This window comes from Nocardia brasiliensis (assembly GCF_011801125.1).
In the GTDB taxonomy this organism is placed as follows: Bacteria; Actinomycetota; Actinomycetes; order Mycobacteriales; family Mycobacteriaceae; genus Nocardia; species Nocardia brasiliensis_C.
The window spans coordinates 2,680,476-2,738,146 of record NZ_CP046171.1; the positions used below are offsets into that span (position 1 = coordinate 2,680,476).

Sequence of the window (57,671 nt, forward strand, 5' to 3'; positions counted from 1 at the left end):
CCGGACCCCGAACGCGGCCGCCTCCGCGGGGGCGAGGTCGGGGACGACCGCGATGCCGAGACCGCGCGCGGCCAGTTGCAGCAGCAGTGGGGGAGCGGCGGCCTCGAAGGCGATATTCGGTGTGAAACCCGCTGCGGCGCAGGAGAGCTCGAACACACCGCGGAGTCCCGTGCCGGGCGGCAGGCAGATCAGTCGTTGTTCGCGCAGCGCGTCGAGGGCGATCTCGGCGCCGTGCGTGCGATCGGTCGCCGCGACGGCGGCCACCACCGCGGTCTCCAGGACGACATCGACGCCGATGCCGGAATCCAGTGGCGCGCCGGTCAATCCGATCAACGCCAGGTCCAGGTCGCCGCGCCCGAGGGCGGCGAGCATGCGCTCGGAGGTGTCTTCGGTGAGGCTGATGGCGACCTGTGGATGGTCGTCGTGGAAATCCGCGAGCACGCCGGCCACGTCGAACTCCTCGGTGGCCGCACCGGAGATCAGCCCGACCCGCACCTGACCGCGCAGCAGGCCGGTGAACTCGTCCACCGTGGCGCCGATCCGCTCGGCCGCGGCGAGGGCCGCGCGCGCATGGATCAGCACCGCCGCACCCACCTCGGTGGGCGTCACCGTGCGGGCGCCGCGATCGAGCAGCTGCTGGCCGAGTTCGCGCTCCAGCTGCCGGATCTGTGCGCTCAGCCCCGGCTGGGCGAGGTGCAGGCGGGCGGCGGCGCGGGTGAAGTTGGCCTCCTCGACCACGGTGACAAAGTAGCGGAGCTGCCGCAGTTCCATAAGCACTGATTCTAGTTAATAGAAGATCTATCTGTTGTACTTATCATTGCGCGCCGGGCAGGGTCGAAGTCATGGAGCGCAACGCAGAGAACATCACCGACACCTTCACCGGCCCTGTCTTTCGTCCCGGTGACGCCGGCTACGACGAGGAGATCGCGGGCTTCCAGACCGCCTACCAGCACCGGCCCGCACTGGTTGTCGGCGCTCGGCATGCCGAAGACGTGCGCGCCGCGGTCGAATACGCCGCGCGGCACGCGTTGCCGGTCGCGGTGCAGGCCACCGGTCACGGCCTGTCCGTCGCCGCGGACGGCGGCGTGCTGATCAGCACTCGTCGGATGACCGCCATCGAGATCGATGCCGAAACCCGCACTGCGCGGGTCGAGGCGGGGGTGCGGGCGGGCGCGCTCGTCGCGGCGGCCGCCGCGCACGGTCTCGCGCCGCTGAACGGTTCGTCGCCGTCGGTCGGCGTGGTCGGCTATCTGCTGGGCGGCGGAATCGGCCTACTGGCAAGGGAATTCGGTTACGCGGCCGAATATGTCAGCGCGCTCGAGCTGGTCACCGCCGACGGGCGGGTGCGCCGGGTGCTGCCCGGTGACGAATTGTTCGGGGCCGTGCTCGGCAGCGGCGGTAATTTCGGCGTGGTCACCGCGCTCGAGCTGAGCCTGCTGCCGATCACCGAGGTGTACGGCGGTCAACTGATGTTCGACACCCCGTTGGTGGCACGGGCATTGGAGGTCTGGCGGGACTGGACCGCGACCGTGCCCGACGAGCTGACCTCGACCGTGGCCATGCTGCGGTTCCCGGATATCCCGCAGGTGCCCGCCCCGCTGCGTGGACGGTTCGTCGCGTCGTTCCGGATCGCCTATCACGGCACCGCGGCCGACGGTGAGCGCCTGGTCGCCCCGCTGCGCGCGGTGGGTGAGCGGCTGAAGGACGACCTGCGCGCCATGCCGTACACCGACTCGCACACCGTCCACAGCGATCCCGACCACCCGCACGCCTATGCCGCCACCAATGCGCTGCTGGGTGAGCTCACCGGAGAAACGTTGTCCGCCTTGCTCGCCGTCGCCGGGCCGGATTCCGACGCCGGTGCGGTCATCGATATACGTCAGCTCGGCGGCGCGCTGTCGAAGCCGCGCACCGAGATCGCGGTGGACCATCGCGAGGCCGCCTACGTGATGCGGGTCATCACCGACGCAGGGACCGCGGGTGCCGCGCCGGAGAGTCACGCCGCGATCCGCGCGGCGCTGGCGCCGTGGACGCTCGGTCACAGCCTCAACTTCCTCTATGGCGCCGGTGCCGACGCCGATGAGGCGCAGACCCGCGGCGGCTATGTCGAGGGCACCTACGCCCGGCTCGCCGAGCTGAAGGGAAAGTACGACCCGCGCAACATGTTCCGGTTCAACCGCAATATCCGACCCGCCCGGCGCTGACCGTCGTACGACGCAGGCCGAGTCGTCTGCTATCTTAGTGATATCACTTTGATAGTTGGAGGATGTCATGAAGCTTCGTCCCGCGTTACACGTCAACGGATTCCTGGTATTGGTCGCCTGGCTGGTGCTCACCCTGTTGCTCGGCGGCGGCGCGGCGCTGGGATTTGTCGCGATGGCGCGTGATCAGAACGTGCTCGCCCTGGTCGGCGCGATCGTCGCGAGCTTCCTGGTGCTCGTGCTGCTGCTGGGGGCGACCGGGTTGACCATCGTCAATCCGAACGAGGCCCAGGTGGTCCAGTTCTTCGGCCGCTACATCGGCTCGGTGAGCGAGCCGGGCTTCTTCTCGGTGGTCCCGCTGACCGACCGCAAGCGGATCTCGTTGCGGGTGCGCAACTTCGAGACGCAGAAGCTCAAGGTCAATGACGCCGACGGCAACCCGGTCGAGATCGCCGCCGTCGTGGTGTATCGGGTGGTGGACAGCTTCAAGGCCGCCTTCTCGGTCGACGACTACGAGGAGTACGTGCAGACCCAGTCCGAGGCCGCGGTGCGCCACCTGGCCACCACGCACCCGTACGACTCGCACGACAACACCCGCACCAGCCTGCGCGACGGCGGCGAGGTGGCTGAGGAGCTCACCGTCGAGCTGCGCGACCGCACCGAGTTGGCCGGCATCGAGGTGCTCGAGGCTCGCATCACCCACCTCGCGTACGCGCCGGAGATCGCCCAGGCGATGCTGGTCCGTCAGCAGGCCGCCCAGGTGGTCGCCGCGCGTACGCATATCGTCGAGGGCGCGGTCGGCATGGTCGGCCTCGCGCTCGACCGGCTCACCGAGCAGGGCGTGGTGGAACTCGACGAGGAACGCCGCGCCGCGATGGTGTCGAACCTGCTGGTGGTGCTCTGCGGTGACCGAGCGACCCAGCCCGTCGTGAACACCGGCTCGCTCTACAGCTGAGCGCCGAAGCCCATGGCTGAGCGCAAGAAGCTACTGCTACGCCTTGATCCCGGCATCCATGAGGCCATCGCCAAGTGGGCCGCCGACGATCTGCGCAGCGTCAACGCCCAGATCGAATACGCGCTGCGGCTGGCCCTCGAGCAGGCGGGCCGCAAACCGAAATAGGGGCACCCGGCCGCACACCGCGACATTCGGTGTGCGGCCGTGCCGTGTTCGCCGCTACGGTGGGCGGGTGCCAATCTCGTTCGATATCAGCGGACTTCAACAGATGGACACCAACACCTGGGGGGATCGCAGCACCGGCGACATCGTCACGCTGACCTACCACGATCTGGTGCCCGACCTGCCCGCTCCGCTGGAAGACCTCGACACCCTCCGTACCCGGCTCGCGGAGAGCTCGGCCGAATCGGGTTGCCTGGTCGAGGCTTTCGTCATCTGGGTCGACAAATTGCCCGCCCTGCTGCGGATCGAGAAGCTGCCGCTGCCGAACCGCGACCACGGGTTGGTCTTCGCCGCCTCGATCGTGGTGCCGAAAGACCGGTGCAGCGCGGTGTTCCAGATCCTGTGCCCCGAGGCCGGGACCACCGGTCTGCGCGAGGCCGCCCTGATGGCCCAACTCGGTCCGCAGCAGATGTTCCCGCCGCACCCGTACGCGCCCGGTCTGCGCGGCAGGCTGCCCTACAACATCGCCGACGAAGCGCGGTGGGACGAACAGTTTCCCAGCCATCCGGTGAGTCGCGCCCGTCGCTGGGTCACCAGCACCGTGCCCACCGCCAAGGTCGATCCCGCGTTCGCGGCGCTGCCGCCGTTTCCCGGTCCGCCGCGCTGACCCGTCCGGGGTCGACGGTCTAGGCGGGCTTCTGCGCGATGAAGATCGCGGTGCCGGGGAAGATCTCCCCGCGCAGCGGGCTCCACTGGCCCCACTCGCGGTCCAGCCATTCGGGCCAGTCCGGCTCGATGATGTCCACCAGCAGCAGGCCCGCCGACACGATCTCGCGGACGCGGTCGCCGATGGTGCGGTGGTGTTCGACGTAGGTCGGCTCGCCCTCGCCGTCCACCTCGACGTACGGGGTGCGATCGAAGTAGGGGATGGCGGCGGTGAGACCGGCCGGGCCTGGATCGTCGGGAAAGATCCAGCGCATCGGATGATTCACCGAGAACACCCAGCGCCCGCCGGGCCGCAGCACCCGCGCGACCTCGCGCATCACCCGTGCGGAATCGGCGACGAACGGGATCGCGCCGAACGCCGAGCAGGCCAGGTCGAAGCTCGCGTCGGCGAACGGCAGCGTCTCAGCGCCGGCCTGCACCAGCGGCACCTGCGGTCCGCCGCGGCGCATCGCCGCGAGCCCGCGGCTCAGCATGCCCATCGACAGATCCAGCCCGACCGGGTGCGCGCCCTGTCCGGCCAGCCAGCGCGAGCACGGCGCCGAACCGCAGCCGATCTCCAGGATCCGCTTGCCCGCGACCTCGCCGAGGAAGTGCATATCGCCCTCGTGCAGGCCCTCCGGGCACCAGACGAATTCGCCGTCTGGGGAATCGACGCCGAGGAACTCGGCGTGCGTCTGGTGATACTGGCCCGCGTCCGCGTCCCACCAGCGGCGGCTGGCCTGCTGGCTGGCGGCGGAGCCGATCCGGGTTCGCGTCGTCCCAGTGGTCCCGAGCAGTGTGTTTGCCTCTGCGTGGCGATCTTCCGGCACGGGCGTCAGCTTATCGACACGGTGCGCGGTGCCCGGTTCGTGGACCGCCGAACGCGCGGGTATATATAGCCGCCCGCTTGCTGCGCTCGGTCGCGAGCACCGACGTCACGGCGTGGCGCCCGGACCGGTTTGCCCGCCTGGACCAAGGTCGCGTACGCTGAACGCGCGAGTGCCTTCTGTACAGCCGTACCGGAGTCAACCACCCGTGCTGAGTTTCACGTGCGTTACGTGCGGTACGTTCCTTGTGTCCGTCTTCACTTCACCGCGGTGAATTCGCCAGCGTACCGAAAGTTCCAATGTCCGCAACCGACCACAATCCGTCCGGAGCAAACCGACATATGCCCACCACCGTCACCTCGCCGCAGGTAGCCGTCAACGACATCGGCTCCGCCGAGGATTTCCTCGCCGCCATCGACGCCACGATCAAGTACTTCAACGACGGCGACATCGTCGAAGGAACCATCGTCAAGGTCGACCGCGACGAGGTCCTGCTCGACATCGGTTACAAGACCGAAGGCGTCATCCCTTCCCGCGAACTCTCCATCAAGCACGATGTCGACCCGAACGAGGTCGTTTCCGTGGGCGATGAGGTCGAGGCTCTTGTTCTCACCAAGGAGGACAAGGAAGGCCGCCTGATCCTGTCGAAGAAGCGGGCGCAGTACGAGCGCGCGTGGGGCACGATCGAGGAGCTCAAGGAGAAGGACGAGGCCGTCAAGGGCACCGTCATCGAGGTCGTCAAGGGCGGCCTGATCCTCGACATCGGCCTGCGCGGCTTCCTGCCCGCCTCGCTCGTCGAGATGCGTCGTGTCCGCGACCTCCAGCCCTACGTCGGCAAGGAGATCGAGGCCAAGATCATCGAGCTGGACAAGAACCGCAACAACGTGGTTCTGTCCCGTCGCGCCTGGCTGGAGCAGACCCAGTCCGAGGTGCGCAGCGAGTTCCTGCACCAGCTGCAGAAGGGCCAGGTCCGCAAGGGTGTGGTCTCCTCGATCGTCAACTTCGGCGCCTTCGTGGACCTGGGTGGCGTCGACGGTCTGGTGCACGTCTCCGAGCTGTCCTGGAAGCACATCGACCACCCGTCCGAGGTTGTCGAGGTCGGCACCGAGGTCACCGTCGAGGTGCTCGACGTGGATCTGGATCGCGAGCGGGTCTCGCTCTCGCTCAAGGCGACCCAGGAAGACCCGTGGCGTCAGTTCGCCCGCACCCACGCGATCGGCCAGATCGTGCCGGGCAAGGTCACCAAGCTGGTTCCGTTCGGTGCGTTCGTGCGCGTCGAAGAGGGCATCGAGGGGCTGGTGCACATCTCCGAGCTGGCCGAGCGCCACGTGGAGGTCCCGGACCAGGTGGTCGCGGTCGGCGACGACGCGATGGTCAAGGTCATCGACATCGACCTGGAGCGGCGCCGGATCTCGCTGTCGCTGAAGCAGGCGAACGAGGACTACCACGCCGAGTTCGACCCGTCGAAGTACGGCATGGCCGACAGCTACGACGAGCAGGGCAACTACATCTTCCCCGAGGGCTTCGACCCCGACACCAACGAGTGGCTCGAGGGCTTCGACAAGCAGCGCGAAGAGTGGGAAGGCCGCTACGCCGAGGCGGAGCGTCGCCACAAGATGCACACCGCGCAGATGGAGAAGATGGCGGCCGACGCCGCGGCCGAGGCCGCGAACGGCGGCGGCTCCTCGAACTACTCCTCCGAGAGCGGTTCGCAGGCGTCCTCCTCCTCCAGCTCCTCCGAGTCGGCCGGCGGTTCGCTGGCCAGCGACGCGCAGCTGGCGGCACTGCGGGAGAAGCTCTCCGGCAACGCCTGATAGACGCACACCGACGAAGGCCCCGATCCATCCGGATCGGGGCCTTCGCCCTTTTCGCAGGTGATCGCGGGCGCGGCCAGGCGCGCAATGCCGTGCCGTGCCGGGGCGGCCGGTATCGTTGACGGTGATGTCAGATGTCATTGCCGAGCTCTCCTCGACCTCCTGGGAACGCAGGAAGATCGAGGCGATGGGCCGAATCCAGCGGGTCGCCCTCGACCTGTTCGAGGAGCACGGGTACCGGAACGTGACGATCGAACGGGTCGCCGCCGCGGCGCGGGTGTCGCCGAGTTCGGTCTACCGCTACTTCGGCACCAAGGAGATGCTCGTCCTCTACGACGAGGCGGACCCGAAAGTGCTCGAGGCGGTCCGGACCGCGGGCGGCGCACAGACCGTCGCCCCCGCCGACCTGATCGCGGTGGGCCGCCTGCTGATTCCCGTGCTGATCGAGTCGCTGCTGTCCGAGGAGTCCGAGCGCCGGATCCGCCAGCGCCTGCGCTACATCGCGACGGTGCCGGAGATCAGGGTCGGCCAGCTCAAGCAGATGCGGGAGCTAGAGGACGAGTGTCGCGCGCTGTTCGCCGAACGAACGGGCTTCGACCCCAACGAACTTCGCGTGCGGATGGCCGCGGCCTCCGCAGTCTGGGGGTGCGTGGCCGCCCTCGACCATTGGGCCGGAACAGGTTTCGCCGGGCGACTCAAGGACGTCTACACCGCCGCCATGGGATCGATCATCGATCAGATCGAGGCGATGTTCCGATAGTCACCCGGGTGGTGCGCGACTTCCGTTGCGGCAGCCACCAATTCCAGCGTCCGAACAACCGCATGAACGCCGGCACCAGCACCAGCCGCACCAGCACCGCGTCGATCGCGATGGCCACCGCGAGCGCGAAGCCGATCTGCTTCAACTCCAGCACGTCCGCGGTCACGAAGCTGGCGAACACCGCGACCATGATGGCGGCCGCCGCAGTGATCGGCCGCGCCGTGCGTTGCAAACCGTCGGCGACGGCAGCGGCGTTGTCCCCGTGCGCATCCCAGTGCTCCTTCATCCGGCGGATGAGGAACACCTCGTAGTCCATCGACAGACCGAACAGCACCGCGAACACCAGCATCGGCAGATAGATCTGCAAGAACCCGGTGCTCTGGAAGCCGAGCAGGCCCGAGCCGACGCCGTGCTGGAACACCGCGACGGTGATGCCGAGGGCCGCGCCGGTGGCGAGCAGGTTCATCGCGATCGCCTTGAGCGCGAGCACGATGCTGCGGAACGCGACGACCAGGAAGCCGAGCGAGATCGCGAGCACCAGTGCGATCACCCACGGGAATCGCTGCGTGATCCGCTGCGACACGTCGACGAACAACGCGGACGTGCCGCCGACCCACACCTCGGCATGATCCAGAGCCGCTGCACGGGAACGGATATCGGTCACCAGGTCCGCGGCCTCGGTGGATTCGAAGGAGGCCTTGGGCACGATCGCCGCGAACATCCTGCCCTGCGCGAACTGTGGCAGCACGGCCGCGATCCGCGGGTCATGGGAGAGACTGCCGAAGAGCCGGTCCGCCTCGGCACGGGCGTCGGCACTCAGCGGGGTGTCGTCGGCGCCGGTCGCGACCACCTCGATCGGCGACACCAGGCCCGGCGTGAAATTCTGCTTGACCAGGACGAGCCCTTGGCCCGACGCACGATCGGTGAGCGAACCGAGGCCGACGTCGACGCCGTAGCGCAGGCCGGTCAGCGGGGTGGCGGCGACCAGCAGCAGCGCGACACCGACCGCGCCGAACAGCACTGGCCGCGCCATCACGATGCGGGCCCACCGGGCCCAGCCGTTCGACGCCGTCGTCGCGCGCACCTCGGCGGGTCGCAGTCGCTCGGGCAGCGCGCCGCGATTGATCGCGGGACCGAACAGCGCGAGCAGGGCGGGCAGCAGGGTGAACGCCGCAGTCATCGTCGCGATCACCGCGGTGACCACGCCGATGGCGACCCCGTTGAGCATCGGCAGACCGACCACGACCAGCGAGCACAGCGAGATCATCACGATGAGTCCGGAGGCGAGCACCGTCCGGCCGGTGGTGTCCATGGCCGCGCCGACGGCCTGCGCGATGGCGGTGTGCTCCTGCCGATTCCGGACCCCGCGCCGGGTCAACTCCTCGTTGAATCGGCTGACGATGAACATCCCGTAGTCGATCGCGGTGCCGGTGGCGATCATCGTCGCGACCGAGAGCACCAGCGAGTCGAAGGCGAGGAAGGTGGTCAAGCCGAACAGCGCGCCGACGGCGACGGCGATACCGGCCGCAGTGACGCTGATGGGCAGTGCCGCGGCGGTCACCGCGCCGAGTGCCAGCACCAGCAGCACCGCCGCGATGGGGACGCCGAGGGCCTCGCCGCGTTGCAGATCGGTCGTTTCGATCTCCATCAGATCCGCCTGGATCGGCGCGTAGCCGGTGAGCGCCGCTTGCGCGCTCGCCTCGGAAGCGCCGGCGAGCGTGTCGCGCAACTCCCGGACGAGCGTCACCCGATGGGAGATGTCGCCGTCGAGGCCGACGACCGCGAAGGCGGTGTGTCGATCCGGCGCGATCTGCGCGGGGTTGCCGTCGAACGGACCGACCGCACCGGTCACCCCCGCGGTCGCGCGGACGGCGGCCAGGGCGCGATCGATCGTCGCACGGAACTCCGGTGTATCGACCGTCGCGGTGTCGGAACGGAAGACAATCAGATCCTGTTCGGTCCCGAACTGGGCGAAGTGCGCGGCGACCAGCCGGCTCGCCGCGACGGAATCCGAACCGGGGACCGAGTAGTCGGGGGTGCCGAGGCGCGCGTGCAGCGCGGGATAGGTCGCGCCACAGGCGATGACCAGCAATACCCAGACGGCGAGCACGATCCGCCGATGCTCGGCCATCGCCATGCCCCACCGACCAGCGGCACCCCAGCGCTGCGCCGCCCGCGGCGGTTCCGGCCGCTCGAGGATGGTCGTTCGCGCCATCGCCCCTCCAGGGTTCGCTACCTGATAGTCACTATCAGATTCTTCGGGCCAGCATACGAACATGAAGGGAGTGGAAGCAAGGGACTCTCAGGTTTGCCGCTACGTCGCGGGTTGCCGGGGTAGTGCTCATCGACGGCGCGCGCGATCCCGTCTCCGGCGCCCGCATCGTCACCCGCTAGGCCCTGTCCCATCCGGTGCCTCCACGGTCCAGCTCGCCGTCTGGCGGTGTTGTCGCCGTCGCCGAAACAACTCCGATATCGGCTCCTGCTCCGCCTTGCCCGGGGGCGAGCTGAACCGCGGAGGCATCCGGCCGGACGTATGAGACGGGGCCTCGGCGTGCGTTCCGTCGCGCACGCCGCCGAGGTGTCGTCCTCCGATGCGGCACGGGGTCGTCACGGATCCGCGGCGGGGGCGGATTCAGCTGTCCGCGTGGTGCATTCGTTGCGATCGATGGCGTCGGGAGGACTTCGTAGTGCCGCCCCTGGTGACCTCTGGCGGGGCCTCGGGGCGGGTGGTGCGGGTGCCGGGTTGGGCCGTGGTGAGCGCGACGACCTGGATCTGCTCCAGGCGTAGGCCCATTCCGGCCAACCGGGCGATCACGCCGAGCCGGTGCTCGGGCAAGCCCGGTCGGACCGCCAATGGGTCTCGGCCCGGGCGGCGCAGCACGTAGGTGCGTCGCTCGAGGTCGAACTCGAGCGGCGCACCGTCGCGCACCGCGCGGTAGGCGTCGAGATCGAGGGTGGCGTGGTGGACCGGGTCGATCATCATCGCCTCGATCAGCCGTTCGGCGTGTGCGCGCCGCATCGCCTGATCGTCCGGTTCCATCCACGCCACCCGCTGCGCCACCCGCCACCGATAGTCCTCGGCCGCGGCGCGCAGCAGATACCGATGCCGCTCGATCTCCACCGCCAGCTCCACCAGCCGCTCGAGATCGACCTGCCTCGGGTCGCGCGGGTCGGGTGTCGAAGCTGGGACATCGGGCATTGCGCCTCCTCGTTCGAGTTGCCAATTACCTTTCGCAGCAACCCGATCGACGTCCGACCTGAGACCTATTCTCCCCTAGGGGTACGACAAGTTCGGTGCCCAGCACCTCGGTCAGGAGGCGGGTGAAATGTCATCACTGTTCAATTTCTATACGCCGTTCAGTAACAGCACAGGCAATAGGAGTCAAACGCTGTAGAGTGCCAACCGTGGTCGAAGCGGGCACGAGCCGCAGAGCGCGGTTGCGCGCGCAAGCTGCCACGGAAATCAAGGCAATCGCCTTGCGATTGCTCGCCGAGGGCGGTCCGGACGCGGTCTCGCTGCGCGCGATCGCGCGCGAGATGGGCATGACCGCGGGCGCGATCTACGGCTACTACGCCACCCGCGACGACCTGATCTCCACCCTGATCGCCGACGTCTATACCTCGCTGGTCGACCAGGTCGAGGCGGCCCGCGACGCCGTCCCCGGCGCCGACCCGGCGGGCCGCATCATCGCGTGGGGTGAGACGGTGCGCGCGTGGGCGATCGCGCACCCCGCCGAATTCCGGCTGATCTACGGCGATCCGGTGGCGGGGTACCAGCCGCCGCCGGGTGGTCCCGCGACGGCGGTTGAATTGCGGGCCTGCACCGGCCTCGTCGGCTTGGCGGCGGCCGCCTGGCCGAGCGCGGCCACGCGGCAGACGGTCGGTGACGAAGCCTGGTCCGACTTCGACGCGGGCCTGGTCGACCACGTGCGCAACGACTTTCCCGACCTGCCGGCTGCCGCGCTGAGCCTGGCGCTGCGCATGTGGGGCCGGATGCACGGACTGATCGCGCTCGAGGTCTACGGGCATCTGGTGCCGCAGGCGCAGGACCCCGCGAAGCTCTATCACGCCGAAATGCTGGACCTGGTCCGCTCGCTCGGGCTCCAGCCGAGATGAGCGAGGTGGCCGCCGGCATCGGGAAGCTCGCTCCGGTGGTGTTGGTGTTCGGCGGCGGCGTCCTGTTCGCCCGGCGCAAGATCATCGGTGCCGAGGTCTCGAAGGCGTTCTCCGACTTCGCTTTTCTGTTCGCGATCCCGTGCTATCTGGCCGGGGCGCTGTACGCGAGCGACCTCGGGCGCCTGTTCGATCCACGCGCCATCGCCGCCTATCTCGCCACCGCGTTGTTCGGCATGCTGGTGGTCGGATTCTGGTCGCGCCGGGTCAGCGGCGCCGACAGCCGGGGGATCGCCCTGCGTGTCATGGCCGGAGTGCAGGTCAACACCACCTATTTCGCGATTCCGGTGTTCGTGCTGCTCTTCGGCGACGCCGCGCCGATCTTCCCGATCATTCTGCTGCAGGTGTGCGTGCTCACCGTCGTGGTCATCGCGGTCATGGAATTCGGTGCCGGACAGGATGTTCCGGGCGGGCAGCGGCCGATCGGCGCCGCGGTGCGCGGTATCCGCGCCGCCCTGCTGACGCCGATCGTGGTGGCCTGCTATCTCGGCATCGGCGCGAACGTGGCCGAAGTGCCGGTGCCGCACTGGCTTTTGCACGCCCTGGCGTTCGCAGGCAACGCGGCCGCGCCGATCGCGCTGTTCGCGCTCGGCCTGCATCTCGGCGGAACCGGCCTGCGCCTGCGGGCGGCGGCGCGCGACGAGTACGCGCTGATCGCCTTCAAGTGCTTGATCTTTCCGTTGCTTGCCTTGGTAATCGGCAAGTATCTGTTCGGTATTCGCGGTGTCTGGCTGACGTATTCGGTGTTGATCGCCGCCATGCCGTCGCCGCAGAATCTGTTCATTTTCGCGCAGCGCTACGAGACCGATATCGACCTGGCGGCCTCGGTCGTGGCGAAGACCTCGCTGGTGGCGCTGGTGTTGTTGCCTGGCTGGTTGCTGCTGGCTCAGTGACCGAGCTCAGATGCCGAGGTAGCCGACCGTGGCGGTGAACATGATCGCGGTGAACAGCGGCCAGAACGCGACCTTGGGCAGCAGATTGTCCCGCCAGGTCAGCGCCTTGCCCAAGGCGCCGTGCAGCAGCAGGATCGCGTTGAGTGCCACGAGCAGGGTCATCACGTACAGGGTGAAGTACCAGTACTCGATGTAGGAGATGCCCGACGACCCGACTTCCGTGCGCGCCGCGTTGTCGTTGACCGCGACGACCAGCACCGTGGACACCGAGAAGGTGATGATCGCGAACGCGGTGAAGCCGGAGATCGGCCGCCGATCCGGGTCGGTGGTGATGACGAACAGCGACAGGAACATCAGCACGGCGAGCAGTAGCACCGGCACGATCCGGCCGAGCAGCGGTCCGAGCAGGCCGCGGGAGACGCCGACGTTGAAGTACAGCTCCGCGGTATTGGCCAGACCGGGATGGGAGAGCATGCTGTACGCCTGGTGGTTGAGGCTCCACACGGTGTACTCGGGTTCCCAGTCACCGAAGACCAGTCCGGGATCCAGTCCGTTGAGCGCGTAGGGATTCCAGGGCGGGAACGATTCGAACGCGGGCACCAGTTGCACCTGGTGGATCATGTCGACCGGCCGCATGCGCAGCCAGATGTCCTGGTGGTCGAGCGGATAGTCCTCGTAGTCGAACTGCTGGCGGATGACGGTCGAGAACGACCAGACCACCACGCGCCACTCGCCGAGCGGGTACTCGAACACCTTCTTCGGGCTGTGCGGGTCCTCTGCCTCGAGCAGTTGCACGCCGATCTCGATCTCGGCCGGGAAGTCCTGCGGTATGTGCTGCCAGATGTGCCCGGTGGCCTTGATGTTGTGTGCGTTGACGAACTGCAGCGAGTTCACCAGCACCCCGGTGGAGATTCGGGGGACGTGCCCGTCCTGGGGGAGATGCGGCCGCACCACCTCCTCGGCCTCGGCGTACGACGACACCGTGGTACCGACCTCGGCGACCGGCGCGTGTTTGTGCGCTGCGTGTGTCCAGGAGTACACGGTGCCCGCGGCGAGCAGCAGCGACACCGTGATGGCGGCGAGCCACAGTAGCAGCTTTCGCTTCGATACCAAGCCTGAGACGGCATCCCTGATCGGCACAGCCAGGAGATTAGCTCTCGATTAGCCGCTCGAGCGGTATTCGCACACGAGCGGACATGTCGCGTCCGGCTTGGCGGGTGTGTCCGGATTCACTGAAAATGCTAATGAAAATCATTATCAGTAGTCTACGATGCTGACATGGCTTTGTTTCGGTTCGGGATCTGTGCTGTCGCAACGGCATTCGTAGTAGGGCTGACCGCATGCGCGGCGCCGGGTCGGAACACAGGCGCCCCTGACCGATTCGTGGTCATCGACACCGAGGAACTGGGCGAGTTCAGCCCGCTGCTCGGCGCCGGGAAGAATGGCGAGTCGAAGATCTTCGAGAGCCTGTATCGGATCGAGGAGGGCGTCACCGATCGCATCCCGGCGGCGGTGCCGGTGCTGGCCGTCGGCGCGCCGGAGCCGGTGGACGGTGATCTGTCGCGCTGGCGGGTGCGTACCCGGACCGGCGTCACGTTCTCTGACGGCACCACGTTCGGACCGGAAGACGTTGTCGCGACCTATAACTCGCTGATCGATCCGGCGTTCGCCGCGCCGATCGCCGCCGACTACGACTTCCTGAAGCGGGCCGTGCGCACCGGTCCGGACACCGTCGAATTCGAATTGTCCGGCGCCTATGCCGATTTCGACCACCGGCTGTTCCTGGCGATCGCCCCCGCTGAGGCCTTCGCCCGACCAGGGCCCGCCGATCAGGCCGAGCTCAACCGGCATCCGATCGGGACCGGGCCGTACGCACTCACCGAATCCCGCCCCGATCAGGTGGTGCTCACCGCCCGCGACGACTACTGGGGCGAAGCGCCCGCGGTGCGGGAGTTCGTGATACGCCGCAGCGACGACGACAACGCCAGGGCGAGTCAGCTGCGCGACGGCGCCGACGGCACGGTACTGCCGCCCGAGCTGGCCGCGGCGGCGGCCAAGGACGGCTACCGGGTCGTCTCGGCGGTGGCCAACGATTGGCGCGCCATCACCCTGCCCTCCGGCAACCCGGTCGCGGGTGATCCCGCGATCCGCAAGGCGTTGAACCTCGCGGTCGACCGCAAGGCCATGGTCGAGCACATCCTCGGCGGACACGGCACGCCGATGTCCACCCTGATGGGTGCGGTCTACGGCGAGAACTACGACCCGGCACAGGATTTCGGCTTCGACCGGGACGCGGCGGCGCGGGAGCTGGACGCGGCGGGCTGGCGACCCGGCGCGGACGGCATCAGGGCACGCGACGGACGGCGCGCGGCCTTCGAGATCGCCTACTACCCGACCGAGGTGCTGCGCCGCGACCTGACGCTGGCGGTGGTCTCCGACGCGAAGCAGATCGGCATCGAACTCACCCCGGTCGCGGTGGACAAGACGACGATGACGCCGGAGTACCTGGCGCGGACCGCGTTCCTGCTCGGCGGCGGTGGTCAGCCCTACACGGTGGACAGTCAGCTCTACACCAAACTGCATTCCCGTTACGCCGCACCGGGTGTCGGTTCGAAGTGGGACAACGCCTCGGACTACGTGAACCCGAGGATCGACCAGCTGCTCGATGCCGCCCGCGGCGAACCGGACGCGCGGCGGCGGGCCGAGCTGTACCGGCAGGTCCAGGTCGAGTACCACAGTGCCCCCGCGATGCTCGCGCTGGTCGCCACGAACCACGTCTATGTGCTGCGCGACAACGGCTGGCGGGTCACTCCCACTGCGCTGGAACCGCATTCGCACGGCGTCGCGTGGGGTCCGTGGTACGGGCTCGCCCGCTGGGCCCGGTGATGGGTCGCCGGGCGGGCAGGATGATCATCCGCCGCCTCCTCGTCGCGGTGCCGCTGGCCGGGCTGGTCTCACTCGCCGTGTTCGCGCTCGCGGCGGCCAGTCCGTTCGACCCGCTGGACGCCTACCTCGGCGCGCAGGGGGACGGGTTCGACGAGGCGCAGCGGGCGGCCCTGCGCGAGCGACTCGGGTTGGACCGCAGCTGGTTCGGCGCGTGGTGGTCCTGGCTCGGTGATCTGCTGCGGGGCGAGCTGGGTACCTCGCGGTCCTATCATCAACCTGTCGCGCAGGTGCTCGCCGAACGGCTGCCGTGGAGTGTGCTGCTCGGCGTCCTGGGCGGTGCCGTGGCGCTGGTGCTCGCCGCGGTACTCGGCGCGTGGGCCGGGCTCCGCCGCGACGGACTGGTCGACCGTGTGATCAGCGCGACCGCCGTTGTGCTGCAAGCTATTCCGCCGTTCGTGCTGACTTTGGGCGCGGTGCTGGTCTTCGCGACATCATTGCGCTGGCTGCCTGCCTCTGGTCTGACCGATCCGGGCGGCGGTGTCGGGGCCGGATCGACGGCGCGGCATATCGTGCTGCCCGCCCTGCTGCTCGGCGTGACGCAGCTGCCCTGGCTGGTGCTCGGACTGCGTGAGACCGTGGCCGACAGCCTCGACAGCGATGCCGTCACCGGCGCGAAGGCGCGTGGCTTACCGTGGCGGGTCATCGCCGTGCGACACGTGCTGCCGGTCTCGGTGGCGCCGTTCCTCGCGCTGTGCGGCGCCAGGCTGCCGGAACTGGTGGTCGGTGCCACTGTGATCGAGACCGTGTTCAGCTGGCCCGGTGTCGGCGCGGCCACCGTGACCGCCGCTCGCGCACTGGACTTTCCCTTGCTCGCCATCCTCACGGTGCTCGTCACCGCCGTGGTACTGCTCGGCAATCTGGCCGCCGACGCGATCGGCGTGGCCATCGATCCGAGGATCGACGCCGATGGGTGAGCCGACGACGGTGCGGCGCGACATCGGCAAGCGTTGGTGCACACCGGCGCTCGCGTTCGCGGTGGGCGTGCTCGTGCTCGCCGTGCTCTATGCCGTGCTGGTGCCGCTGCTACGACCGGTCGACGACGCACTCGTCGACTTCTCGATCAGCAGGCGGCCGCCCGGCCTCGAGTTCCCCTTCGGCACCGACAACGCCGGTCGCGACGTGTTCGTCCGGGTAGCCGAGGGTATGCGGATCTCGCTGTTCATCGCCGCCGTCGCCGCACTCGGATCGGCGGTGCTCGGCTTGCTGGTCGGGGTGAGCGCGGGCGCCTTCGGCGGCTGGTGGGACCGGATCGCGATGCGCGCGGTGGACACGATGAACTCGCTGCCGAGCCTGCTGCTCACCCTGCTGGTCGTGGCCATGTACCGGGGCTCGGCGCTCGCCATCGTCGTCGCGCTCGTGCTCACCCACTGGACCTCGGTGGCCAGGGCGGTCCGCGGTGCGGTGCTTGCCCTGCGGCATGCCGAGTTCGTGCAGGCGGCCCAACTGCGCGGGCTGTCCCGGTGGCGCATCGTGCGGCGGCATTTCCTCCCGCCGGCCCTCGGCCAGGCGCTGGTCGGTGTCGTACTGCTGATCCCGCACGCGATCTGGCACGAGTCGACGCTGTCGTTCCTCGGTGTCGGCCTGCCGCCGCACCGTGCCTCGCTCGGCACCCTGCTGTCGGACGCGCAGGCCTCGATCCTGCTGGGGGACTGGTGGTTACTGGTCTTCCCGGCCGGGGTCCTGGTGCTCGTCGCGCTGGCGGTTTCGGTGCTCGGCAGGCAGTGGCAGCGCACTGTGCAAGCGCGCCATGGAGTTTCGTCATGACGGGGGTGGCGCGATGACGTTGACGCTGCGGCGCGTGTCCGTACGCATCCCGTTGGCCCCCGGCCGCATCGTGCACGCGGTCACCGACGCGGATCTGGTCGTCGCGCACGGCACGGTACACGGATTGATCGGCGCCTCGGGCTCCGGCAAGTCCATGCTGTCGGCGACCGTCACGGGATTGCTGCCCGCACGGGCGCGCGTGACCGGCACCGTGGTCCTGGACGCGGACGGCAGGACCTACTCGGCGGCGCGGCTTGCGCGGGCCAGGGGACGCACGGTGGCCTCGGTGCCGCAGTCGGCGATGACCTACTTCACGCCGGTCCGCCGGCTGGGTTCGCAACTGGCCGAGACGATCCGGTACTTGGGCACCGGGCACGATCCGGGTGCACTGCTGCGCCGCGTCGGTCTGCCCGCGGATGTGCTCCGGCGCTATCCGCACGAGCTCTCGGGCGGCATGGCACAGCGCGCGGCGGTGGCGTTCGCGCTGGCCGGTGATCCCGCGCTCATCATCGCCGACGAACCGACCTCGGCGCTCGATGCCACCAGGGCGGCCGCGATCCTCGACCTGCTCGGCGAATTCGCGGCGGGCGGCGGCAGCGTGCTGCTCGTCACGCACGATCTGACGGCCCTGCGTGCCGCGCGGATCTGCACGGACGTCTCGGTGATGTACGCGTCGCGGATCGTCGAGACCGGCAGTGCCGAACAGGTTCTCACCGATCCGGCACATCCGTACACGCGGGATCTGCTCGCCGCACTGCCCGAGAACGGCCTGCACCCCTTGCCGTTCCCCACGCCGGAGCTGGTGAACCTGCCCGCGGACTTCCACTACGGAGCATCATGACGCGACACACGCTGGCGGCGGACGAGGTCACGGTGCGCCTCGGCGGCCGAACCGTACTCGACCGCGTTTCCCTCGAACTGGGCCGGGGCGAAGTGGTGGGGCTGACCGGGCCCTCCGGGACCGGCAAAACGACACTCGCGCAGGTCATGTCCGGGCTGCGCAGGCCGACCGGCGGGCGGGTGCGCTGTGACGGCGCCCCGTTGCCCACGCGGCACACCGGCCGTATCGCGATGCTGTTCCAGTCGCCGCGGCGGTCCTGCGATCCGCGCCTGACCCTGCGCCGCTCCATCGCCGAACTCGCGCGCGGACCGGTGGCGTGGGACAGCGTCCTCGAAGCCGCGGGCATGACAAAGGATCTGCTCGACCGGTATCCGGCGCAGGTCTCCGACGGCCAGCTGCAACGGGCCGCCGTCGCCAGGGTGCTCGCATCGAAGCCGGACTATCTGCTGTGCGACGAGATGACCGCGATGCTCGATCCGGCGGGCACCGCATCGATCGCCCGCACCGTGACCGCGCTCGCGGGCACCGGTGTCGGCGTGCTCTTCATCAGTCACGACATCCCCCTGCTGCGCGTGTGCGCGGATCGGCTCGTGCATTTGGGGGCCAACCCTTCCCCCGTGTCCGGTGCGGCAACGACGTCGCCCGGACCGACCGTTGATTCGACCGACGACATCGGAGTTCTATGAATAACGCAGTGCATATCCTCACCCGCACCGATCTGGCCGATATCGATCTGACGCCCGCCGAGGTGATAGATCTGGTCGAGGAGGGCTACCTGGCCTACGCGCGCGGTGCGTCCCGGTGCCCGGTCAAGCTGATGATGCCGATTCCGAAGGTGGAACGCGACGCGGTGTCGTATTCGATGCTTGGCTACGACAGTTCGCTGGAGCAGATCGGTTTCAAGACCTCCTACCGGCAGGGTAGCGAAAGTGCGGAGAAGTACTACACGACGATCAGCCTGTACGACGACACCACCGGCTTGCCCTTCGCGTTCATGGACTGTCAGCGGGTCGGCGCCGCCCGCACCCCGGCGACCACCGCCATCACCGCGAAACACTGTGCCCGCGAGGGCGCGACGCGCGCGCTGATGATCGGTACCGGCGTGCAGGGGCGAAACACCCTGCCGTACTTGCTCACCGCGTTGCCGGAGCTGACGAAGCTGCGCCTGTTCGGCACCCATCCCGACGGCATCGCGGAAACCCTTGCCACCATGCGCCGTTGGTATCCAGACCGGGAGATCGAACTGATCGACGACGTTCCGGCCGCGGTCACCGACTCCGACATCGTGGTCGTCGCCTCCGGGCGGGCGGCTCATCCCAAGGTGCGCACCGAATGGCTGCCGCCGGGCGGCCTGCTGATCTCGGTGGCCAGCAAGGGCGTCGAGAGCGGCGCGCTGCGCGCGGCGGACTACGCGATCGCGACCAGCGCGGGGCAGCTCGGGGTCACCGGCACGCGGCTGGCAGGCCCGGACGGACCGGTGATCGACGCCGAACTCCCCGACATCGTGGTGGGACGGGCGCGCGGCCGGGTCGGCGCCGACGATCGGGTGTTCGCCTTCGCCAGCGGCATGATCATCACCGACATCCCGGTGGCGCACGCGCTGGCGACCCGCGCGGTGGCGGCGGGTCGCGGGCAGCGGGTGGCGCTGTGGTCGTGACCAAAGCACCGGTCGAGCGGCCCGGTCTGCCTGCGCTGGAACAGAAGTGGCAACAGCGGGTGCGGGACGACCGGCACCTGCTCTTCGATATCCGGCACGCGCTCGGCGGCCCGTTCCACGTCGTCTACCCGGAGCAGTTCGCCGACAACCTCAGCGCGTTCCAGCGCGTCTTCGCCGCACGCGGGGTGCGTGGCCAGGTCTACTACGGCAAGAAGGCCAACAAGGCCGGTTGCTGGCTGCCCCGGATCGCCGACCTGGGTGGCGCGGTCGACGTGGCCAGCGAACCCGAATTGGTGCACGCGCTGGCGCACGGCGTGCGCGGGCGCGATATCGGAGTGACCGGTGCCGCGAAAACCGATGCGCTGCTGCGCCTTGCCGCCCGGCACGACTGTGTGGTCGCCATCGACGCGCTCGACGAGTTGGCGCGCATCGCCGAGATAGCCCGGCAGGCGGGGCCGGTGCGCATCCTGTTGCGCCGATTGCCGCCCGAGGCGCCGCACAGCCGGTTCGGCTTGTCCGCAACGGATCTCGACGCCGCGATCGAGATGTGTGCCGGACTGCGTCCGGACGTCGAGCTGATCGGGTTCTCGTTCCACTTGGACGGCTACGCGGTCGCGCCGCGCGCCGAGCTCGCCGCCGAGACGGTTCGCCTGTGCCTGCGGACGCGGGCTCGCGGGCTGCCGGTCGACACGATCTCGATCGGTGGCGGCTTCGCCTGCCGCTATGTGCGCGACGACGATTGGCGCGCCTTCGCCGAGCAGTGGGGCGACGACTGGTTCCACGCCGGAAAGCGGTTCGAGAAGTTCTATCCCTACGCGCAGGACCCGACCGGCGCCGCCATGCTCGATGCCGTGCTCGCGACCGAGTTCGGCGCGCGCACACTGGCACAGCAGCTGCGCGACAACGATATCCAGCTCTTCGTCGAGCCCGGCCGGGCACTGCTGATCGACGCGGGCTTCAGTGTGTTCCCGGTGCTCGGTTACAAGCAGAACGCCGATTACGGCATCACCACCGTGCACGGCCTCAGCATGAGCGTCTCCGAGCAGTGGAAGGGCAGCGAGTTCCTGCCGGACCCGATCCTGGTGCCGCGCACGCGAATCGACGCCGCCGCGCCGGTCGCCACCTGCGTCGGCGGTGCCAGCTGCATGGAATACGACGTGCTCACCTGGCGCAAGGTCCGTCTGGTACAGCGTCCCGAACCCGGTGACCTGCTGTTGTACCCGAACACGGCGGGATATCAGATGGACAAGAACGAGAGCGAGTTCCACCAGCTCCCGTTGCCGCCCAAGGTAGTCGTCACCGAAGAGGAGGACCGGTGGTTGTGGCGTTTGGACAAGTAGACACCGACGCGCCTGCGGCACGGCCGGCCGGGGTCGCCCGTGCCACCGCGCACCCGGCCGGCGTGCGGCCGATGCCGCGGCTGCGGGAGAACGTCGTGCGCACCGCGTCCGAGCTCATCGGCGCGACCCCGTTGCTCGAGCTGGTTCGCACCGGTACCGGCACGCGGATCCTGTTGAAGCTCGAGCAGTTCAACCCGACCGGCTCGGCGAAGGTGCGCATGGCCAGGGAGATGGTGTTGCAGGCCGAGCGCAGCGGCGAACTGCGTCCTGGCGGTCACATCGTCGAACCCACCTCCGGCAACACCGGTACCGGGCTGGCGCTGATCGCGCTGGAGCGCGGCTACACCTTCACCGCGGTGGTCGACGACCACGCGGCCAAGGACAAGCTGCGCGCCATGAAAGCGATGGGCGCACAGCTTGTTTCGGTGTCCGGCGCTGCCGGCGGCGGCCCGAGCACGGTCGAGCGCAGGCGCATCGCCGACGAGATCGCGGCGCGCACCGGCGCCTATCGGCCCGACCAGCACAACAATCCGCACAACAACGCGGGCTATCGGGACCTGGCGGCCGAGCTGCTCACCGACATCAACACCGATGTCGACTATCTTGTCGGCGCGGTCGGCACCGGCGGATCACTGTGTGGCACAGTCGAGGAACTGCGCAGGCTCGGCTCGCGAGTGCGCGCGATCGGCGTCGAGCCCGTCGGTTCCATCATCTTCGGCGGTCCGGGCGGCGGCTATTGGCAGACCGGCGCCGGCAGCCCCGCCGGTTTCCCGGTGGGCGGCAACGTGAAATACGACGCGATCGATGAGGACTGTCGAGTGGGCGACATCGACGCGTTCGCCACCGCGCACGTGGTGGCCCGGCGCACCGGCATCCTGGTCGGCGGCACCGGCGGGGCGGCCATTAACGTCGCATTGCGGCGCTTGGTGCACGTCCCGGCGGCGAGCACGGTGGTGGTGCTGGTCTGCGACGCGGGAGAGAAGTACCTCGACACCGTCTACGACGAGGGCTGGCTGCACGAGCGCGGGCTCTGCGACCGGGCCGCGCGGCAGCGGATCACCCGGCTGCTGCACGCCTATGACGAGTCGGTGCGGTTGGCGGCCGACGATCTCGAGCGAGCGGGGGCCTAGGACCGATGGCATTTCGGGAGTATCGCGCCATCGTGGCGCTGGCCGCGCCGATCGCGGGAATCCAGCTCGCCCAGGTCGCGCTGACCACCATCGATCTGGCGATGATGGGGTTGCTCGGGATCGCGTTCGTCGCGGCGGGCGGACTCGCGCTGCTGCTGTACAACCAGCTGCGCACCATGTGCGTCGGCATGGTCACCGGTGTCGGCAACATGATCGCCACGGCCGCCGGTCGTGGCGAGCAGCGCAGCGGCGGTGCGGAACTCGATGAGCAGGCGCGTGCCGAGATCCGCGGGTACGTGCGCGCGGGCGCCGCCGTCGCCACGGTGGTGTCGATCGCGGGCGCGCTCGTCCTGGTCGCCCTCGGCTACGCGCTGCGCTGGTTCGGGCAGGATCCGGCGGTGCTCGAGCTCGCGCGCCCGATCATCTGGACGCTGGCGCCGGGACTGATTCCGATGCTGTGGCTGAATGTGCTGCGGCAGTTCGCCGTCGGGCTGCGCCGCGCGGGTTCGCTGCTGCGGGTGACGCTGTTCTCGATCGGGGTCAACGCGCTGTTGAACGCGCTGTTCATCTTCGGCTGGCTCGGCCTGCCGCGGCTGGGCCTGGCCGGTATCGGGCTGGCCACGACGCTGGTGCAGCTCTGGACGTTCGGTACCTATCTCCGCACCGTCCGGCGCGATCCCATACTCGGCGAACTGCTTTCGCTGCGCGTGTGGGCGGCCGAGCGCGCCACGGTGGTGCGGATCGTGCGGATGGGCACGCCGATCTCGCTCACCTACGGCGCCGAGGCCGCGATCACCTCGATCGCGACGGTCCTGATGGGTGGTTTCGGTCCGGTGGCGCTGGCCGCGAGCAATATCGTCAACCAGTTGGCCTACATCGTCTATCAGGTGAATATCGGCCTCTCCCAGGGTTCTTCGATCTTGGTGAGTCGTACCGTCGGCCAAGGGGAGCAGCACGCGGTCGCCGGAATCGCCCGGCGCACTTTCGCGCTCGGCTTCGGCTTCATGACGGTGGTGGGGCTGGTCTACGCGGTGTTCCCTGGCACGGTGCTCGCGCCGTTCCTCGGCGCGGATCGCGACGACACCGCGGTGGTCGCCGCGGCGTCGACGCTGCTGTGGTTCGCGATCGTCCAGCAGTACTGCAAGGGTTCGCAGAATCTCTGCATCGGCCTGCTGCGCGGGATCGGGAACACCAAGGCGGGCATGGAGAGCACGCTGATCGGCTACTTTGCCCTCGGCGTGCCCGCGATGGCGCTGTTCGCCTTCCTGCTGGAGCTGAGCGGGCCGGGCATCTGGCTCGGGTTGTGCGTCGGCTTCGCCACGACGGCGATCCTGGTGTGGCGACGGTTCCTGCGCGGGGTTGCCCAGATGACGACGGCCACCGGAAAGCCCGTTCCGGTGCCGGGGTGATCCCAGCAAGCAGACAAAGCGGGTGAAACCGGCTGGGCTGGTGTGGGTCTCGGGACCGCACGCGGTGAATTCGGTGCTGGTCTGACATTTCGGGCAATTCGCGGCAATTGTCCGGCATCAATCGCTGGTCCACGTGGCCCACATCACCTTGCCGCAGCCCGCTCGTGATCTTTCTCTGCGGCGTAACCGCACGTCGGGTAGGGTCGGCGCCGATCTGGAAATTCTGCTCGACAGCCCTGGTGGAAAGGTCGGCCGACGAGATGTGCGCAGCGGGGCCGTTCAGCGGACTCAACCGCAGGCAATTCCTGGCGAAGGCGGCCGCTGCGGGAGCGGTGGGCGCGTTGGCCTCCTGGGCCGACCCGATCATCGAACGGGCCTACGCCGCCGATCCGGCGGGCACGGGCGGGCTCGGCGATATCGAGCACTTCGTGCTGCTGATGCAGGAGAACCGTTCCTTCGACCACTATTTCGGCACCCTCGCCGGCGTGCGCGGCTTCGACGAGGCGTCGCCGGCCTGGCAGCAGTACGGGTGGACGCCCGGAACCGGACCGACGCCAGACGGTTTCGTGACCCCGTTCCGGCTCGACACCACCCGCGGCGCCACGCTCGACGGGGACTGCATCAACGACCCCGATCACTCCTGGGGCGGCATGCACCGTGCTTGGAACGGCGGGCGCAACGACCAGTGGATGCCGATGTCGGTGGCGAGCGTCGGTCCGGCGAACGCGCCCGCGGCGATGGGTTACTACCTGCCGCAAGACATTCCGATCCACACCGCGCTCGCCGACGCCTTCACGCTGTGCGACAACTATCACTGCTCGGTGCTCGGCCCCACCGATCCGAATCGGCTCTACTGGATCAGCGCGACCATCGACCCGGACGGCCGCGCGGGTGGTCCGCTGGTGCGGACGCCGACCTTCATCCCGCAGCACGTGTACAGCTGGCGCACCTACCCGGAGAACCTCGCCGAGGCGGGAGTGAGCTGGAAGGTCTACAACAACCGCGATGTCGGTCCGCTGTCCTCGGTGCTGCTGGACGGGATGCTCGGCTGTTTCACCCAATCCGCCGACCCGAATTCGGAATTGGCCCGCCGCGGTATCGCGCCGGTGTACCCCAACGACTTTCAGGCCGATGTGGCCAACGACACATTACCGGCGGTGTCCTGGGTGATTCCGTCGCTGCTCAACTGCGAACATCCCGCGCTGCCCGCGGCTTTCGGCGCGTTCGGCATCGTGCAGCTGCTCGATATCCTCACCTCGAACCCGAAGGTGTGGGAAAAGACCGCCCTGATCATCAGCTACGACGAGAACGGCGGCTTCTTCGATCACGTCACCCCGCCGACCGCGCCCCCCGGCACCGCCGGTGAGTTCCTGACCGTGCCGCTCGACCGGGTCGAGGCGGCCGATGGCATCGCCGGTCCGATCGGCCTCGGCTATCGCGTTCCCGCGCTGGTGATCTCGCCCTATACCCGCGGCGGGCTCGTCGCGTCGGAGACCTTCGATCACACCTCGCAATTGCGCCTGCTGGAAACCAGATTCGGGGTGGATGTCCCTAATCTGACGGCGTGGCGGCGCGGCGTGACCGGCGATATGACCTCGACCTTCGATTTCGGCTCGGCGCCGAATTCGGCGAAACCCGTGCTGCCCGACCCGAAACCAAAAATGGATGCCGCGATCGCCCAGTGCGGCCCGAATGTCGCCCTGGGAACGGCGACCGCCGGAATTCCGTATCCGGTACCGCCGAACGCCATGCCGACGCAACAACCCGGTACCCGGCGCAGGCCGAGCGGGTTGATTCGGGCATGAGGGTGGCCCAGCCCTGGCGGGGGCTGGGCCACTGCTCGAAGTATGAGGTCAACTCGCGGTCGCGGGCACCCACCGGACCGAGGAGACGGTGGAGCGTTTGCGCATGGCCGCGAAGCTGTGCCGGGCCGGGCTGATCAACGCGGTGAACCAAGTGCGGCGGTGCTCGGCTAGCGCCTCCGCGACGGCGGGGATCTGGGTGCAGTGCACGCCGCCCGCCATACCCAGGCGGTGGCGACCCGTCTGGTTGTTTCTGGTGCCCAATGGTGTTCCTTTGCTTGCTGGTGCTGGCGCCTGGATCGCCACGGCGAAGATTAGCCGAACGAAAGTGCCACACAGAGTATTTTGCGCAAGTAATTGGCTCGGCGTGTCGGAAAGTTGTCGCCGCGTGACCTGGTTCGACCGGAATTGTTGCGAATCGGTATCGGCCTCGTCACGGATCGAGCAAATGCGGCGAGGGTAGGTGGAAAGTCCGCCCGCAGTGGGTATTCGGGCTGATCGTGTCCCGGAACCGGGTCCCCCGGGGTGGCGCGGGCGCGGCGCGCGGGAGCGGTGGATGTAAGACTGGTCGAATGTTGCGGATCGGCCTCACCGGAGGCATGGGAGCGGGCAAGTCGACGGTCGCGCGGATTCTCGCCGATCGCGGGGCGGTCATCATCGATTCCGATCTGATCGCGAGAGAGGTCGTCGCGCCTGGCACCGAGGGCCTTGCGGCGCTCGTCGCGGCATTCGGCCCCGATATTCTGGCCGCCGACGGCAGCCTGGATCGGCCCGCACTGGCCGCCAAGGCATTCGCCGACGACGAGTCCCGTACGCGCCTGAATTCCATTACGCATCCGCTGGTGGGTAAACGCACCGCGGAACAAATCGCCGCGGCCGCGCCGGACGCCATTGTGGTGCAGGATATTCCATTGCTTGTGGAAAACGGTCTCGCGCCGTTGATGAATCTGGTGCTGGTCGTCGACGTGGACGCCGAGACTCGGCTGCGCCGATTGGTGGAATTGCGTGGTGTCGCCGAATCGGACGCCAGGGCGCGTATAGCCGCGCAGGCCACGGACGAGCAGCGGCGTGCGGTAGCCGACGTGCTGCTGGACAACCGCGGTGCGCCGCAGGATATCGACGCGACGGTCCGCGCGCTGTGGGACGAGCGGCTGGTGCCCTTCGAACGCAACCTGCGCACCGGTACGCCCGCGCGGCGCACCGAGTTGCGGCTGGTGCCCCCGAACCCGGGGTGGGCGGCGCAGGCGCAGCGCCTGATCGCGCGACTGTGGGTGGCGTGCGGGCAGGCCGCCTCGCGCATCGATCACATCGGCTCGACCTCGGTGCCGGAGCTGCCCGCCAAGGACGTGATCGATCTCCAGATCACCGTCGCCGACCTGGCGGCAGCCGATGGACTGCGAGATGCTTTGGGGGCGGCGGGATTTCCGGTATGTCCTGAGGTCACCCAGGACAATCCGAAGCCGACGCCCGCCGATCCGGACGGGACCGATCTCGCGCTGTGGTCCAAACGGTTCCATCAAAGCGCCGATCCGGGCCGGCTCGCCAATGTGCATGTGCGCGTGGACGGTTCGCCGGGCCAGCAGTTCGCCCTGCGCATGCGGGATCGGCTGCGCGCCGACGCCGCGGCCCGCGCCGAATATCTCGAGATCAAGCGCGCGGGCGAGGCGAAGGCGGCCGGGCTCACCGGTGCGGAGGCGACGGCCGCCTATCTGGACGTCAAGGAACCCTGGTTCGACGCCGTGTACGAACGCCTGTCGAGCTGAAACATCTAGGGTCGCAGCGGATTCCGTCTCGCTTCGGCGGGCTACTTCCAGGTCAGCGTGATACCGCGGGAACTGAGCCAGCGATGCAGGTCGTAGCCGTTGGCGGCGAGCCCGTCGATGGTGCTGGTGGCGTGCGCGATCGCCGCCTCGGCCTCGGCGGCGGTGATCAGCCCCGCGGCATGGGCGGCGAGCAGCTCGTCGACATCGAGCAGCTCGCTCTCGCGACCCGTTCGCACGACGATGTCGAGATAGTGGTCCACCGACTGCCAGCGGTCCGGGTCCACCTGGCGGAACTCACCGAGGTCCAGATAGAAGTCCTGATCGCGTTGGTGCTCGGGGTGATAGTGGAAGATGCTGGCCCGCAGCGCGAGCTCGGGCAGCAGCCACGACTCGATGTAGTGGAACTGGGGGTGATCGGAGGTGCGCGCCATGTACAGGCCCCATGGCGCCACCTGGTACCGCTCGACCGGCCGCACGAACCCCTTCGGGTCCGTGTTGGTCAGCGCGGCGAGGTCGAAGTACTCGACCTTGGGCCGGTGCACGTCGACAGCGGGTGCCTGTGTCATGCATCCAGAATCTACCGGCGTGCGGGTCCGATCGAGCGGCGTGGCGCTTACATCCAGGTCAACGTGATGTTGCGGGTGGCGAGCCAGTCCTCGACGCAGTGGTCGTTGGCGGCGAGCCCGTCCAGCGCGGCCGTGGCGCACTCGAACGCCCGGTGGGCCTGTGTGGAGTCCACCAAGCCCGCCGCGTGCGCGGCCAGCAGGTCGTTCACGCCGCGCAGTTCGACGTCGCGGCCGCGGTGCACCTCGATGTCGAGGTAATGGTCGACGGCCTTCCAGCGCTTCGGCGCGACCTCGGTGAACTCGCCGATGTCGAGGTGGAAATCGTGGTCGACGTGGTGCGCCGGGTTGCGCCGGGTGACCGTCACGCGCAACGACAGCTCCGGCAGCAGCCAGCATTCCAGGTAGTGCCGGTGCGGGACGGGCACGATGCGCGCCATATAGAGGCCCCACGGTTCATGGTGGTAGCGCTCGACCTGGCGGACGAATCCCTTGTTGTCGGTGCTGGTGAGTTCGGCCAGATTGAAGAACTCGACGTGCGGACGATGCGGCGGCTGACCCTGGGGTAACGAGTTCGGCGCGTTTGCGGCCGGGCCGCTGTGCAGACCGGGCACCGCCGCGCGGAGATGTTTGGCGAGGTTTCCTGCGAAGCCCGTCGTGGGCACGGTATTGAGCAATGGAATCAGACCTCTCATGGCTGTTGTCCTTCGCCGCATCCGAACTCGTTGTCCGAACAACCAAATCAGCGTACACCTGGGAATCGGTGCCGGAGGGTAATGCGTGCGCATCAATTTCGCCACGAAACCTGTTGGTGCTGAGGGAAATTCGGACATCGATGGTAATCGGGAAGTGAAATAGACGTGGTGCGGCACGCCGGACGTGCCACTTTTACCGTCCCTTTTACCGCCCTTGGGCGGGCGACGGTGTGCCGAATTCCACCGCATCGTGTAACGGCCGCCGTAACAACGGAAAGAATGCCCCGTCGAGCGCCGCCGAAAACCCGCTTTCGACACGGCGGGCCCGTCGCATGAGTTCACGGCGGGCCCGTCGCATGAGTTCTCGGCGCGCGGCGTACGCGGTAGGCCTGCCCCCGACGCACGGAATCTGTCGGTGGCTGGGCCTACGCTGGTCACCATGGCGTTTGCAACCGAGATTCCGACTGAGGGCTACGAGGACAGGGCCGCGGGCGCGACCCCGCTGGCCCATTCGGAGCATCGACCCGTCGGGGAGATCGAGCGCACCGAGGGGCAGTTCCAGGTGGTCAGCGACCACAAGCCGGCCGGTGACCAACCGGCCGCCATCGCCGAACTGGAACGCCGGATCAAGGCGGGGGAGCGCGATGTCGTGCTGCTCGGCGCCACCGGTACCGGTAAATCGGCGACCACGGCCTGGCTCATCGAGAAGCTGCAGCGTCCGACGCTGGTGATGGCGCCGAACAAGACGCTGGCCGCGCAGCTGGCCAACGAACTGCGCGAGATGCTGCCGAACAACGCCGTCGAGTACTTCGTCTCGTACTACGACTACTACCAACCCGAGGCCTACATCGCGCAGACCGACACCTACATCGAGAAGGACAGCTCGATCAACGACGACGTCGAACGGCTGCGGCACTCGGCGACGTCGAGCCTGTTGTCGCGGCGCGACGTGGTCGTGGTCGCCTCGGTGTCGTGCATCTACGGCCTCGGCACCCCGCAGTCCTACCTCGATCGATCGATCCAGCTCGAGGTCGGCACCGAGGTGGACCGGGACGCGCTGCTGCGCCTGCTCGTCGACGTCCAGTACACCCGCAACGACATGGCCTTCACCCGCGGCTCGTTCCGGGTGCGCGGTGACACCGTCGAGATCATCCCGTCCTATGAGGAACTCGCGGTGCGCATCGAGTTCTTCGGCGACGAGATCGAGGCGCTGTACTACCTGCACCCGCTCACCGGTGACGTGGTCCGCCAGGTCGAGATGCTGCGCATCTTCCCGGCCACCCACTATGTCGCCGGTCCGGAGCGGATGGAACGCGCGGTCCGCGATATCGAGGCCGAACTCGAAGAGCGGCTGGCCGAACTGGAACGCCAGGGCAAGCTGCTGGAGGCGCAGCGCCTGCGCATGCGCACCCAGTACGACCTCGAGATGATCCGGCAGGTCGGCTTCTGCTCCGGCATCGAGAACTACTCGCGCCACATCGACGGCCGTCCGGCCGGCTCGGCGCCTGCGACGCTGCTCGACTATTTCCCGGACGACTTCCTGCTCGTCATCGACGAGTCGCACGTGACCGTGCCGCAGATCGGCGGCATGTACGAGGGGGACATGTCGCGCAAGCGCAACCTGGTCGAGTTCGGCTTCCGGCTGCCGTCCGCGGTGGACAACCGGCCGCTCACCTGGGAAGAGTTCGCCGACCGGATCGGCCAGGCGGTGTATCTGTCGGCCACCCCCGGCCCGTACGAGCTGGGCCAGGTCGGCGGCGAGGTGGTCGAGCAGGTCATCCGCCCGACCGGCCTGGTCGATCCGAAGGTGGTGGTCAAGCCGACCAAGGGCCAGATCGACGATCTGGTGCACGAGATCCGGGTGCGCACCGAGCGGGACGAGCGGGTGCTGGTCACCACGCTGACCAAGAAGATGGCCGAGGATCTCACCGACTATCTGCTCGGGCTCGGTGTGCGGGTGCGCTACCTGCACTCGGAGATCGACACGTTGCGCCGGGTCGAGTTGCTGCGGCAGCTACGCCTCGGCGAGTACGACGTGCTGGTCGGCATCAACCTGCTGCGTGAGGGCCTCGATCTGCCCGAGGTCTCCCTGGTCGCGATCCTCGACGCGGACAAGGAAGGCTTCCTGCGCAGCAGCACCAGCCTGATCCAGACCATCGGCCGCGCGGCGCGCAACGTGTCCGGCGAGGTGCACATGTACGCGGACAAGATCACCGACTCGATGCAGCACGCGATCGAGGAAACCGATCGCCGCCGCGCCAAGCAGATCGCCTACAACACCGAGATGGGCATCGACCCGAAGCCGTTGCGCAAGAAGATCGCCGACATCCTCGACCAGGTCTACCGGGAGGCCGACGAGACCGAGGTCGAGGTGGGCGGCTCCGGCCGCAACGCCAGCCGCGGTCGCCGCGCGCAAGGCGAGCCCGGTCGCGCCGTCAGCGCAGGCGTCTACGAGGGCCGCGACGTCAAGTCCATGCCGCGCGCCGAATTGGCTGACCTGGTCAAGGAACTCACCGCCCAGATGATGAACGCGGCCCGCGAGCTCCAATTCGAACTGGCGGGCCGGCTCCGCGACGAAATCGCCGACCTCAAGAAGGAACTGCGCGGCATGGATGCCGCCGGCCTGAGCTGACCCGGTGCGCTATTGCGTGGCGAGCCATTCGTTCACCCGGCGGTCGGCTTCCTCGCGGGAGACGTTTTCCACCCTGGTGAGGATGGCCCAGCGATGGCCGAAGGGATCGATCATGACGGCGAAGCGGTCACCGGTGACGAAGGTTTGCGGTGGTTCGACGATGTGTGCGCCGTGCGCGCCGGCGCGTTCGATGACGGAGTCGGCGTCGGGGCAGTAGTGCACGATCGAGGTGTGGACCCAGTTGCCGGTGGGCGCGAGCACGTTGTTGTCGGGTATCGGCATGCCGAGTTGCAAGGTCGAGTCGCCGATCTTCAGTTCGGCGTGCGCGGGTTGTCCGTCGGGCAGGTCGTTGCGGCTGAGCACTTCGGCGCCGAGCACGGCGGTGTAGAAATCAATGGCTTTGTTGCCGTCCCCGACCGCGAGGAAGCAGGTGATCGAGTGGTAGCCGTCGGCGATGGGATGCACGGTTTCGGTCATGGCGACAATCCTGTCCGGATCCGGCGGCAGGGTCTTGTAAGAATGCGACACCCACGATGACCGCAGGCGACGTCTTCGACGCACCGGTACCGAACCCGGTGACCCCGGCGGACACCACCGGCATCCTGCATCCGGACGAGCAGGCGAAATATCGCTCGCTGGTGCGGCTGCCCGCAGGCCCGGTGGTCGGTCGTTTCGTCGAGTGGTATTGGTCGGTGCGCTGGGATCTGCGCGGCAGGGCGCCGTATCACGCGCAGGTGCTGTCGTATCCGAGCGTGAACGTCACCTTCGAGCGATCGGCAACGCGCACAGGCGGTTTCGTCACCGGGGTGTGCACGCGCAAGTTCGTCAGGGAACTCGCCGAGGCGGGGGAGACCTTCGGTGTGCGGTTCCGGGCAGGTGGGTTCGGTGCTTTCACCGGATTGGATGTCGGGTCCTTTCGCGACGCCTCGGTCCCGCTGACCGAGGTGCTGCCCGGAACGGGTGAGCTGATCGAGCGGGTCCTCGCCGCGGCCACCGACGAGCAGCGCCGCGCCGTGCTAGAGGACTTCCTCACGCCGCGCGGCACGCCGACGGACCCGACCTACCTGCTGGTGCTGCGCATCGTCGAGGCGATCGCCCGGGATCCGGAGCTGACCAGGGTGGACCAGATCACCGAGCGGTTCGATGTCTCGATGCGCACCCTGCAGCGCATGTTCCGCCGGTACGTCGGCGCCGGGCCGAAATGGGTGCTGCGGCGTTACCGCCTGCAGGACGGCGCGGAATTGCTCGCCCGCGGTCGCACCGAAGATCTCGCCACGCTGGCCGCTGAACTGGGATACTTCGATCAGGCGCACTTCTCGCGCGAGTTCACCGCGGAAGTCGGAATGGCTCCACTGGAATACGCCAAGAATTCGCTACGCTCGCGCAACGAGGTTACGGCGAAGGTCCTGCCGACCAGGACGTAGTTGCCGAGCCGACCGTATTCGACCATTCGACCGGGGCTGGGAAGTGTCCCTCCGAGTCACTAGTTGAATGTTGCACTACCTACCGTCAGCCGAACAAGGAGCTGGACATGGATGTCGTGGTGTTGATCGGACGGGTGTTGTTCGCGGTGTTGTTCTTGAGCTCGGGTCTCGGGCATTTCCTGCAGACCGACGCGATGGCGGGTTACGCCGAGAGCCGGGGTCTGCCGATGGCCAAGTTGTCGGTGCTCGCCTCGGGAGCGTTGTTCGCCCTCGGCGGGCTCAGCATTCTGCTCGGCGTGTGGGCGGATCTGGGCGCGCTGGTGCTCGCGGTGTTGCTGGTGGTCACCGCGGTGCTGATGCACGGGTTCTGGAAGGAGACCGACGCGGAGGCCAAGCAGATGGAGATGATCAGTTTCAACAAGGATGTCGCCCTCGGCGGCGCCGCGTTGATGCTGTTCGCGTTCTTCGCCCATGTCGCCGACCTCGGATTGACCATCACCGGACCGCTTTTCGACCTCTGAACCCGGCGCGGCGCGCTAATATTGCGCGTCCTTTCAGTGCAGGGAGAAGGTAGGCATGGACATCATCGGAGCGATTCTGAGCTTATTCTGGGCGAACTACCAACAGTGGCCCTGAGCGCCGCTCGGAACCGAGTCCGATCGGCCCGTCCCGGCGCGTGATTCGCGCGTCGCGGCGGGCCGATCGGCGTTCCATCGCCCCTGGTGTGTGACGAATATCCCAGGGGGACAAGGTGGTTGACCATTGTTGTGCTGGATCACAGTTTGTCGCCGCGGCATTTGTGTCCGGCCTGGTAACTCGGGCCATCGCGACATTTCCCCGCGAACACGTGGCGCGAATGGCCAGGACACCCTCGATGTGATGTGTTGCGATTTCTGATATTTCCACTCCATTTGCCGCTAGTGTCGACGCAAGTCGCTGCGCCGGTGCCGCGTCTGTGCGGGTGCACCGGCGTGGGCAACGTGACCACTTCATAACTTGGAGGAGACAATGACCGCCTACCGGACGATCGTCGTCGGCACCGATGGCTCGGACTCGTCGTACGTGGCCGTCGAGAAGGCCGCCGCGCTGGCTGGAGTGTCCGCCGCGACCCTGGTCATCGCCTGTGCTTACTACCCGACCGACGATCGTGACGTGGCCGCGGCCGCCGATGTCCTGAAGGAAGAGGCCTACCAGGTGCGCGGCTCCGCCCCCACCAACGAGATCCTGCGCACCGCGCGGGACAAGGCCGCCGCCGCGGGCGCGGTGGACATCGTCGAGCGCGCCGTGGTCGGCGAGCCGGTCGAGTCCCTGCTTACCCTGACCAAGGAGGTCGACGCCGACCTGCTGGTCGTCGGCAACCGCGGCCTGAACACCCTGACCGGTCGCCTGCTCGGCTCTGTCCCGTCGGACGTGGCCCGCAAGTCCCGCTCGGACGTGCTCATCGTGCACACGGTGCGCTGACACCCTCGAACTACCCCGAAAGGCTCCGCATCGAGCACCGATGCGGAGCCTTTCGCGTCTGTACCGCGGGGAGACCGCCGCGACTATCCGGCGATCGTCAGCCGGCCAGCGCGTCGAGCACCTCGGGCAGGTCCGCGCTGTGCACCACGCCCAACCGCTGCGTGGCGCGGGTCAGCGCGACGTACAGGTCGTTGAGTCCGCGCGGTGACTCGTCCAGGATCGCGTGCGGTTCGACCAGATAGACCGCGTCGAACTCCAGGCCCTTCACGTCGTGCACGGTCAGCACCCGCACCGATTCGCCCGCCAGCTCGGCCAACTCCGCGATGTGGGTGTGCGGCGCGATCACCGCGGTGGTGCCGGGGCCGGTCTCGGTCGCGAGCAGCCGGGTCAGCTCGTCCCGTACGCCGGCCGGATCCACCCGATAGGCCTGCGGCGGGTTTCCGGTCGCACGGACCGAGCGCGGCGCCGACGCGTCCGGATCGATCGCGGCGAGCACGTCCGCGGCGACGTCCATGATCTCGGCGGGCGTGCGGTAGTTGACGGTCAGCTCGGTGAGCTTCCAGCGTTTGGCCACATACGGTTCCAGCATCCGCTGCCAGGAGGACGCGCCTGCCGGGTCGCCGGTCTGCGCGACATCGCCGACCACGGTGATCCAGCGATTCGGGATGCGCCGCATCACCATGCGCCACGCCATCTCCGAGAGCTCCTGTGCCTCGTCCACGATGACGTGGCCGTAGGTCCAGGTGCGGTCGCCCGCGGCGCGTTCGGCGGTGGTCTGCCTGGTGCGCACGTCCTGCCGTTCGGCGAGCTGACTCGCGTCGATCAGGTCGTAGGCCATAAGGATTTCCGGATCGAGATCGTCTTCGAGATCCTGTGGCGCGGAACCGGTCAGGATGTCGAGCGCGTCCTGGGCCTCGGCCAGCTGGGCGCGCCAGCGGCGGCGGGCCCGCTCGCGTTCCTCGGCGTCGTCGACGCCGAGGAGCTCGGCCAGCTCGTCGAGCAGCGGCGCGTCGGCGGCGCTGAAGGTGCCGTCGTCCGAACGCACCAGCTCGGCGCGGTCGGCCGGGTCGAGGCTGCCGCCCGCGCGGTCGAGCCGCTTCGGGTCGGCCAGCAGGTCGGCGAGCACCTCCTGCGGGGTCAGCAGCGGCCACAGCTTGCCGATGGCCTGCTGGATCTGTGGATCGGCGCGCATCTCGTCGCGGATCTCGGCCAGGTCGGTCCGGCTGAGCAGGCTTTCCCTGCGCGCCCCGCCCTCGGGCCCGCCGGACAGGTCCGCGCCCATGGTCTCGGCGAGCTGGTCGGTGAGCGCGTCGATCACCGAGCTGGTGAAGATCGGCTTGGCCAGGTTGTGCGGGCGGCGCGAGGAGCGGGCCCGCCCGCGGGCCTTGGTGGCGATCTTGCGATCCAGTGTCACCGGGTAGCCGTCGAAGCTGAGCCGGACGGGTTCGGCGGGCACCTCTTGCCGGTCGCGGACCGCCTGCTTGAGCACCTCGAGGATGGTGAGCGAGCCCTTGATCTCCCCGGCCCGCAGCGAATCCTCCCGCGTGGCCTTCACGCCCGGGTACAGATCGCCGATGGTCGACAGCAGCACGCCGGTCTCGCCGAGCGAGGGCAGCACCTGCCCGATGTAGTCCAGGAAGGTGGCGTTCGGCCCGATGATCAGCACGCCGCTCTTCGCGAGCTGCTGCCGGTAGGTGTAGAGCAGGTACGCGGCGCGGTGCAGCGCGACGGCGGTCTTGCCGGTGCCGGGGCCACCCTGCACCACCAGCACGCTCTTGTGCTCAGAGCGGATGATCGCGTCCTGCTCGTGCTGGATGGTCTCGACGATGTCGTTCATGTGGCCGGTGCGGGCCGCGTTGAGCGCGGCCAGCAGCGCGCTCTCGCTGCCGACCCCGCCGTCGTCCTCGGTCACCCCGGCCCGGCGCGCGGCGTCCAGGTCCAGGTACTCGTCGTTGATCGCGGTGACTTTGCGGTTGCGCGAACGGATGTGCCTGCGCCGGGTGACGCCGTCCGGCGCCGCGGTGGTGGCCAGGTAGAAGGGGCGGGCCAGCGGCGCGCGCCAGTCCAGCAGCAGCGTCTCGTAGTCGTCCTTCTCGTCGAGGATGCCGAGCCTGCCGATGTAGCGGTACTCGTCGGCGAGATCGATCCGGCCGAAACACAAACCGTGTTCTGCCGCATCGTATTTGGCGAGATCCTCGGTGTAGAGCTGGCTGAACGACTCGCGCTCGCTGCGGGCCTGCGGGGTGCCGCCGGACTCGAGCAGCACGGTGCGTAATCGGTTTCGCGCGTAGTCGCGCATCTCGTCGAGCCGGTCGTAGAGCACCGAGAGGTAGGCCTGCTCCTGTTCGGTCTCGCGGGTCAGCTCCGGGCCGTCGGCACGGGCGGGCAACGCAGTGTTGTTGCCCTGGCCCGACGAGCCTGCTCGGTCCTGAGTGAGGTCGGGCAAACTGAACTCCTTGTCACCGCGATGAAGCCGAACGCACGGTACACACGGACGACACCGCGCACACGAACGCTCGGAAAACAGAGTTGTCGAGTCTACTGCGCTTGCGGCGTGCTCGCCGTACCCGCTGGTGTACCCGAAATCATGCCGTCCAGTACTTCGGCGCGATGCGTGCGCGTTCGGCCGGTGCTCAACTGGCGTGGGTGCTGTTGGGCCTGCGGCCCTTGGCGACCGCGCCCTCCCGATGCCCGGACGGCTTGGCCCGATACATCGCCAGATCGGCGTCGTGCAGCACCGCCTCCGGGGTGCGCCGGTCGCCGACGCTGAGCGGGGCGATGCCGATCGAGGCGTTCACCTCGATGCGGTGCCCGCGCGCGATGATCGGCTCGGACATGGTCGTGCGCAGCCGGTCCACCAGGGCGTCGATGTCCACCCGCCGGGTCCGCCCGGACAGCAGCACCAGGAATTCGTCGCCGCCGAGCCTGCCCACGATGTCGTCGCCGCGCAACGCCCGTTGCAGCCGCTGTGCGACGATCTGCAGCACCGTGTCGCCGATCGCGTGCCCGAGAGTGTCGTTGATCAGCTTGAACCCGTCCAGGTCGATGAAGAGCACCGTGGAGACCGGCAGGTCCTCGCTGGTGGCCAGCGCGCCTGCCAGCTGGGACAGGATCAGTGAGCGGTTCGCCAGCCCGGTCAGTGAGTCGTGCGTGGCCTGGTACTCCAGCTGCCGCCTGCTCGCCCGGAACTCGGTGATGTCGGCGAACGACGAGACCGCCGATGAGCGCTTGTCCTCCGGGTTGAGCAGCCTGCTGCTGCCGGACAACCAGCGCCGCTGCCCGTCGGTGCGGTCGACGCCGAACACGTAGCCGGTGATGGTCTCGCCGGTGGCGAGCGTGCGGGCGATGGGGTGGCGCTGCGGCGGCAGCGGTTGGGCGTTCGCGTCGAGCAGCGTCAGCGGCAGCGCGTCGATCGGCTGCCCGATGATGGCGTCGCTGTCGTCGGCGCCGAAGATGCGCCGCGCGGCCGGGTTGATGGATTCGATCCGGCCCTCGGTATCGATCACCACCACGCCTTCTTCCAACTGTGAGACGACCGTGGTGAAGTGCTGTTCGGCCAGCTGCTGCGCGGCCTCGGCGTGGCGCTGGGCGGTGAGATCGTGGATGACCACCTGATACGCGAGTCGGTCGTGCCATGCGGTGAGCACCGAGACGGTCTCGACCGGCACCGGTGCGCCGTCGACCCGGACCAGCGTCATCTCGGTCGGCCGGGAGGCGGCGCCCTTGGTGGTGAGGTGGCTGATCCGCTCCAGCATCCCCGGCACCGAACCGGGGTGGACGAACTGGGTGAGTGGCTTGCCGATCACGTCCTCGGGGGTGCCCGCGGCCAGCAAACGCAGGGCGGCGGGGTTGGCGTAGACGAGGACACCGCGCTCGTGCACGCAGATGCCGTCGGGTGAGTGCTCGACCAGCGACCGGTAGCGCTCGGCTAGCTGCTCGGCGGCGTCGACCGCGGCGGCTACCTTGTCCTCACCCACTCGAACCCCCGATCGTCGACCCGATTATGGCCATTGGAACATGGGATTATTCTGGTACCGGCCCGTACAAGAGCACAGCGCCGACGCTATTGCTTCGATCACAGTTCGCGCACTTTGATCGGGCTAGGTCCGCCGATCATTACAGAACCGTGTTTTTCCGGCCGACGCTGATCAGCCGAGGTATCCCGGACCGCACCGACGCGGGGTCGGTCGCGACCCGGACAACCGATACCGCCATCAAGATCATAGGACGTTTCCCTGGATCGGGTCGGCACCACCTGCCGAGCGCGACACGCGGACCGGCGGACCTGTCGGTTGCCCGGCGTGTCGGCTGCGTCCGGGCGGTCGCCGTGCAGGTGTGCACGCGCGGCGGATGCCCGCGTGTCGCTGACGCGCCGCGGCACTGGTTCCCGGGCCGGTTCTGCTCGATGCGGGCGCGCCGGGCGCGGTTCGAAACGTGCGGCGCGTACCGACGCGACGCCCGCTCCCGGCAACCGGCTGCACGGTCGAGTGCGCGGCCCTGGTCTGCTCATGGCAGCGGCACCGACCAGCACAGCCTGGTGCCGGGCAGTGCGCCGCCGTTGCGATCGTCGAGCGTGAGACCCGCTGTGGCGACGGCAAATTCGCCGTCGGCCTTCGCGGCGCGTTGCTCCAGATTGCGTAATCCACTGCGTACCACGTGATTCGGAATGCCCCATCCGTTGTCTGTGACCACGATCGTCAGGTCGTCGTCGACGGTGATCTGCACCGCGAGGGTGTCGGCCCCCGAGTGCCGGACCGCGTTGCTGACCGCCTCGCGCACCACCGCCTCCGCGTGATCGGCCAACTCGGCCTCCAGCACCGAGAGCGGGCCGGACACCGAAAAGGTGGCGTGCAGTGGTGTTTCGGCGGTCTGCTGCCGAATCGCGCGCTCGAGCCGCTGCTGGAGCGGGTTGGCCTGGCTGCCCTGCAGGTCGAAGATCGAGGTCCGAATCTCCTGGACCACCTCTTGCAGATCGTTCACCACCGTCGAAAGTCGCTGTCGCACTACCGGAACCGTAACCTTCCCGACCGTGCCCTGCAGCGTTATCCCGATCGCGAACAGCCGCTGGATGACGTGGTCGTGCAGATCGCGCGCGATGCGATCGCGATCGGCGAGCAGGTCGATCTCGCGCATGCGGTGCTGGGCGTCGGCCAGCTGCATGGCCAGCGCCGCCTGATCGGTGAAAGCGGCGGTCAGCTCGACCAATTCGTCGGAGTACGGCGCCGCGCCCGCGGGACGCAACGTGGTCAGCACGCCGAGAGTAGAGTCGGGGGCGCACAGCGGCAGGATCAGCAGCGGGCCGGTCTCCGGCCGGGCGAAACCGAGGCTGGCCGCGCTCGCCTCGTCGAACCGCAACGGGGTGCGGCGCGTGAACGCCTCGCCCAGCACGGTGCCCTCGACCGGCACCACGGTGCCCTCGTAACCCGTACCGGGACCGCACCATTGGGTGATCACCAGCTCGCCATCGACGCTGCCAGGCCCGGCGAGGAACGAGCGCTGCGAGCCGGTCAGCGTGCGCGCGTGCTCGACCACGTGGCCGAGCACGCTGCCGGACTCGGTGCCTGCCAGGAACTCGGTGGCGATGTCGCGGGTCGCCTCGATCCAGGCCTGCCTGCTGCGGGCCGATTCATAGAGTCGCGCGTTGTCCACCGCGATCCCCGCGGCCGCCGCGAGCGCCTGCACCAGCACGTCGTCATCGTCGGTGAACGGTTGCGCGTCCGCCTTCTCGGTCAGATACAGGCTGCCGAACACCTCGCCGCGAACCAGCACCGGCACCCCGAGAAACGTGCGCATCGGCGGGTGGTTTTCCGGAAGGCCAACGGCGGCAGGATGTTTCGACAGATCATCGAGACGCAACGGTCTGCGCTGCTGGAACACCACGCCGAGCACGCCGTGCCCGGCGGGCAACCGGCCGATGGCGCGACGGGTCTCGTCGTCCATGCCCTCGTCGATGAACTGCGCCACCAGCTGGTCGTGCCCGCGCACGGCCAGCGCGCCGTAGCGGGCGTCGACCAGGCTGATCGCGGTGCGCACGATGGTGCGCAACGTTTCGTCCAGGTCCAGGCCCGAGGTGACGGCCAGCATAGCCTCGACCAGACCGTCCATCCGATCGCGGGAGTCGAGAATGAGCTGGACCCGCTCCTTGACCTCGCTCAGCAACTCACGTAGCCGCAGTTGCGAAAGGGTGTCGCGGACCGAATAAGGGTCGTTGCCGTGCTCGTCGGTCATCTCGGCTTTCCCGTGTGGCGGGCGCGTGAACTGCGCCGGGCCCCAGTTTAGTTCGCCGATCGGGGACTTTCGGCCCTGTTCGCGGTGGCGTTGCGATGGTGACATGGTGGCTCGGGATCGAATCGAAGGCAGGACGTGCCACATGAAGTCAGGGCTGTTGCCATCCTCGCCCGCGCAGTACTGGCACACCGCGGGCGACCTCGACCTCGCCGTCACCACCTGCGGTGCGGTGCCGACGACGGATGTCACGCGCGCGGTCCGGGCGATCGGGCGGGTGCTGCGCCGCCATCACCTCGACGCGGCGACCAGGGTGCGGGTCACCGCCCCGGTCGACGTCGAGGATCCGACCGTGGTGCAGGCCAACATTCGCTGCCGCGGCATCGCCACGCGCGTGCAGGTGACCGGGCCGGGCGGGTTCGCGGTCACCTTCGCCGCCGAACGGCTCGACCGGCAACTCGCCAGGCGGGCCACGGCCGCCGCACGGGACTGGCCGGACCCGGCGCGCCCGCCGCTCGCCCGGGTCAGCCCGCCGCGTCCGATCGTGCGCCGCAAGTATTGCGCGCTGTTGCAAGGCACTCCGGCCGAGGCCACGGCGGTGATGGACGCGATGGACTACGACGCGTATCTGTTCGTCGACAGCGCCACCGGCGTCGACGCGGTGGTGCACTGGGGCGAACCGCACGGTGTGTGCCTGTCCCGGCAGACCGGCGCGACCGCGCGGACCAGGGCCACGGTGCATCGGCTTCCGCTGACGGTGGCTACCGCGCCCGCGCCCGTCCTGGACGAGGATCGGGCCGCGCACATCCTCTGCCACCACGGCCTGCCGTTCCTGTTCTACACCGATCGCGAGCACGGTCGCGGTCGGCTGTTGTACCGGCGTTACGACGGCGATCTCACCCTGGTCGGCCCCGCGTAACGGCGCGCAGGGCAGCCCAATTCAGCGGGCGGCTGCAGTTCACCGGGGGCGGTTTCAGTTCACCGGGCGGCTCGGCTCCCCAATCGTCTCGGCTGTCCATTTGTCTCAGCTCAGCGGCACCGACCACCGCACCACAGTGCCGCCCCGCGCGCCGGCCTCGACCCGGCACCGGCCGTCGGATTCCACCGCGCGCCGCGCGAGATTGGCCAGGCCGCTGGGGATCACGTCGGCGGGCAGGCCCCCGCCGTTGTCCCGCACGAGGATGGTCAGCTCGTCGCCGATGCCGACATCGATCGTCACGGTGTCCCCGCCGGAGTGCCGCACCGCGTTGCTGACCGACTCGCGCACAACGGCTTCCGCGTGATCGGCCAGCGCGGCGCCGACTACCGACAGCGGCCCGTCGACGCGCAACCTGGCCCGGATCGAGGTGCCGGTGGTCTGCTGCCGGATCGCGTCCTCCAGCCGCCTGCGCAGCGACGCGCCCGCACCGCCGTGCAGGTCGAAGATCGTGGTCCTGATCTCGTGCACGATCTCCTGCAGTCGGTCGATCTCGTCCGAAAGTCGTTGCCGCACTTGCTCGTCGTCGACCCGGGCGGTCAGGCCCTGCAGGCCGAGGCCGACCGCGAAGACCCGCTGGACGACGTGGTCGTGCAGGTCGCGGGCGATCCGGTCGCGGTCGGCGAGCACGTCGAGTTCGCGCGTCTTGCGCTGTGCCTCCGCCAGCTGCATGGTGAGGGCGGCTTGATCGGTGAACGCCGTGGTCAGCGTGACGAGTTCGGCGGAGTAGGGCCCGGATTCGGGTTCGCGCACCAGGATCAGCACACCGAGCGCGACGCCCGCGGTCTGCAACGGCAGGATCATGGCCGGGCCCGCCGCCGCGACCGGTGCGCCGAGATCGATGTCGCGCGCGGCGGCGAGGTGGACCGCCGTGCGGCGCGCGAACGCCTTTCCTGCCGCGGTCTCGGTGAGCCGCACCGTGTGCCCGGTGACCGGCTCAGCGGCGATGGACCATTGCGCCAGCACGAGTTCGGTAGCCTCCTCGGGTGGGACGCCAGGCTCGACCACCGCGAGCAGCGCGTGCCGGGAGCCGGTCAGCACGCGGGCCCGCTCGACCACCTGCGCGAGCACCCGCTCCGGCGCGGTGCCCGCGAGGAACTCGGTGGCGATCTCACCGGTCGCCTCGAGCCAGGCCTGTCGCGTGCGGGCCCAGTCGTAGAGCCTGGCGTTGTCGAGCGCGACCCGGCTCGCCGTCTCGAGGACCGCGCGCAGCAGCTCCGGCACGGTGTGCGGGATGTCGCCCATCGCGCTGGTCAGCGCTCGCCGAGCTTGCTGGCCAGCACCGCGGCCTGCGTCCGCCGCTCCATGCCGAGCTTGGCGAGCAGCCGGGACACGTAGTTCTTCACCGTCTTCTCCGCGAGGAACATGCGCGCGGCGATCTGCCGGTTGGTGAGTCCCTCGCCGAGCAGCGCGAGCAGCCTGCGCTCCTGTTCGGTGAGGCCGGCCAGCGCGCCCTCCTGCGCGGTGCCCGCCCGCAACCGCGCCCGCAGGGCGGCCGCCGCGCGATTGTCCAGCAGCGAGCGGCCCGCGCCGACCGCCTTGATCGCCGCGGCCAGCTCCATCCCTTTGATATTCTTCACCACATAGCCGCCCGCGCCGGCCAGGATCGCGTCGAGCATCGCCTGCTCGTCGGTGTAGGAGGTGAGGATCAGGCAGCGCAGGCCCGCCACCTCGGCGAGCAGGTCGCGGCACAGTTCGATGCCGTTGCCGTCGGGTAATCGCACGTCGAGCACGGCGACATCGGGCCGCGCGGCCGGAATCCGGGCCAGTGCCTGCGCCACGTCACCGGCCTCGCCGATCACCCGCAGTTCCGGGTCGCTGTCGAGCAGGTCGATCAGTCCGCGCCGGACGATCTCGTGGTCATCCACCAGAAATACGGTGATCACGCAACCCCTCCTGCCGCACAGGTGTCCCGGTACCTAGACCTCGCGGGCCCGATCGATGCCCGCGTGCCCTGCTCAAGTTAGCCGGGTCCGCCCGCGCGCACGCTGGATCACCGCGAAGAGGCATCCGGCGCAGCGGATTACACCGGTGCGTGGCCGGGCTCACGTGCGATGCGACCGAGCTATGGCCCGCCGGTGCGGGCGGCGCGATGCTGCGTACGATGGATTTGCTGGGGCCGGGTGCGTTCCGGACGGGGTCCGCGGCAGCGCCGATGACCTGCTCGGCTCACGTGCTGCCGACGGCGATGTCGCGGGGGAGCGCGGTGTTGTCCAGGCCGAGCGCCGCTCGTGTCCCGGCAGTTGACGCGGCCGTGACCCCGCCGCTCTATCCCGCCCGGCCCGCGCGCGCCAAACTTGTCGGTGGGCACGCCTAGCATGACGGCGGGATAGGTCTGGACGCCGTTTTGTCGGTTCACCCGAACACGATCGAGAAGGGATTCACCAGGTGGCGGAACGCCTCACTGTGCGCGGAGCTCGGGAACACAACCTGAAGGGGGTCGACCTCGATCTGCCCCGCGACAGTCTCATCGTGTTCACCGGATTGTCCGGCTCCGGCAAGTCGAGCCTGGCGTTCGACACGATCTTCGCCGAGGGACAGCGCCGGTACGTGGAGTCGCTGTCGGCCTACGCGCGCCAGTTCCTCGGGCAGATGGACAAGCCCGACGTCGATTTCATCGAGGGCCTCTCGCCCGCGGTATCGATCGACCAGAAGTCCACCAACCGCAATCCGCGCTCGACCGTCGGCACCATCACCGAGGTCTACGATTACCTCCGCCTGCTCTACGCCCGCGCGGGTACTCCGCACTGCCCGGTCTGCGGCGAGCTGATCGCCAAGCAGACCCCGCAGCAGATCGTCGACCAGGTGCTCGCGATGGAGGAGGGCATCAAGTTCCAGGTGCTCGCGCCGGTGGTGCGCACCCGCAAGGGCGAATTCGTCGACCTGTTCGACCAGCTGAACAGCCAGGGCTACTCGCGCGTGCGGGTCGACGGTGTGGTGTATCCGCTCACGGATCCGCCGAAGTTGAAGAAGCAGGAGAAGCACGACGTCGAGGTCGTGGTCGACCGGCTCGCGGTGAAGCCCAATTCCAAACAGCGCCTCACCGATTCGATCGAGACCGCGCTGCGCTTGGCCGACGGCATCGTGGTGCTCGACTTCGTCGACCGCGACGAGCACGCGCACGATCGCGAGCGCCGCTTCTCCGAGCGTCTGGCCTGTCCGAACGGGCACGCCCTCGATATCGAGGACCTGGAACCACGCTCGTTCTCGTTCAACTCGCCCTACGGCGCCTGCCCCGACTGCACCGGCCTCGGCATCCGCAAGGAGGTCGATCCGGACCTGGTGGTGCCCGATCCGGCGCTCAGCCTGAACGAGGGCGCGATCGCGCCGTGGTCGCGCGGCCAGACCGCGGAGTACTTCACCCGGTTGCTGTCGGGTCTGGCCGAGTCCATCGGCTTCTCCATGGACACCCCGTGGGAGAAGCTGCCGCTCAAGGCCCGCAAGGCGGTGCTGGAGGGCAGCTCCGATCAGGTGCACGTCTCCTACACCAACCGCTACGGCCGGAAGCGTTCGTACTACGCCGATTTCGAGGGCGTGATGCCGTTCCTGCAGCGGCGCATGGAGAGCACCGAGTCCGAGCAGATGAAGGAGCACTACGACGGGTACATGCGCGACGTGCCGTGCCCGGTCTGCGACGGCGCCCGGCTGCGCCCGGAGATCCTCGCGGTCACCATCAGCGCGGGCGGAGACAACAAGTCCATCGCCGAGGTGAGCGATCTGTCCATCGGCGACTGCTCGGCCTTCCTGAACTCGCTCACGCTGGGCGAGCGCGAGGCCGCGATCGCCGGACAGGTACTCAAGGAGGTACAGGCGCGGCTGGGCTTCCTGCTCGATGTCGGCCTCGAGTACCTGTCGCTCTCGCGGGCCGCCGCGACGCTGTCCGGCGGTGAGGCACAGCGGATCCGGCTCGCCACCCAGATCGGCTCCGGTCTGGTCGGCGTGCTGTATGTGCTCGACGAGCCGTCCATCGGCCTGCACCAGCGCGACAACCGCAGGCTCATCGAAACCCTCACCCGGCTGCGCAATCTCGGCAACACGCTGATCGTCGTCGAACACGACGAGGACACCATCCGCGCCTCGGACTGGGTGGTCGACATCGGCCCGCTGGCCGGCGAGCACGGTGGCCGCGTGGTGCACAGCGGTCCGTACCAGGAACTGCTCACCGATCCCGAATCGCTCACCGGCGCATACCTTTCCGGCCGGGAACGGATCGAGGTGCCGATGGTGCGCCGACCGATCGACAAGAAGCGGCAGCTCACCGTGGTCGGTGCGACCGAGCACAACCTGCGCGGCATCGACGTCAGCTTCCCGCTCGGCGTGCTCACCGCGGTCACCGGTGTCTCCGGCTCCGGCAAGTCGACGCTGGTCAACGACATCTTGGCGACCGTGCTCGCGAACAAGCTCAACGGCGCGCGCCAGGTGCCCGGCCGGCACACCAGGATCAACGGTCTGGACAACCTGGACAAGCTCGTCCAGGTCGACCAGTCGCCGATCGGCCGCACCCCGCGCTCCAACCCGGCCACCTACACCGGCGTGTTCGACAAGATCCGCACCCTGTTCGCGTCCACCACCGAGGCGAAGGTGCGCGGCTACCAGCCGGGCCGATTCTCGTTCAACGTCAAGGGCGGTCGATGCGAGGCCTGCTCGGGTGACGGCACGCTGAAGATCGAGATGAACTTCCTGCCGGACGTGTACGTCCCGTGCGAGGTCTGCCACGGTGCGCGCTACAACCGGGAAACCCTCGAGGTGCATTACAAGGGCAAGACCATCGCCGAGGTGCTCGACATGTCCATCGAGGAGGGCGCGGAGTTCTTCGAGCCGATCAGCTCGATCCACCGCTACCTGAAGACGCTGGTGGATGTCGGTCTGGGATACGTCCGGCTCGGGCAGAGCGCGCCCACGCTCTCCGGTGGTGAGGCGCAGCGCGTCAAACTGTCGGCCGAACTGCAGAAGCGTTCCACCGGGCGCACCGTCTACATTCTCGATGAGCCCACCACCGGTCTGCATTTCGAGGACATCCGCAAACTGCTGAAGGTGATCAACGGCCTGGTCGACAAGGGCAACACGGTCATCGTCATCGAACACAACCTGGACGTGATCAAGACCTCGGACTGGATCATCGACATGGGCCCCGAGGGCGGTTCCGGCGGTGGCACGGTGGTCGCCCAAGGCACCCCGGAAGACGTTGCCGCCGTAGCGGAAAGCTACACCGGCCAGTTCCTCCGCGAAGCCCTGCAGGCACCCCCCGCCACCAAACCCGCGAAACGGGCCCCCGCCAAAAAGACCGCTGCCGCAAAGACGTCCGCGAAGAAGGCCCCGGCAACAAAAGCCACCAAGCCCGCCGCCGACAAACCCACCGAGGCCCAAGCCGCAGCCAAGGCCGCCACCAAGCGCCTGTCCCGCAAGGCCGCCGCCCTCCGCTGACCGCCCCCGGGTCCACAGCGGCAACCCCCTGCGGACCCGGCACCGGTTCGCCGCCACCCGCAGAACGCTCTGCGCGGCCGCAATGCCGTGCGCACCGCGGTCAAGTAATTCGGCGCAGCCACACCGCGGCGTCGGGAGGCAACTCGCGAGATCCAGCGCGGCCGGGAAATGGGTTGTGGGGTGGGGTGGGGTTTGTCAGGCTGCGGGGGTGAGCATGCATGTTGATCAGCTGGATGTGTCGCTCGCGGTGGTGCGGGGGCTGGTCGATGAGCAATTTCCGGAATGGCGGGGGTTGGCGGTTCGGGCCGTTGCCGGGGCGGGGACGGATAATGCGCTGTTCCGGATCGGGGATCGGTTGGCGGCGCGGTTTCCGTTGCGGGCGGGTGCCGTCGAGTCCGTGCGGGAGTCGTTGCGGAGGGAGGCGGCTGCGGCGCGGGAGCTGTTGGGGCGCACGAGGGTTCCTACGCCGGAACCGGTCGCGATCGGTGAGCCGGGCGCGGGTTACCCGCTGCCGTGGGCGGTGCAGACCTGGTTGGACGGGACGGCCGCCACCGTCGCCGACCCGGGTTCTTCCGTCGAATTCGCTTGTGATCTTGCCGATTTCATTCGGGATGTGCGCTCGATCGATACTCGTGGCCGCACCTTTTCCGGTCGCGGTCGCGGCGGCGAACTGCACACCCATGACGCGTGGATGCAGATCTGTTTCGAGCGCAGTGCCGATCTGCTCGACGTGCCCGCCCTCCGTCGTCTCTGGGCCGACATGCGCGAGTTGCCGCGTGGCACAACGCCTGACGTCATGAGTCACTGCGACCTCATCCCCGGCAACGTGCTCGTCGCCGCCGGCCGCCTCGTCGGCGTAATCGATGTCGGCGGCCTCGGCCCCGCCGACCCGGCCTTGGACCTGGTCAGCGCCTGGCACCTGCTCGAACCCACCGCCCGCAACGCCCTGCGCACCCGCCTCGCACCCGACGACCTCGAATGGTCTCGCGCCCGCGCCTGGGCCTTCCAGCAAGCCATGGGCCTGGTCTGGTACTACCTGCACACCAACCCACCCATGAGCTACCTCGGCCGTCGCACCCTCACCCGCATCCTCACCGACCCCCCAACTGAGTAAAACCGTAGTGGGGGTGGGGGTTTGGAGGGTTGGGGTGGTGGTGGGTTGGGTATGTCTTTCTAGCACGGCATCGTTGGGGAAAGTGGTTCCCCAGTTCGCAACTGGGGTTTCCGGTAGTGCGACCTGTCGCCATAACCTCCGTCCACCGGGATTCATCCGTCCCTTGGAGGAACCGACATGCCCCGTATCTTCCGCCGCGCCAATACCGGTCGAGTTCTCGCGACCGCCACCGCGCTGCCGCTCGCTCTGTCACTGGTGCTGATGGGATCGGCGAACGCCGAACCTGCTCCCCCCGAACGACAACTGGCCAACTCGGTCCAGGCGCCCAACATCAAACGGCACCTGGCGGAGTTCCAGAAGATCGCCGACGCCAACGGCGGCACCCGCGCCGCGGGCACACCCGGCTTCGACGCGTCGCGCGACTATGTCGCCAAGAAGCTGCGCGCGGCGGGCTACCAGGTGACGGTGCAGAAGTTCGATTTCCCGTTCTTCCAAGAGAAGTCGACCGCGGTGCTGAACCAGGTCTCCCCGGATGCCAAGACCTACAAGCCGACCCCGCCCGGCGCCAGTGCGCTCGGCGACTTCGCCACGCTGACCTATTCGGGTTCGGGTGCGGTGAGCGCGAAGGTCCAGGCGGTCGACCTGACGCTGCCGCCCGCGCCGGAACCGAGCTCGACCTCCGGCTGTGAGGCCGCGGACTTCGCGAACTTCACCGCGGGCAATATCGCACTGCTGCAACGTGGTACGTGCGCGTTCGCCGACAAGGCCCGAAACGCCCAGACCGCGGGCGCGGCGGGCGTGATCATCTTCAACGAGGGTCAGCCGGGTCGCACCGACGCCTTCGCGGGCACCCTCGGCGGGCCCGGCTTCACCATCCCGGTGGTCGGCGCCAGCTTCGCCGTCGGTGAGGATCTCGCCTCGCCCGCCGACACGGTGGTGCGGCTGGTGACCGACACCGAGAGCAAGGTCCGCTCCACCTCGAACGTGCTGGCCGAGAGCAAGCGCGGCAACCCCGACAAGGTCGTGATGGCTGGGGCGCACCTGGATTCGGTGCTGGCCGGGCCCGGTATCAACGACAACGGTTCCGGCAGTGCGGGCGTGCTCGAGGTCGCGTTGCAGATGGCCGCGTTCCCGACCAAGAACAAGGTGCGCTTCGCCTGGTGGGGCGCTGAGGAACTCGGGCTGCTCGGCTCCGAACACTATGTCGCGAAACTGTCGGAGGCCGAGCGCGCCAAGATCGCCCTCTACCTCAACTTCGACATGATCGGTTCGCCGAACTTCGCCTACAAGATCTACGACGGTAGCGAGGGCACCCCGGGTTCGGCCGAGATCGAGAAGACCTTCGAGCGCTACTTCGACCTGCTGCGGCTCCCGCACGTGCCGACCCCGTTCGACGGTCGCTCCGACTACGGTCCGTTCATCGCGGCCGGAATCGCGGCAGGCGGTCTGTTCACCGGTGCGGAGGGCGTCAAGACCCCCGAGGAGCAGAAGATGTTCGGTGGTGAGGCAGGCAAGGCCTACGACGTCTGCTACCACGGCGCCTGCGACACCATGAAGAACATCAGCGACAAGGCGTTGGCCGTGAACACCGGCGGTATCGCCTACTCGGTCGCCACCTACGCGTTCAGCGACAAACTGCCCAGCCGCGGCGGCGCTCCCGCGAAGGCGGCCGCTCAGCAGCACGACAAGGACGACGCCTACCACGGCGGACTCGTCAAGTAGACCCACGTCCGACCAGGCCCCGGTGGTCCGCCACCGGGGCCTGCTGCTGTCCGCGGCTCGTGCCCGCCGGAGGGAGCGATATCCCCTAAAGTTCCCTAAAGTTATCTATTGTGTCCTTGGATGGGGATGTTTAAGGTAGTTTTATGTCTGATGCCTTCTACTCTGTCGAGCAGGTTGCCGAGCGGTTGGGTTTGCATGTCCGCACTATCCGCAACTATGTGCGCGACGGGCGGCTCACGGCGGTGCGGATCGGCAAGCAGTATCGGATCGCGGCGGCGGATCTGGAGGCGTTCACGGGTCGCCCGGTGCCCGCCGCGGTTCGGGAAAGCGTTGGGCGGCAACGGTATAGCGAGGTGTCGAGCATCGTCGAGGTGGACGCGGTCGACGCCGCGACCGCAGACCGGGTCATTTCGCTGGTCATGGGTGCCGCCGCGAACCGCTCGGCGGACGAGCAGCGGTTGCGGATCGAGACGGTCTACGACGCGCAGCGGGCGCGGCTGAAAGTCATCGTGCTCGGTGGCCTGGCGGACACGGCACGACTGCTGGATTACATCGAAGCGGTGCTCGCCTAGTGACGGGCACCGCGCATAGTCGAGGTGGGGAAATGGGCACGATCTACAAGACCGAGCACGGTGCCGAAGTGATCCGGCAGCACTACCGGGCGGGGCTGGATGCCTGGCCGGTGCCTGCCGAGCAAGTGCGGATACCGACGCGTGCGGGGGAGACCTTCGTGGTGGTGTCCGGTCCGCCGGACGCGCCGCCGCTGGTGCTGCTGCACGGTTCGGGTGCGAACGCGACCATGTGGCTCGGCGACATCGCCACGTGGGCAACGGATTTCCGGGTCTACGCGGTCGACCTCATCGGGGAGCCCGGTGGTAGTGCGCCGGCGCGGCCGCCGCTGGGTTCGGCGGCGTATGCGCTGTGGCTCGACGAGGTGCTGACAGGCCTTGGTGTCGACCAGTTTTCGCTGGTGGCTACGTCGCTCGGCGGCTGGTTCGCGCTGGATTACGTGACGCGCAGGCCGGGGCGGGTGACGAAACTGGTGCTGTTGTGCCCCGGTGGGATCGGCGCGCAGACGATGGGTTGGTTGCCGAAAGCGTTGTTGCTGCGCCTGTTCGGGCGGCGCGGTGCGCGCCGGACCGCGCGCCTGGTGACCGGGTTGAACTCGCCGGACACCGAGGCCGCCCTCGACCACGTGGTGCGGACCTTCGCCGCCTTCAACCCGCGCACCGAGCGCCTGCCCCTGTTTCCCGACGACCAACTCCGCGGCATCGCCATGCCGCTGCTGGTCCTGGTCGGTGACCGCGACGTCATGTTCGACTCCGCGGCCACCGCCGCCCGCGTCCGCCGGTGCGTTCCCCGCGCCACAGTCCGCGTGCTCCCCGACGTAGGCCACGCCATCCTCGGCCAAACCACCCCCATCGCCGAGTTCCTCCGCACCTGAACCCGCCCGGTCACACCCGGACCATGCACCCCCGCAAGAACTCCGACCGCGCACGCGGATTCGTCAGCGAGTCCGCTGTGCGCGCTGTGGGGCGAATCCGCTATGCGCGCCGCGACAGACTCGCGGCGCGCACGGATCCGTGGCACTCAGGGGCGGGGTTCGCCGAACCAGCGGGTGAGGGCGGTGCGCAGGTGGTCCGCGTCGAGGTCGGTGGCGGTGTTCGTGGCCCAGGCGACGTAGCCGTCGGGGCGGATCAGGAGGGCGGTGGCGGGGGCGTCGGGGTTGTCGGCGGTGACGAGGTCGACGCGATCGAGCCACGGGGCGGCGGCCTCGGCGAAGGGCGCGCCGCCACCGAGGGTGAGCAGGACCGGTCGTGCCTTGCGCAGCAACTCCGTCACCCGCGTTGTGCCCGTGGCGGTTTCGATCGGGAAGTCCGGCACGAGATAGCCGGCGAGCGGGTGGTCGACGCCGGTGTCGTAGCGGGCGTCCGCGCCGGCCATCAAGCGTGCGATGTAGGCGGCGTTGTCGGGCATCTCGAGCAGTTCGCCGAACAGCGTGCGCAACGCGGTCACCTCGGGGCCGGGTGCGAACAGTGCGGACTGGGCGAGGGAACTCATCATGACGCGGAGCCCTACGGGGTGCCGCTCGGCGTGGTAGGTATCGAGCAATCCCGTTGGGGCCCAGCCATTCAGGTGCGCGGCGAGCTTCCAGCCGAGGTTGGCCGCGTCCTGCATGCCGAGATTCAATCCGGGCCCGCCCATCGCCGAGTGCACGTGCGCGGCGTCGCCGACCAGGAAGACGTTCCCCCGCCGGTACTGCTCGGCTTGCCGGGTGTTCTGATTGTCGATGCGCCGCAACGCGTTCGGGGCGGGGGAGCGGGGCTCCTCGATCGGCACGTCGACACCGAGTATCCGACGCAGGCTCGCGCGCAGTTCCGCGACGGACATCGCGGTGCCCTCGGGCGCCGGTTCGCCGCCGGTCTCCTTGGTGGCGAGCATCGTGCGGCCCGGCTCCAGCTCGGCGTAGATCACGCCGCCGCGCTCGAAGTAGTTGTGCCCGAAATCGATTCGCCCGAAACCGGGGATGTCGAGGCCGCCGTCCGCGGTGCGCAGTTCGTCGGGCACCCAGACATGCGCCAGCCGTGTGACGTCGTCGGTGTTGGTGCTGCCCGGGAACTCGATGCCGAGCCGTTTGCGGACGAAGCTCTTTCCGCCGTCGGCGCCGACCAGGAAGGTGGTGTCGAGCTCGTAGACGCCGTCCGGCCCGGTCACCGTGAGCGCGACGCCGCCGTCATAGGGCGACAGCTCGGTGAGCCGGTGCCCCCACCGTAGGTCGACACCGAGTCCGAGCACCCACTTCTCCAGTTGCCGAGCGACTTTCGGCTGCGACATGAGCTTCGCGTACATCACCTTGTCCGGCATGTCCTCGCACGAGTAGGGCAGGCCGCTGAACATGTAGCCGGGCAACGGCGGCGGCGCGGTGCCCGCCTCGTCGTACAGTCCGCGCATGTCCAGCAGCCGAACTACCTGGCCGACAAGGCCGTTCGCCTTGGGCTCGGCGCTCGGGCCCGGCATCTGGTCGAGCAGCAGCGGCCGGACGCCGGCGAGGGCGAGCTCGCCCGCGAGCAGCAGACCGTTCGGGCCCGCACCGGAAATGACGACGTCGTAAGAGTTTTCGGGCATGACGAATAGACCCCTCTGTGGTGTGTGAAATTCTTGGTTGTGTTCGGGCGGTCAGTGACCGGATGGTTCGGGGAGCCCGGCGGCCACCCCGTCGAAGCCTTGCCGGAGCAGGCCGGTGATGAGTACGGGCGGATCGGCGTTCACGTACGCCCGCGCCGCTGCGCGCATGACGGCGATGATCACGCCGGCCACCAGGTGCGGATACATGTCGCGCTCGGGATCGGTGCCGGTGCGCCGGGCGATCGCCGCGACCCACTCGTCGGTGAGCTCCTTGCCGATGGGGACGTGGTTCTGGGCGACCTCGATGAGCGTGCGGACCCCGGTCAGCTGCGCCTTGGTCGGCGGTACGTCGCGGATGCCGTCGGCGACGAACGGCGCGACGATGGACTCGGCGATCGCGGTCCACAGCGGTTCATCGTCCGGGCGTGCCCGGAATTCATCGAGGCTGCGGCGGATTCGGTCGAGGTTGCGATAGGCAAGGGCCTCGAACTTGTTCGCGAAGTAGTTGTTGAACGTGCGCACCGACACTCCGGCCGCGGCCGCGATGTCCTCGCGCGTCACGTTGTCCAAGCCGCGCTCGAACGCCAGATTCAGGGTGGCGTCGCTCAATGCGCGACGGGTGTCGAGCTTTTTGCGCTCCCGCAGACTCAGTTCCTCGGCCATGACACGAGCCTACCGCAAAACTTGCCCAGTGGGCAAAGTTTCCCGACGGGAAAGATTTTGTCGAGTGTGTGCCGTGCGGCGCCGAATGTCGCGGCGCCGCACGGTTACTCGCGGACCGGTTTCAGTAGACGGGCCCGGTGTACTTCTCGCCCGGCCCCTTGCCAGGCTCGTCCGGATGTGCCGACGCCTCCCGGAACGCGCGCTGCAACGACTGGAGTCCGTCCCGGATCGGGCCCGCGTGCGGGCCCAGGTATTCCACCGACGCGGTGACCAGACCGGCCAGCGCGGTGATCACCCGGCGCGCCTCGTCCAGATCGCGGCGCGCGCTGTTGTCCGGATCCTCGTCCGCGAGCCCGAGCTTCTCCGCCGCCGAACTCATCAGCATCACGGCGGCCCGGCTGATCACCTCCACCGCGGGGATGTCGGCCAGTTCGCGCACGGCGTCGTCGAGCTCATCAGTCATACTGGTGACCCTAGTAGGGCGGTTCGGTTGCCCGGTGCGCGCGGCTGTCGCCGGTGCTCGGCCCCTGGTCGCGGACCCGATTCGGCGATAGCCGAACGGAATGTTAGACTTTCCGCTGACGACCGCCCCGGGTTGTGTCTTCTACCAAGATTTCGAGCCAGGGGCTGATAAGTGGAGCCCGACTCCCACCGTTGCCGACGAGCGATCGTCAGGTCAAACGGTCCGGTCACCCGCCTCCGCAGAGGCGGGTTTCTTGTGCGGGGGTTCTCTCGAAGGAGAATCGCGCGTACGAGACCGAGCGCGTACTTTCGCGTGCGGTCGACCGGTCGACTCGGGCCCCGTTGCGGAATACCGCACCGGGGCTTTCGTGTTGAACAGGGGTTGCAGTTATTGCGTGCGGTCGTCTTGACGACACCGCTTGACCTAGGAGGCCCCATCAGCACTGAGACCCGCATCAACGATCGCATCCGTGTTCCCGAGGTCCGGCTCATCGGACCCAGCGGCGAGCAGGTTGGGATCGTGCGTGTTGAAGATGCACTACGCGTCGCCATGGAGGCAGATCTCGATCTCGTCGAGGTCGCTCCGGATGCACGTCCGCCGGTCTGCAAGATCATGGACTACGGCAAGTTCAAGTACGAGACGGCGCAGAAGGCGCGCGAGTCTCGGAAGAACCAGGTGCAGACCGTGATCAAGGAGCAGAAGCTCCGCCCGAAGATCGACGACCACGACTACGCGACCAAGAGGGGCCACGTGATGCGCTTCCTCGAGGCCGGGTCGAAGGTCAAGGTGACCATCATGTTCCGTGGTCGCGAGCAGTCCAGGCCCGAACTGGGTTACCGGCTGTTGCAGCGGCTCGCCGCGGACGTGGCGGACCTGGGGTTCGTCGAGACCTCGGCCAAGCAGGACGGTCGCAACATGACTATGGTCCTCGCGCCGCACAAGGGCGCGAAGACGCGGGTGAAAGCCCAGCAGGAGTCGTCGGCTCCGCGGCCGCAGCAGCCCGCTGCGCAGCAGAGCACGGCGCCCGCCGCGGCTGCGGCCGAGCAGGCCGACTCGCCGCAGTAATACCGATCAGAGCCGGCGGCCCGCAAGGACCGCCGGGACGAGACAGATAGAGGAATCCATGCCGAAGATGAAGAGCCACAGCGGCGCCTCGAAGCGATTCAAGGTGTCCGGCAAGGGCAAGCTGCTTCGCCAGCAGGCCAACCGTCGCCACCTGTTGGAGCACAAGTCGACCCGCCGGACTCGTCGTCTGGACGGCACGGAGGCCGTCGCGTCCGTCGACGTCCCGCGCGTGAAGAGGCTGCTCGGTCTCTGAGAGACCGGCAGCAGACCGCGTTCCGGATTCCGGACGCCGACCCACCGACCAACCCCCCGGGTGCCCCGCATGCGCCCCCTAGATCGACAGGACTGACCCATGGCACGCGTCAAAAGGGCCGTCAACGCTCAGAAGAAGCGTCGTTCCATTCTCGAGGCCTCCAAGGGCTACCGCGGCCAGCGTTCGCGGCTGTACCGCAAGGCCAAAGAGCAGCAGCTGCACTCGCTCACCTACGCCTACCGGGACCGCCGGGCGCGCAAGGGTGACTTCCGCAAGCTGTGGATCGCCCGCATCAACGCCGCGGCGCGGCTGAACGACATCACCTACAACCGTTTCATCCAGGGCCTGAAGGCCGCGGGTGTCGAGGTGGACCGCAAGATCCTCGCCGAGCTCGCTGTCTCCGACGCCGAGGCGTTCGCCGGTCTCGTCGCCGTCGCCAAGGCCGCCCTGCCGCAGGACGTCAACGCGCCGGCTGCCTAAGCCGACGTTGACCAGCGGACCTCTTTCGGAACGACCCGTGGACGCGCTCTCCGAGCGCAATCCGCGGGTCGTTTCCGCTGTCAAACTGCATCGCGGCGCGCAGCGTCGCAAGACCGGTCTCTTTCTGGCCGAAGGTGCTAATTCCGTTGCCGCGGCGCTGGATACCGGCCGGGTGCGGGAGCTGTTCTATTCCGCCGGTGCCGCCGCCCGCGAACACGAGTTGGTCGCCGGTGCCGCCGCGGGCGGCGTGCGCACCACGCTGGTCAGCGACCGCGCCGCCCAGCAGCTCGGCGAAACCGTTACCGCCCCGGGGCTGGTCGCGGTATGCGAGCTGCTCGACGTGGCGCTGAGCGAGGTGCTCGACACCGCGCCGCGGATGCTCGCCGTACCGGTCGAGATGGCCGAGCCGGGCAACGCGGGCACCCTGATCCGGGTCGCCGATTCGGTGGGCGCGGATGGTGTCGTGCTGGCCGGTGATTCGGTCGACCCGCACAACGGCAAGTGCGTGCGCGCCAGCGCGGGCAGCCTGTTCCATGTGCCGATCGCCAGGCAGCGCGATATCGGCGAGACGCTGGATGCCCTTGCCGGAGCGGGTATCACGATCCTGGCGACCGCCGCGAACGGCGAGGTCGACCTCGACGACGCCGATGAGCTGTTCACCCGCCCGGTGGCGTGGCTGTTCGGCAACGAGGCCCACGGGCTCGATCCCGCCGTCGCCCGCCGCGCCGATCATCGCCTGCGCATCCCCATCCGCGGCCGCGCGGAAAGCCTGAACCTGGCCACCGCCGCGGCCATCTGTCTCTACGCCAACTCCCGCGTCCGCTACGCGCGATAGCACGCATCGACGACCGGTCCGTGCGCCATCTGGCCATGTACGGGGGAGTTCTGGTGAAGTGGGTGGGTGGCCGACTTCCAGGATTTCGCGACGCTGTTCTCCGGTAGTATCCGCGCGCAGCTCGACTGGAACGCGCTCGCTGAGCTGAATGTGCCGGTCACCGAACAGGTCACGAGCGGTTGGGCCGCGCTCGGCGCGTTGCGGACGGTCTGGCACGTCGACGCGCAAGGCCGTCCGGCCGACTGGTGCGATCCGGGCGCGACCGCGCTGACGGTGCGGGAGGCCGCCGGGTTGCGCGAGCTGTGGCCGGTCGCCCGCCAGGAGCGGGTCGCGGCGTTCCGCGCGCGGATCGAGGCGTCGACCGAACCGTTCGTGCTGCTGCTTCCCACATATCGGGTCGGGCGGGAGTTGCTTCTTCTAGACTCGTCTCATCGTGTGATGGCGGGGTATCTCGCGCGGGCCGAGGTCCGGGCGTTGATCATGACACTCGTCGCACCGCTGTCACCCGAGCTTCTTCCCGATCTAGGCAGTTTGGTGGTTCGCGGACATGGCAGCGGTTGAGCCCCCGGACAATACCGCCGCGAGCATCGAGCTCGAGACGACATTGGTCGAGGTCTTCGCGGACCGGATCAAGTTCGAGCACGACATCATCGGGCAGCGCATGTCCTGGCTGATGACGCTCAACGGCTTCTTGATCGGCGGTGCCGCAATCCTTTCCGCGAACCGGGACCGCTTCACCGCCCCCGGGGTGCTGACCGGGGCGCTCGTGATCATCTGTCTTGCCGGGGCTTTGAGCAACGCGTCGTGCCTGTTCTCCAACTGGTGGGCTGGCAAGGCGATGCGCGATGCCGCCGACGCGCTCGCCGACTCCTGGTCCGACGAGGCCCGCCGCCGCGTCGGACCGCTGATGCGCCTGTACGGACGCGACCCGCGCGCCTTCCGCGGCGCGGAGCGTCCGCTGCCGAGCGAATGGCTGCATCCCTGGTTTCTTCTGCCCACGCTGTTCTGGCTGTTGTATTGCACCGCAGCACTTTTCGCGACGACGGTCAGCGGCGATCGGACCGGGTACTGGCAGGCGAACGTGCTGCCGTTCGCGGTGACCTTCCTGTTGTTCGTGCCGCTGACGCTGCTGGACTTTCCGCGTCATCGCAAGCGCCGCAACGAATGCGCGATCATCGAGCAGCTCGAGCGCGCACACGGTGTGCCGATCGCGCGTTCGGATCAGCGCGGGCGCTATCGCGCGGAGCGCGCGGCGGTGCGGAAGTGGGTTCGGGCCCGACAGCGTGGGGGCAATCCCGTCGAGGTGCGTCGCCCTAGGGTTTTCGGCGTCATCCCGCTCGACACGCACGCCGAGTACTTGGCCGTCGTGCGGGCCGAGCAGCTGCTCCCGGAGCCGGAACCGCCGGTG

Annotated in this window: 52 protein-coding genes (2 of these 52 cut by a window edge); 35 read left to right on the forward strand and 17 right to left on the reverse strand. The window is 68.4% G+C overall.

The window, feature by feature from the left end:
- Positions 1-771, reverse strand: partial view of a LysR family transcriptional regulator gene (locus F5X71_RS12200; protein WP_167462041.1) — the 5' portion only. The gene continues 141 nt to the left of window position 1, outside the view; 771 of the gene's 912 nt are visible here — the first part of the coding sequence; the start codon lies at positions 769-771; its stop codon lies beyond the left edge, outside the window.
- Positions 772-842: 71 nt separating this feature from the next.
- On the opposite strand from F5X71_RS12200, the gene F5X71_RS12205 reads away from it, so the two are divergent.
- From F5X71_RS12205 to F5X71_RS12220, 4 genes are all read left to right on the forward strand, one after another.
- Positions 843-2,204 carry an FAD-binding oxidoreductase gene (locus tag F5X71_RS12205; RefSeq protein ID WP_167462042.1) on the forward strand — a complete coding sequence of 454 codons (1,362 nt, stop codon included), beginning with the start codon at positions 843-845 and terminating at the stop codon, positions 2,202-2,204.
- Between the two features lie 67 nt (positions 2,205-2,271).
- Positions 2,272-3,156, forward strand: coding sequence for an SPFH domain-containing protein (locus F5X71_RS12210; protein ID WP_167462043.1), 885 nt, complete (start codon positions 2,272-2,274; stop codon positions 3,154-3,156).
- A gap of 12 nt (positions 3,157-3,168) precedes the next feature.
- Entirely contained in the window at positions 3,169-3,321 is a 153-nt protein-coding gene (locus F5X71_RS12215; protein ID WP_014983382.1) for a hypothetical protein, read from the forward strand.
- A 67-nt stretch (positions 3,322-3,388) separates the two neighbouring features.
- Entirely contained in the window at positions 3,389-3,985 is a 597-nt protein-coding gene (locus F5X71_RS12220) for a hypothetical protein (RefSeq protein ID WP_167462044.1), read from the forward strand.
- Between the two features lie 19 nt (positions 3,986-4,004).
- Here the strand turns inward: F5X71_RS12220 and F5X71_RS12225 are convergent, their stop codons facing one another.
- A complete protein-coding gene (locus tag F5X71_RS12225; RefSeq protein WP_167462045.1) occupies positions 4,005-4,853 on the reverse strand; it encodes a class I SAM-dependent methyltransferase in 849 nt (282 codons plus the stop codon).
- A gap of 338 nt (positions 4,854-5,191) precedes the next feature.
- On the opposite strand from F5X71_RS12225, the gene rpsA reads away from it, so the two are divergent.
- Entirely contained in the window at positions 5,192-6,664 is a 1,473-nt protein-coding gene (gene rpsA, locus F5X71_RS12230) for a 30S ribosomal protein S1 (RefSeq protein WP_014983385.1), read from the forward strand.
- Positions 6,665-6,791: 127 nt separating this feature from the next.
- Positions 6,792-7,424: a TetR/AcrR family transcriptional regulator gene (locus tag F5X71_RS12235; protein ID WP_167462046.1), complete on the forward strand. Its 633-nt coding sequence runs from the start codon at positions 6,792-6,794 to the stop codon at positions 7,422-7,424.
- Here F5X71_RS12235 and F5X71_RS12240 read toward each other — a convergent pair.
- Complete coding sequence (locus F5X71_RS12240) at positions 7,393-9,639, reverse strand: MMPL family transporter (protein WP_167462047.1); 2,247 nt, start codon at positions 9,637-9,639, stop codon at positions 7,393-7,395. The two genes, F5X71_RS12235 and F5X71_RS12240, sit on opposite strands and share 32 nt — an antisense overlap.
- Before the next feature lie 417 nt (positions 9,640-10,056).
- Positions 10,057-10,623 carry a hypothetical protein gene (locus F5X71_RS12245; protein ID WP_167462048.1) on the reverse strand — a complete coding sequence of 189 codons (567 nt, stop codon included), beginning with the start codon at positions 10,621-10,623 and terminating at the stop codon, positions 10,057-10,059.
- Positions 10,624-10,829: 206 nt separating this feature from the next.
- Between F5X71_RS12245 and F5X71_RS12250 the strand changes: the two genes are divergently transcribed.
- Together F5X71_RS12250 and F5X71_RS12255 are read left to right on the forward strand one after the other, a co-directional pair.
- Positions 10,830-11,540: a TetR/AcrR family transcriptional regulator gene (locus tag F5X71_RS12250; RefSeq protein ID WP_167462049.1), complete on the forward strand. Its 711-nt coding sequence runs from the start codon at positions 10,830-10,832 to the stop codon at positions 11,538-11,540.
- Positions 11,537-12,490: an AEC family transporter gene (locus F5X71_RS12255; protein WP_167462050.1), complete on the forward strand. Its 954-nt coding sequence runs from the start codon at positions 11,537-11,539 to the stop codon at positions 12,488-12,490. Before F5X71_RS12250 ends, F5X71_RS12255 begins: the two co-directional genes overlap by 4 nt.
- Before the next feature lie 6 nt (positions 12,491-12,496).
- Here F5X71_RS12255 and F5X71_RS12260 read toward each other — a convergent pair whose 3' ends face one another.
- Positions 12,497-13,603, reverse strand: a complete 1,107-nt coding sequence (locus F5X71_RS12260; protein ID WP_167462051.1) for a hypothetical protein — start codon at positions 13,601-13,603, stop codon at positions 12,497-12,499.
- A 270-nt stretch (positions 13,604-13,873) separates the two neighbouring features.
- On the opposite strand from F5X71_RS12260, the gene F5X71_RS12265 reads away from it, so the two are divergent.
- From F5X71_RS12265 to F5X71_RS12310, 10 genes are all read left to right on the forward strand, one after another.
- A complete protein-coding gene (locus F5X71_RS12265) occupies positions 13,874-15,376 on the forward strand; it encodes an ABC transporter substrate-binding protein (protein ID WP_174817050.1) in 1,503 nt (500 codons plus the stop codon).
- A 20-nt stretch (positions 15,377-15,396) separates the two neighbouring features.
- Positions 15,397-16,350 (forward strand): ABC transporter permease, encoded by a 954-nt coding sequence (locus tag F5X71_RS12270; RefSeq protein WP_167466417.1) that lies wholly within the window; start codon positions 15,397-15,399, stop codon positions 16,348-16,350.
- On the forward strand, positions 16,343-17,200 hold the full coding sequence (locus F5X71_RS12275) for an ABC transporter permease (protein WP_238815857.1): 858 nt from the start codon (positions 16,343-16,345) through the stop codon (positions 17,198-17,200). The genes F5X71_RS12270 and F5X71_RS12275 overlap by 8 nt, the downstream gene beginning before the upstream one ends.
- A gap of 13 nt (positions 17,201-17,213) precedes the next feature.
- Positions 17,214-18,041: an ATP-binding cassette domain-containing protein gene (locus tag F5X71_RS12280; RefSeq protein WP_167462053.1), complete on the forward strand. Its 828-nt coding sequence runs from the start codon at positions 17,214-17,216 to the stop codon at positions 18,039-18,041.
- Positions 18,038-18,727 (forward strand): ABC transporter ATP-binding protein, encoded by a 690-nt coding sequence (locus tag F5X71_RS12285; protein WP_167462054.1) that lies wholly within the window; start codon positions 18,038-18,040, stop codon positions 18,725-18,727. Before F5X71_RS12280 ends, F5X71_RS12285 begins: the two co-directional genes overlap by 4 nt.
- A complete protein-coding gene (locus F5X71_RS12290) occupies positions 18,724-19,698 on the forward strand; it encodes an ornithine cyclodeaminase (RefSeq protein ID WP_167462055.1) in 975 nt (324 codons plus the stop codon). The genes F5X71_RS12285 and F5X71_RS12290 overlap by 4 nt, the downstream gene beginning before the upstream one ends.
- On the forward strand, positions 19,689-21,038 hold the full coding sequence (locus tag F5X71_RS12295; protein WP_167462056.1) for an alanine racemase: 1,350 nt from the start codon (positions 19,689-19,691) through the stop codon (positions 21,036-21,038). Before F5X71_RS12290 ends, F5X71_RS12295 begins: the two co-directional genes overlap by 10 nt.
- 71 nt (positions 21,039-21,109) lie before the next feature.
- Positions 21,110-22,168: a PLP-dependent cysteine synthase family protein gene (locus tag F5X71_RS12300; protein WP_167466419.1), complete on the forward strand. Its 1,059-nt coding sequence runs from the start codon at positions 21,110-21,112 to the stop codon at positions 22,166-22,168.
- A 5-nt stretch (positions 22,169-22,173) separates the two neighbouring features.
- The gene (locus F5X71_RS12305; protein WP_167462057.1) at positions 22,174-23,577 is read left to right on the forward strand and encodes an MATE family efflux transporter; all 1,404 of its coding nucleotides are present in this window, start codon (positions 22,174-22,176) and stop codon (positions 23,575-23,577) included.
- A gap of 260 nt (positions 23,578-23,837) precedes the next feature.
- Positions 23,838-25,382 (forward strand): phospholipase C, encoded by a 1,545-nt coding sequence (locus F5X71_RS12310; protein WP_167462058.1) that lies wholly within the window; start codon positions 23,838-23,840, stop codon positions 25,380-25,382.
- A gap of 48 nt (positions 25,383-25,430) precedes the next feature.
- On the opposite strand, the gene F5X71_RS12315 is transcribed toward F5X71_RS12310, so the two are convergent.
- On the reverse strand, positions 25,431-25,643 hold the full coding sequence (locus F5X71_RS12315; protein ID WP_167460070.1) for a hypothetical protein: 213 nt from the start codon (positions 25,641-25,643) through the stop codon (positions 25,431-25,433).
- A gap of 308 nt (positions 25,644-25,951) precedes the next feature.
- Here F5X71_RS12315 and coaE point away from each other — a divergent pair, with 308 nt between their 5' ends.
- Positions 25,952-27,142, forward strand: a complete 1,191-nt coding sequence (gene coaE / locus F5X71_RS12320) for a dephospho-CoA kinase (RefSeq protein ID WP_167462059.1) — start codon at positions 25,952-25,954, stop codon at positions 27,140-27,142.
- Between the two features lie 41 nt (positions 27,143-27,183).
- Here coaE and F5X71_RS12325 read toward each other — a convergent pair whose 3' ends face one another.
- Both F5X71_RS12325 and F5X71_RS12330 read right to left on the reverse strand, forming a co-directional pair.
- Positions 27,184-27,684, reverse strand: a complete 501-nt coding sequence (locus tag F5X71_RS12325) for a DUF402 domain-containing protein (protein ID WP_174817238.1) — start codon at positions 27,682-27,684, stop codon at positions 27,184-27,186.
- 71 nt (positions 27,685-27,755) lie between these two features.
- Positions 27,756-28,400, reverse strand: coding sequence for a DUF402 domain-containing protein (locus F5X71_RS12330; protein WP_167462061.1), 645 nt, complete (start codon positions 28,398-28,400; stop codon positions 27,756-27,758).
- A 439-nt stretch (positions 28,401-28,839) separates the two neighbouring features.
- On the opposite strand from F5X71_RS12330, the gene uvrB reads away from it, so the two are divergent.
- Positions 28,840-31,032 (forward strand): excinuclease ABC subunit UvrB, encoded by a 2,193-nt coding sequence (gene uvrB, locus F5X71_RS12335; RefSeq protein ID WP_238815858.1) that lies wholly within the window; start codon positions 28,840-28,842, stop codon positions 31,030-31,032.
- Between the two features lie 9 nt (positions 31,033-31,041).
- Here the strand turns inward: uvrB and F5X71_RS12340 are convergent, their stop codons facing one another.
- Positions 31,042-31,509 carry a VOC family protein gene (locus F5X71_RS12340; protein ID WP_167462062.1) on the reverse strand — a complete coding sequence of 156 codons (468 nt, stop codon included), beginning with the start codon at positions 31,507-31,509 and terminating at the stop codon, positions 31,042-31,044.
- 56 nt (positions 31,510-31,565) lie between these two features.
- On the opposite strand from F5X71_RS12340, the gene F5X71_RS12345 reads away from it, so the two are divergent.
- The 3 genes from F5X71_RS12345 (at position 31,566) to F5X71_RS12355 (ending at position 33,917) form a co-directional block, all read left to right on the forward strand.
- Positions 31,566-32,456 (forward strand): helix-turn-helix domain-containing protein, encoded by an 891-nt coding sequence (locus F5X71_RS12345; protein ID WP_167462063.1) that lies wholly within the window; start codon positions 31,566-31,568, stop codon positions 32,454-32,456.
- Between the two features lie 107 nt (positions 32,457-32,563).
- Positions 32,564-32,977, forward strand: a complete 414-nt coding sequence (locus F5X71_RS12350; RefSeq protein WP_167462064.1) for a DoxX family protein — start codon at positions 32,564-32,566, stop codon at positions 32,975-32,977.
- Positions 32,978-33,464: 487 nt separating this feature from the next.
- Complete coding sequence (locus tag F5X71_RS12355; protein ID WP_014983412.1) at positions 33,465-33,917, forward strand: universal stress protein; 453 nt, start codon at positions 33,465-33,467, stop codon at positions 33,915-33,917.
- A 97-nt stretch (positions 33,918-34,014) separates the two neighbouring features.
- Here the strand turns inward: F5X71_RS12355 and F5X71_RS12360 are convergent, their stop codons facing one another.
- The 3 genes from F5X71_RS12360 to F5X71_RS12370 form a co-directional block, all read right to left on the reverse strand.
- Positions 34,015-36,216 (reverse strand): HelD family protein, encoded by a 2,202-nt coding sequence (locus F5X71_RS12360; RefSeq protein WP_428981486.1) that lies wholly within the window; start codon positions 36,214-36,216, stop codon positions 34,015-34,017.
- A gap of 334 nt (positions 36,217-36,550) precedes the next feature.
- Positions 36,551-37,894, reverse strand: a complete 1,344-nt coding sequence (locus tag F5X71_RS12365; protein WP_167462065.1) for a diguanylate cyclase domain-containing protein — start codon at positions 37,892-37,894, stop codon at positions 36,551-36,553.
- Positions 37,895-38,423: 529 nt separating this feature from the next.
- Complete coding sequence (locus F5X71_RS12370) at positions 38,424-40,145, reverse strand: sensor histidine kinase (RefSeq protein ID WP_167462066.1); 1,722 nt, start codon at positions 40,143-40,145, stop codon at positions 38,424-38,426.
- A 142-nt stretch (positions 40,146-40,287) separates the two neighbouring features.
- On the opposite strand from F5X71_RS12370, the gene F5X71_RS12375 reads away from it, so the two are divergent.
- Positions 40,288-41,061, forward strand: a complete 774-nt coding sequence (locus tag F5X71_RS12375) for a sigma 54 modulation/S30EA ribosomal C-terminal domain-containing protein (RefSeq protein WP_167462067.1) — start codon at positions 40,288-40,290, stop codon at positions 41,059-41,061.
- A gap of 105 nt (positions 41,062-41,166) precedes the next feature.
- Here F5X71_RS12375 and F5X71_RS12380 read toward each other — a convergent pair whose 3' ends face one another.
- Positions 41,167-42,363 carry a GAF domain-containing sensor histidine kinase gene (locus F5X71_RS12380; protein WP_167462068.1) on the reverse strand — a complete coding sequence of 399 codons (1,197 nt, stop codon included), beginning with the start codon at positions 42,361-42,363 and terminating at the stop codon, positions 41,167-41,169.
- A gap of 8 nt (positions 42,364-42,371) precedes the next feature.
- The gene (locus F5X71_RS12385) at positions 42,372-43,004 is read right to left on the reverse strand and encodes a response regulator (protein ID WP_167462069.1); all 633 of its coding nucleotides are present in this window, start codon (positions 43,002-43,004) and stop codon (positions 42,372-42,374) included.
- A 502-nt stretch (positions 43,005-43,506) separates the two neighbouring features.
- On the opposite strand from F5X71_RS12385, the gene uvrA reads away from it, so the two are divergent.
- The 5 genes from uvrA (at position 43,507) to F5X71_RS12410 (ending at position 50,822) form a co-directional block, all read left to right on the forward strand.
- Positions 43,507-46,542, forward strand: a complete 3,036-nt coding sequence (gene uvrA, locus F5X71_RS12390) for an excinuclease ABC subunit UvrA (RefSeq protein WP_167462070.1) — start codon at positions 43,507-43,509, stop codon at positions 46,540-46,542.
- A gap of 214 nt (positions 46,543-46,756) precedes the next feature.
- Positions 46,757-47,656, forward strand: a complete 900-nt coding sequence (locus tag F5X71_RS12395) for an aminoglycoside phosphotransferase family protein (RefSeq protein WP_167466422.1) — start codon at positions 46,757-46,759, stop codon at positions 47,654-47,656.
- A gap of 177 nt (positions 47,657-47,833) precedes the next feature.
- Entirely contained in the window at positions 47,834-49,378 is a 1,545-nt protein-coding gene (locus F5X71_RS12400) for a M28 family metallopeptidase (protein WP_167462071.1), read from the forward strand.
- Positions 49,379-49,521: 143 nt separating this feature from the next.
- Entirely contained in the window at positions 49,522-49,950 is a 429-nt protein-coding gene (locus F5X71_RS12405) for a helix-turn-helix domain-containing protein (protein WP_167462072.1), read from the forward strand.
- 32 nt (positions 49,951-49,982) lie between these two features.
- A complete protein-coding gene (locus tag F5X71_RS12410) occupies positions 49,983-50,822 on the forward strand; it encodes an alpha/beta fold hydrolase (protein ID WP_167462073.1) in 840 nt (279 codons plus the stop codon).
- A 146-nt stretch (positions 50,823-50,968) separates the two neighbouring features.
- Here F5X71_RS12410 and F5X71_RS12415 read toward each other — a convergent pair whose 3' ends face one another.
- The 3 genes from F5X71_RS12415 to F5X71_RS12425 form a co-directional block, all read right to left on the reverse strand.
- Positions 50,969-52,504 carry an FAD-dependent monooxygenase gene (locus F5X71_RS12415; protein WP_167462074.1) on the reverse strand — a complete coding sequence of 512 codons (1,536 nt, stop codon included), beginning with the start codon at positions 52,502-52,504 and terminating at the stop codon, positions 50,969-50,971.
- 51 nt (positions 52,505-52,555) lie between these two features.
- On the reverse strand, positions 52,556-53,167 hold the full coding sequence (locus tag F5X71_RS12420; protein ID WP_167462075.1) for a TetR/AcrR family transcriptional regulator: 612 nt from the start codon (positions 53,165-53,167) through the stop codon (positions 52,556-52,558).
- Positions 53,168-53,288: 121 nt separating this feature from the next.
- Positions 53,289-53,630 (reverse strand): DUF1844 domain-containing protein, encoded by a 342-nt coding sequence (locus F5X71_RS12425; RefSeq protein WP_042255946.1) that lies wholly within the window; start codon positions 53,628-53,630, stop codon positions 53,289-53,291.
- Between the two features lie 381 nt (positions 53,631-54,011).
- On the opposite strand from F5X71_RS12425, the gene infC reads away from it, so the two are divergent.
- The 6 genes from infC to F5X71_RS12455 form a co-directional block, all read left to right on the forward strand.
- Entirely contained in the window at positions 54,012-54,695 is a 684-nt protein-coding gene (gene infC / locus F5X71_RS12430; RefSeq protein ID WP_174817051.1) for a translation initiation factor IF-3, read from the forward strand.
- A 58-nt stretch (positions 54,696-54,753) separates the two neighbouring features.
- On the forward strand, positions 54,754-54,948 hold the full coding sequence (gene rpmI, locus F5X71_RS12435) for a 50S ribosomal protein L35 (RefSeq protein WP_014983431.1): 195 nt from the start codon (positions 54,754-54,756) through the stop codon (positions 54,946-54,948).
- A 99-nt stretch (positions 54,949-55,047) separates the two neighbouring features.
- Positions 55,048-55,428 (forward strand): 50S ribosomal protein L20, encoded by a 381-nt coding sequence (rplT, locus tag F5X71_RS12440; RefSeq protein ID WP_014983432.1) that lies wholly within the window; start codon positions 55,048-55,050, stop codon positions 55,426-55,428.
- 37 nt (positions 55,429-55,465) lie between these two features.
- Entirely contained in the window at positions 55,466-56,263 is a 798-nt protein-coding gene (locus F5X71_RS12445) for a TrmH family RNA methyltransferase (RefSeq protein WP_167462077.1), read from the forward strand.
- Positions 56,264-56,329: 66 nt separating this feature from the next.
- Positions 56,330-56,824, forward strand: a complete 495-nt coding sequence (locus tag F5X71_RS12450; protein WP_167462078.1) for a hypothetical protein — start codon at positions 56,330-56,332, stop codon at positions 56,822-56,824.
- On the forward strand, positions 56,811-57,671 hold the 5' portion of the coding sequence (locus F5X71_RS12455; protein WP_167462079.1) for a hypothetical protein. Its footprint extends 108 nt past the window's final position; 861 of the gene's 969 nt are visible here — the first part of the coding sequence; it begins with the start codon at positions 56,811-56,813; the stop codon falls past the right edge of the window. Before F5X71_RS12450 ends, F5X71_RS12455 begins: the two co-directional genes overlap by 14 nt.

Coding starts and splice junctions, on each gene's coding strand:
- F5X71_RS12205 (WP_167462042.1), top strand. CDS start 843: ATGGAGCGCAACGCAGAGAACATCACCGACACCTTCACCGGCCCTGTC.
- F5X71_RS12210 (WP_167462043.1), top strand. CDS start 2,272: ATGAAGCTTCGTCCCGCGTTACACGTCAACGGATTCCTGGTATTGGTC.
- F5X71_RS12215 (WP_014983382.1), top strand. CDS start 3,169: ATGGCTGAGCGCAAGAAGCTACTGCTACGCCTTGATCCCGGCATCCAT.
- rpsA (WP_014983385.1), top strand. CDS start 5,192: ATGCCCACCACCGTCACCTCGCCGCAGGTAGCCGTCAACGACATCGGC.
- F5X71_RS12235 (WP_167462046.1), top strand. CDS start 6,792: ATGTCAGATGTCATTGCCGAGCTCTCCTCGACCTCCTGGGAACGCAGG.
- F5X71_RS12240 (WP_167462047.1), bottom strand. CDS start 9,639: ATGGCGCGAACGACCATCCTCGAGCGGCCGGAACCGCCGCGGGCGGCG.
- F5X71_RS12245 (WP_167462048.1), bottom strand. CDS start 10,623: ATGCCCGATGTCCCAGCTTCGACACCCGACCCGCGCGACCCGAGGCAG.
- F5X71_RS12255 (WP_167462050.1), top strand. CDS start 11,537: ATGAGCGAGGTGGCCGCCGGCATCGGGAAGCTCGCTCCGGTGGTGTTG.
- F5X71_RS12270 (WP_167466417.1), top strand. CDS start 15,397: ATGATCATCCGCCGCCTCCTCGTCGCGGTGCCGCTGGCCGGGCTGGTC.
- F5X71_RS12275 (WP_238815857.1), top strand. CDS start 16,343: ATGGGTGAGCCGACGACGGTGCGGCGCGACATCGGCAAGCGTTGGTGC.
- F5X71_RS12280 (WP_167462053.1), top strand. CDS start 17,214: ATGACGTTGACGCTGCGGCGCGTGTCCGTACGCATCCCGTTGGCCCCC.
- F5X71_RS12285 (WP_167462054.1), top strand. CDS start 18,038: ATGACGCGACACACGCTGGCGGCGGACGAGGTCACGGTGCGCCTCGGC.
- F5X71_RS12290 (WP_167462055.1), top strand. CDS start 18,724: ATGAATAACGCAGTGCATATCCTCACCCGCACCGATCTGGCCGATATC.
- F5X71_RS12300 (WP_167466419.1), top strand. CDS start 21,110: ATGCCGCGGCTGCGGGAGAACGTCGTGCGCACCGCGTCCGAGCTCATC.
- F5X71_RS12305 (WP_167462057.1), top strand. CDS start 22,174: ATGGCATTTCGGGAGTATCGCGCCATCGTGGCGCTGGCCGCGCCGATC.
- F5X71_RS12310 (WP_167462058.1), top strand. CDS start 23,838: ATGTGCGCAGCGGGGCCGTTCAGCGGACTCAACCGCAGGCAATTCCTG.
- coaE (WP_167462059.1), top strand. CDS start 25,952: ATGTTGCGGATCGGCCTCACCGGAGGCATGGGAGCGGGCAAGTCGACG.
- F5X71_RS12330 (WP_167462061.1), bottom strand. CDS start 28,400: ATGAGAGGTCTGATTCCATTGCTCAATACCGTGCCCACGACGGGCTTC.
- uvrB (WP_238815858.1), top strand. CDS start 28,840: ATGGCGTTTGCAACCGAGATTCCGACTGAGGGCTACGAGGACAGGGCC.
- F5X71_RS12340 (WP_167462062.1), bottom strand. CDS start 31,509: ATGACCGAAACCGTGCATCCCATCGCCGACGGCTACCACTCGATCACC.
- F5X71_RS12345 (WP_167462063.1), top strand. CDS start 31,566: ATGACCGCAGGCGACGTCTTCGACGCACCGGTACCGAACCCGGTGACC.
- F5X71_RS12350 (WP_167462064.1), top strand. CDS start 32,564: ATGGATGTCGTGGTGTTGATCGGACGGGTGTTGTTCGCGGTGTTGTTC.
- F5X71_RS12355 (WP_014983412.1), top strand. CDS start 33,465: ATGACCGCCTACCGGACGATCGTCGTCGGCACCGATGGCTCGGACTCG.
- F5X71_RS12360 (WP_428981486.1), bottom strand. CDS start 36,216: ATGCGCGACTACGCGCGAAACCGATTACGCACCGTGCTGCTCGAGTCC.
- F5X71_RS12370 (WP_167462066.1), bottom strand. CDS start 40,145: ATGACCGACGAGCACGGCAACGACCCTTATTCGGTCCGCGACACCCTT.
- F5X71_RS12375 (WP_167462067.1), top strand. CDS start 40,288: ATGAAGTCAGGGCTGTTGCCATCCTCGCCCGCGCAGTACTGGCACACC.
- F5X71_RS12380 (WP_167462068.1), bottom strand. CDS start 42,363: ATGGGCGACATCCCGCACACCGTGCCGGAGCTGCTGCGCGCGGTCCTC.
- F5X71_RS12395 (WP_167466422.1), top strand. CDS start 46,757: ATGCATGTTGATCAGCTGGATGTGTCGCTCGCGGTGGTGCGGGGGCTG.
- F5X71_RS12400 (WP_167462071.1), top strand. CDS start 47,834: ATGCCCCGTATCTTCCGCCGCGCCAATACCGGTCGAGTTCTCGCGACC.
- F5X71_RS12405 (WP_167462072.1), top strand. CDS start 49,522: ATGTCTGATGCCTTCTACTCTGTCGAGCAGGTTGCCGAGCGGTTGGGT.
- F5X71_RS12410 (WP_167462073.1), top strand. CDS start 49,983: ATGGGCACGATCTACAAGACCGAGCACGGTGCCGAAGTGATCCGGCAG.
- F5X71_RS12415 (WP_167462074.1), bottom strand. CDS start 52,504: ATGCCCGAAAACTCTTACGACGTCGTCATTTCCGGTGCGGGCCCGAAC.
- F5X71_RS12420 (WP_167462075.1), bottom strand. CDS start 53,167: ATGGCCGAGGAACTGAGTCTGCGGGAGCGCAAAAAGCTCGACACCCGT.
- F5X71_RS12425 (WP_042255946.1), bottom strand. CDS start 53,630: ATGACTGATGAGCTCGACGACGCCGTGCGCGAACTGGCCGACATCCCC.
- rpmI (WP_014983431.1), top strand. CDS start 54,754: ATGCCGAAGATGAAGAGCCACAGCGGCGCCTCGAAGCGATTCAAGGTG.
- rplT (WP_014983432.1), top strand. CDS start 55,048: ATGGCACGCGTCAAAAGGGCCGTCAACGCTCAGAAGAAGCGTCGTTCC.